The organism is Streptomyces sp. NPDC058665 (assembly GCF_042714995.1).
Classification (GTDB): domain Bacteria; phylum Actinomycetota; class Actinomycetes; order Streptomycetales; family Streptomycetaceae; genus Streptomyces.
The window spans coordinates 1-41,814 of sequence record NZ_JBHXRX010000062.1 but is presented as its reverse complement, the minus strand read 5'-3'; the positions used below and the strand labels follow the sequence as shown (position 1 = coordinate 41,814).

Below are 41,814 nucleotides of genomic sequence, written 5' to 3'. Positions count from 1 at the left end.
CCCCATACACCAACCCCCCGAGCTTCGGCCGGGGTGGAACGGTGGGGGGGGGGGCCCGTCAAAAGACCCCCCGCCCCGGGGGCGGGCGGGGGCCGCCCCCCCCCCCCCACGGGTCCGGGCCGGCCGGTCCCGGCAGATGCTCCGCTACGCGGCGCGCCGGCTCACGTACTCGGTCCCGGTCGTGCTGGTCGCCTCGTTCGTCTTCTTCTGGGCCGTCCGGTCCACGTTCGATCCCCTGGCCAAGCTCCGCCAAGGGCGCGACCCCGGGGTCATCACGCGGGAAACGGCCCGGCTGGGCCTGGACCGTCCGGTCGTCGAGCAGTACGTCCTGTGGATGAAGGCCTTCGCCACCGGGGACTGGGGCGTCAGCACCCGGACCGGCGACCGGGCGCAGGCGATGATCGGATCGGCGCTCGGGACCACCCTCCAGCTCATGGTGTGGGCCGTGCTGTTCGCCGTGGTCATCGCCCTGGCGATCGGTACATACTCGGCCTCGCGCCAGTACTCCCTCGGGGACCATCTGCTCACCGGCCTGTCCTATCTCGGTGTGGCCATGCCCGCGTTCTGGCTGGGCCTGATGCTCATCCAGGTGCTCGCGATCTGGCCGCGTGAACAGTTCGGCCTCGACCAGCCCCCGCTGTATTTCGTCGGGCTCCACTCGCCGGGGCAGAGCGGCGTCAACGCCGACTACTTCCGGCATCTGGCGCTGCCCGTGCTGACCCTGACCGTCGGTCTGATCGCGAGCTGGTCCCGTTTCAGCAGGGCCTCGATGCTCGAAGCCCTCACGAGTGACTATGTGAGGACGGCCCGTGCCAAGGGCGTGCCACCGCGCCGGATCTTCTTCCGGCACGCGCTGCGCAACTCCCTGGCGCCATTCGTCACCGTCGTCGCCGCGGACACGGCCCTCCTGATCGGGGGCCTGGTGGTCACCGAGCAGATCTACGCGATCTCCGGGATGGGCCGTCTGTTCCTCGACTCACTCCTGGCCGGTGACGTGTTCGTCCTGCTGCCGTGGATGCTGATCGTGGCGCTGGCGATGGTCCTGTTCAATCTGGCGGCCGACCTCGGGTACGCGCTGCTCGACCCAAGGGTGACCCTGCGATGACCGTACCCAGCCTGTATCCCGGACAGCCGGCGGAATCCCCCGGCCCGCCGGCCCCCGTGACCGCGGACAAGAGCGGACGCCGCCTCGTCATGGAGCGGTTCCTGCGTCACCGCATGGCCGTGGCCGGCCTGTTCATCCTGTCGGCGCTCATGATCTGCTGCTACGGGGCGGCATGGATCGCCCCGTACCCGCGCAACGCCCAGAATCTCCTGACCGGGGCGCTCGCCCCGTCCGGGCAGCACTGGCTGGGCACAGACGACCTCGGACGGGACTATCTGACCGAGTTGCTGTACGCGGGACAGGTGTCCCTGACCGTGGGGCTGGGCGTCGCCGTACTCTCGACGGCGGTCGGCACCCTCGTGGGCGCGGCCTCCGGACTCATCGGCGGCTGGATCGACGAGCTGATCATGCGGGTCACCGATCTGTTCCTGATCATTCCGGCGATCGCCCTCCTGGCCCTGGCCATGCAGACGCTGAGCCCGTCGCCCGTGACCATCGTCCTCGTCCTCGCCGGGCTCGGCTGGACCGTGATCGCCCGTGTGGTGCGCTCACAGGTGATCAGCCTCCGGGAGAAGGAGTTCGTCGAGGCCGCGCTGGTGCTGGGGGCGTCACGTACGCAGATCATCGGCCGCCATCTGCTGCCCAACCTGCTCGGGGTGATCATCGTCAACGCGTCCCTCTCGGTCGCCGCCGCGATCATCCTGGAGTCCACGCTCAGCTTCCTGGGCTTCGGCATCCAGCCGCCGCAGTCGAGCTGGGGCAACATGCTCAACCAGGCCGCCGGGCTCGTCGGCACGCCGAAGGACTATCTGCTGTACGCGCCCGGCGTGGCCATCCTCCTCACCGTTCTCGCAGTCAACTTCCTGGGCGACGGACTGCGGGACGCCTTCGACCACCAGAGCAGGCAGTGATGACCTCCCTCTCCTCCCGCGCCGGCGACGCCCCGGCCGACCCGGCCGCGGCCCTGCTGTCAGTCCGTGATCTCACCGTCGAGTACAAGACCGACGCCGGCCTGGTCGCCGCCGTGGAGCGGCTCTCCTTCGACGTGGGCGAACGGCAGACGCTCGCCATCGTCGGCGAATCGGGCTCGGGCAAGAGCGCGGCGGCGATGGCCCTCATGGGACTGCTTCCCGCCTCCGCCCGGGTGACCGGCTCCATCCGCTTCCGGGGGCGGGAGCTGCTCGGCCTGCCCGAGCGGGAGCTGCGCGCCGTGCGGGGACGCCATATCGGCATCATCTTCCAGGACGCCCTGGCCGCGCTGAATCCCATGATGACGGTCGGGGACCAGATCGCCGAGGCCGTGACCGTCCACGATCCGACGCTCGGGCGCAAGGAGCTGGCGGCCCGCGCCGCCGACCTCCTCGGGCTCGTCGGCATCCCCTCGCCGGAGAAGCGGCTGCACGAGTATCCGCACGAGTTCTCCGGCGGTATGCGCCAGCGCGTCATGATCGCCATGGGCATGGCGAACGAACCCGACATCCTCATCGCCGACGAACCGACCACGGCGCTGGACGTGACCGTTCAGGCCCAGATCCTGGAAGTGCTGCGGCGGGTGCAGGAGCGCACCGGCACGTCGGTGCTGCTCATCACGCACGACCTGGGCGTCGTCGCGGGTGTCGCCGACCGGGTGATGGTGATGTACAGCGGCCGCAACCTGGAGCTGGGCGGCGCGGAGTCGGTCTTCTACGAGCCGTCGCACCCCTACACCCGGGCGCTGCTGGACGCACTCCCCCGCATCGACCGGCGTGTTCCCCGGCTCACCCAGATCCCGGGCCAGCTCCCGCCTCCCGGGCAGCGACCGCGCGGATGTCCGTTCCAGCCCCGCTGTCCCCACGCGCGGCCCGCGCTCTGCGGCACCGAGTCCGCGTCCCCGCTCCGGGTGTCCACCCTGCACACGACGTCGTGTGTGCGGGCGCACGAGATCGAAGGCGAACTGCGATGAACACGTCAGTGGAGACCTCGTCAGCGGACACCCCGTCAGCGGTGGACGTCCAGGGACTGGTCGCCGAGTACCGCACCGGCCGCAGGGCGGGAGGGGGCGGCACCACCGTGCAGGCCGTGTCCGGCGTGGATCTCACCATCGGCCGGGGCAGGACCCTCGGTCTGGTCGGCGAGACCGGCTGCGGCAAGAGCACCCTCGGCCGGTGTCTCGTCCGCCTGGTACGCCCGGCCGGCGGCCGGGCCCTGGTGAACGGACTGGACGTCGCCGGCGCGAAGGGCGAGGCCGTCGCCCGGCTGCGCAAGCAGATCCAGCTCGTCTTCCAGGATCCGTACTCCTCCCTCGACCCCCGGATGACCGTCGAGCAGATCCTCTTCGAGCCGCTGCGCATCCACCGCCTCCACCGCTCCCGGCGGGCCGAGCGGGCACGGGAACTGCTGGAGCAGGTCGGCCTCGACCCGGACCACGCCCGTCGCTACCCCAGCCAGTTCTCCGGGGGGCAGCGGCAGCGCATCGGGATCGCCAGGGCCCTGGCGGTCGAGCCGGACATCCTCGTCCTCGACGAGCCGGTGAGCGCCCTGGACGTCAGTGTGCAGGCGGGGGTGATCAATCTGTTGCAGGACCTCCAGCAGGAGCTGGGGCTCACGTATCTCTTCATCGCCCACGATCTGTCGGTGGTCCGTCAGATCAGTGACGAGGTCGCCGTGATGTATCTCGGCCGGATCGCCGAGAGCGCCCCGGCCGCCGAACTGTACGAGGCACCGCAGCACCCCTACACGCAGGCGCTCCTGTCGGCGGTCCCCATCCCGGACCCGCGCGCCGAGCGGGCCCGCCGGCGCATCGTGCTCCAAGGGGACGCCCCCAGCCCGCACAGCCCGCCCTCCGGGTGCCGCTTCCGTACCCGCTGCTGGAAGGCGCGGGACATCTGCGCGCAGGAAGCCCCGCCGACGCTGGACCTGACGTCCGGTCACCGGGTCGCCTGTCACTTCCCCGAGCGGGCCGCCCCGCTGGATCCGGGAGCCTCGCAGCCCGCCGCCGACCACGACGTCCACAACTCCCGCGACGCCCGCGACGTCCACGACCTCTGACACACACGAGCTGTAAGGAGTCGGGCAATGGCCCACGACTGGCACCGGTTCTTCGAAGCGCGGCAGTGTGTCTCCTCCCGCCGGGGACGCGGCACCGGGCACGACCTCGAACTCATGACGCACGACGCGCCCGAGGGGCCCGTCCTGACCGTGTGGGACGCCGGCGACGGCGTCAGCCGTCCCGTCGAGGCCGCGTACGGCGATCCGCGCAACGCGGTGCTGTCGGCCGACGGCACCCGCGTCCTCAGTCTGCTGGACGACAACGGGTCGGAGATGGGCCATGTGTGGTCCCTGCCGGTCGACGGGGGCCCGGCGGTCGACCTGACGCCCGGGACACCCCCGTACACCCTGCGCGGGATCGATGTCGCGCGCACCGGGGACCACGCCGTCCTGTCCGCGGTCGCCGCGGACGGATTCTCGCTGTGGCTCGTCCACACCGGCGGGGACCGGCCGCCCCGGCGGCTCTTCACCTCACCGGCGGAGGCGTGGAACGCACTCGTATCGGCCGACGGCCGGTGGGCGAGCGTGGACACCACGGACCACAATCCCGGCCTCCGGCGCTTCGCCGTGACGGTCGTCAGCACCTCGGCCGACGCAGCGGGAGAACCGCTCAGGACACTGTCGGACGGGCCGGCGGAACCCGTACGCGGCATCCGGTTCTCGCCCGTGGCCGGGGACGGCCGGCTCCTTGTCGCCACCGAGCGGACCGGGTTCATCCGGCCCTGCGTGTGGAATCACGCCGACGGGTCACGCGCCGACCTGGACGCGCCCCACCTGCGGGGCGATGTCGTCCCGCTCGACTGGTCGGACGACGCCGCGTACGTCCTGCTGGTCCATGTCGACCAGGGCGTGCACCAGGTGCTGGAGTGGCACCCGGACAGTGGCGCGCTTGAGGCCGTCGCGCACCCGCCGGGCGCGTTCTTCGAGGCCGACGTCGCCGACGCCCATGCCAACTACTGGGCCTCCCACTACGGCGCGGACGGACAGATCCGGCTCCTCCATCAGCGTTTCGACAGCCCGCTCGCCCTCCTGAGTGCGGACCGGGCGTCGGGCGCCCTCACCCCTCGGTGGACACCACCTCTGCGCCCGGCGGGTGTCGCGCTGACCTCCCACACCGTGCGTTCCCTGGACGGGACACCCGTACAGCTATGGGCGGGACGTCCCCCGGGGGCCGACGGCCCGAGGCCGACCCTGCTCAGCGTGCACGGCGGACCGCAACTGGTCACGGTCGACCGGTACACACCCGAGGCCCAAGCCTGGCTGGCCAACGGCTTCGCGTTCGCCGCGGTGAACTACCGGGGCTCGCAGACCTTCGGCCGCGACTTCCGCGAAGGGTTCTGGCACGCGGTCGGCGAACGGGAACTGGAGGATGTCGCCGCGTCCGCCGAGTGGCTGGTGAACGAAGGCATCGCGGACCCGGACGCCCTCTTCATCTCGGGGGCCTCCTACGGCGGCTACCTGTCACTCCTCGCCCTCGGCCGCCTGCCGCACCTCTTCGCCGGAGCGCTGGCCTTCGTCCCGATGGCGGACTGGGTGGACGCCTACGCGGACATGAACCCCGCGCTGCGAAGCGCCATGCGCTCCTTCTTCCACACCGACCCGGACGACGAGCCCGACACCTTCCGGCGGGCATCCCCCATCAGTTACGTCGACCAGGTGCGCGCCCCGGTATGGATCAAGACGGGCACCCACGACACCCGGACACCGCCCCGCCAGGTCCACGGATACGCGCAGGCGCTGGAGAAGGCGGGCGGCGACGTCACCGTGGAGTGGTTCAGCGGCGGCCACGAAACGAGCAGCAGAAGCGCCGAACTGGCCGACCAGCAGCGGATGATGGATCTCGCGGGCAAGGCGCTGAGGGGCGAACGCTGGGCCGAGGGGCGGGTGACGGCTCCACCCGAGGGCTCGGTCGGATATCCCTGAGACCAAGACGCCGGTTCAGGTTCCGGCCGGACGGTCGGAATGTGTCGGCGCGGATCGGGGTTCTCGCCTTCGTGAGTCGACAGGTCCCCGCCGATCACGAGTCGGTACGCGCACGGCTGTCCGCCCGGCGAGCCGACACACAGGCACGGATCGCCGCGCTGGAGCGCGATTTCGAGGCGATCGTCGAGGCGAACGCCCTCGTGGCGGTGGACGACGAGCACGATCCCGACGGTTCGAGCACCGCCTTCGAGCGCGCCCATGTCGCCTCCCTGCTCGCGCAGGCGCGCGATCAGTTGGTCGCGCTGGACCAGGCGCTGGAACGCCTGGAGCAGGATGAGTACGGGCGCTGCGAGGGGTGCGGCGAGGCGATCCCGGCCGAGCGGCTGGAGGTGCGGCCGGCGGCGCGTACCTGTGTGCGCTGCGCGCAGGCCGCACCAGGCCGACAGAACCGGCCACCACGTCGACTGTGATCAAGGACACACGCGTATTCCCGTGATGACTCTGCGCTCAAGTGAGCCCGCGAACAGGTAGTCGCATGGCCGCTGACCAGCACGGTTGAAAAGCTCCGACAGCAGGACGCTTCGGCGATGATCTTCGATGGCCCGGTTGCCTTGGTGGGTGCGGGCACGGCGGAGTTGAACGAGACACGCCACAGGTACAGATCATTCCTTGAACCGGCGGCCGAAATTCCGCGCGCCGCCGTCGCCATAGGTGAAGAAGCCGTGAGGAAGCGCAGGTGAGGTGAAATTCCTCCACATAGGCTGAGCATTCCGACGCCACTCGTCACTTTCGGTCACTCCTGCTAACCGTCGGGTGTGGCCGCACCGTCGAAAACGGCTCCTCGCCAACGCCCAGGCTGCCTTAGGTTGTGGTCGTCGCGACGGGCCCTGGGGAGCGCCCCTCGCACCTGAAGAGCAACAGCCAGGATCCAGGGGGACTTCTCGTGACGCAGGTCAGCGACTCCGAACAATCCGCACACGCCGCGCACTTGCCGTAAACCACCGTGCATCGCACGGCCGTCGGCCTGCCACCGTTGTTCGCCCCGACCTGAACCCGGGCCAGCCGGCCCGAACGGGCCGGGCGCCGCTGATCCACGCACCTTCTCCCGCACGCTGTCCGACCGGCGACTCCTCGCCGGATCTCCGCCCGGGTCCGTACCCGGTCGTGCGCGACCCCCTGCCCGAAACAGGCCACCGGCCACCGACCGCTCACCCATGAGCTGATCCGGCCCCGCCCTCTCACGAATCAGGAACTCGATGGCTGACGAAATGGTCCGTCTCGCCCAGAGATTCATCAACACCACCTACGCGAACGGCGCCACCCTCGGCATATCCAAGCTGAACGAGAACGGCCAGACCGGCTGGACCGTCATGTACGCCCTCACGCGTGCCTTGCAGTACGAGATGGGCATCACCTCGCTGTCCGACAGCTTCGGCCCGGCCACGCTGGCCGCCCTCGGGGAGAAGTACGGCAAGCTCGAACCGATCCGGCTCCCGGCCCTCGACTACACCGACACGGAGACCTTCGAAATCCTCCGCCGCTACCAGGGCTTCGGTGACCAGGCGGTTTCCGACGCACAGCTCCGGATGCCGCTCTACGCGATCTTCGAGAAGTACAACCGGATCATCCGGGGGTCCTGAGCAGTCATGGTCACGGCTTCCAACCCCTGGCAAGGGCACGACTTCGCTGTGCTGTTCGCCGTCCTGATCTCGGGCGCGGCGACCGTGCTGGGGCTCACCACGTATCTGCTCTCACGATTCTCCCGGCGGGCCCGGCTGCGGCGCACCACGTCCGCCGTGTGGCGGGACATGTCCCTGACGGCGGTCGTCATGACGCTCGTCCTCTACCTATGGGGGTGTCTCCACGTCCTGGTCCTGGAGGACCAGGAGCAGGCTGAGGAGTGCGAGCGACAGCGCCCCGAGGGAACACCGGCCCTGGTCGGCCGCAGAGGCGACTTCATCCCGCTGCGCCTCGTGTGCGAGGCCTCGAACGGCCGCGACTACACCGTCGTCATCCCCGACTTCATCAACCCGTCCCTCGCTGTCCTGCTGCTGCTCGCGCTCGGCTGCGCCCTTGTCTCCGGCGTACTCCACCGCAAGCGGCGCTCGGCAGAAGAGAAGAAAGGCTGACCTGTTGAGCTCCATCGACATGACCCGCAGACACGCTCTCACCACGGCGGCCGGCGTCACCACCGCCGCGAGCCTCGCCTCCACCGGCCTCCTAGCGACCCCGGCCGCCGCCGCGGCGAACCCGCCCGTCAGCAACGACGAACTCAAGGAGGCGCTGCGCCGCGTCAAGGCCCGGCAGCGCCGTCTGCTCACCGGCCGGCCCTCCGCCAACGGGTGGGAGATGCAGAAGGCCGTCGACGACGACGGCGACATCGTGACCCGGGTCGTGCCGGGCACCGGCCTGAAAGTCGCCGTGCGCATGGGCGACACCGAAACGGTGCTGGTCCATGTGATCCGCCGCTTCCACTACGAGGTCGACACCCTCGGCCTGCCCGGCGAACCGAACCCGGTCAAGGGCTGGGTGGTGCCTTCGGCGGTCCGCGACAGCCGGCTCCCCGAGTCGAACCAGGCGTCCGGCACCGCCGTCGTCATCCGGCCGGACTTCTACCCGCCAGGCGTGGGGGGCGGGTTCACGGAGAGCCAGGAGCTGGCCATCCGCGACATCGTCGCCGACACCGAGGGCATCGTGCGATGGGGCGGCGAGGACCGGCGCCCCTACGAGGGCCTGTTCCACCTCACGGTACGTCCGGGCGACGCACGCCTGCGGCAGGTCGCGGCCAGGATCCGGGCCTGGGACCAGACTCCGGGCGCGGGTGCCGGGACCGTACCCGACGTGACAGACCCCTCACGACGCCGCCGCGCCGCCCGCTTCCGCTGAGGAAAGCGCCGGGGCGCACGCGAGAGCGCGACCACATCAGCGTCCAGTTCCTCTGTGAGTCATCGGTGCTGGGGACCCTGGGCGGGCTCGTCGGCTCGGCGCTCGGGGTGCTGCGTCGTTGACCGAGGGCCCGGCACGAGGACCGGTGGGTGGTGGTCACCAAGTGGTCGTCACGGAGTGGTCGTGGAGACGACGTACACGCGGGGCATGGCCGGGTCGCTCAGGTCCACCGTGATGTCCTGGGTGGGGCGTGGGTCCTTCTGTTTGTGGGTGGTGCCCGACCAGACGCGGGTGGGGATGAAGTTCCAGCCGACGGTGCGCGAGTCGCGGGGCGCGATGCTGACGTGGCCCTCCTTGAGCGCGGAGCGGTGCGTGCCCAGTTCGGTGAGGAAGGTGTCGAGCCGGCCGGAGGTCACGTTGAACTGCACATACAGCCGGCTGGACTTCCAGTTGCTCGTCTCGTAGTAGCGCACGTTCGTGGCGCGCGCGGGGATCGGCACCTCGAAGACCCGCTGCTTCATCCGGGACGGCACGGCGTCCGTGAGACCGGTGGCCGAGGACTCCAGCTCCTTGTCGAGACCGCTGCGCCGGCTCTGGCCCGCCGAGACCACGAGATAGCCGGCGGGGACGCCGATGAGCAGCACGATCACTATCGCCGTCAGCCACCGGCGGCGGACCATATGGCGGTGGTTCTCCGGCGGCTTCTGGGCCTCGTCCGGAGACTTCGACTGGTGGGGCACGGTCATGAGGGAGGTTCCTGGCTCGTGCGCGGGGCGCGGCTGGGGCTGGTACGGGGTTCCCTCGGGTCTCCCGGTGCGTGCGGCGTCTCGGAGGTGTGCTCGTCCGACGCCGGCTTGGGCTCCGTCTCCGCTTCTGCCTCCGCTCGCGCCGCCGCTGCGGATTCCTCCGCTTCGCGCGCCTCGCGCAGCTCGTGTTCCTCGCGCAGTTCCTGCGGCATCCGGCCGGTGCGGATGGCCTCCGCGTACAGCTCGTACTTCTCGTACCGTTCCAGTCTCCGCCGGTTCGCCCGGCGGAAGCGGCGCGCCACGAGCCGGGAGAGGTCGGCCGCGCCGACCATGCCGGCCTCGGGGCCCAGCTGCGCCTTGGCGATACGAGCCTCCGGCCGGTAGCCGCGCCCGGTGAGCTGACGGCGGAAGGCCTCCCTCGCGGGGCCGATCAGCAGATCGTCCGCCGCGCTGACGCCGCCGCCGATGACGAAGCAGGACGGGTCGAGGGCCGCCGCCAGATTGGCGATGCCGACGCCGAGCCACTGGCCGATCTCCTGGAGCAGTTCGACGCACATGGCGTCGCCCTCGCGGGCCAGCTCGGTGATCAGGGGTCCGGTGATGTCGGGGATGTGGCCCTTGACGCGTTCGATGAGGTTGTACGCCACCGGGGAGTCGGCGGCGGCCAGTTCCCTGGCCTCCCTGACGAGCGCGTTGCCCGAGCTGTACTGCTCCCAGCAGCCCCGGTTGCCGCACGGGCAGCGGTGCCCCGCGGGCACGACCTGCATATGGCCGAACTCGCCGGCCACCCCGTACTTGCCGCGCTTGACCCGGCCGTCCTCCAGTATGGCGCCGCCGATACCGGTCCCGAGCGTGATCATCACGAGGTGGTCCTCGCCGCGTCCGGCGCCGAAGCGCCACTCCGCCCAGGCGGCCGTGTTCGCGTCGTTGTCGACCATCACGGGGACGGCGAGCCGGGAGGAGATCGAGTCCCTGAGGGGTTCGTCGCGCCAGGCGAGGTGTGGGGCGAAGAGCACCTTCGCCCGGTCGGCGTCCACCCAGCCGGCGGCGCCGATGCCGACGGCGTGCACGTCGTGGCGGTCGGAGAGGTCCAGCACCAGCTCGACGATGGTGTCCTCGACGACCTTCGGGCTCTTGGACTTGTCCGGCGTCTCGGTGCGGATCTTCTCCAGGATGTTGCCGTCCGGGTCGACGACGCCGGCCATCACCTTCGTACCGCCGATGTCGATGCCGACGGTCGGCACGCGCGGCGCGGACGCGTGCGAGCGGCGTTCTCGGGTGCCGACGGTCCGCAGGACGGTGGCGCGCGCGGTGCCGCGGTGCGTGAAGTCGCGGTAGGTACTCATCGCGGCCGCCCCCTCATGTGCCGTGGGGCGAGCGCGGGCCGGGCGGCCGGAGCAGGGCGGGGACTTCCCGGGCTGGGGCCGCCCGCGGAGTGGGCGGCACTGCTACCGGAACGCGGCCTGGGTACTCGCACGTGTCGTGTCGTCCCTGCGGATCGGGGGCTCGTCGCGCCCGGTGACCGGGGCGGCGGCGGTGGGGGGTTGGCCACCGCCGCCGATTCTGCCATCCGGAAGGTGGGGAGGTCGGTCAGGGCCGGGGCCTGTCCACCGGACAGGCCCTAGGCGCCGCCGGCCGGGGGCTTCCCGTTTTCGTCGTCTTTCACCAGTTGACCCCCGTCGTCCACCGGACGGCCACCGAGGTGAGCCGGTGCGGGGGCCTTCGCCAGTTCGTGGCTCAGCTCTTCGAGCTCCGAGCCGCCCGCCATCTGGCGCGTCAGTTCGTCCAGGGTGATCGACCGCTTCGTGTGGCTGCCGGCCATGACACCGCGCTTGAGCAGCACGAACCGGTTGCCGACGAGATACGCGTGGTGCGGGTTGTGGGTGATCAGCACCACGCCGAGACCCGCGTCGCGCGCGGCGGCGACGTACTTCAGTACGACTCCGGACTGCTTGACGCCGAGCGCGGCGGTCGGCTCGTCGAGGACGAGGACCTTCGCGCCGAAGTGGACGGCGCGGGCGATGGCCACGCACTGCCGCTCACCGCCGGACAGGGTCCCGATGGGCTGGTCGACGTCGCGCAGGTCGATGCCCATCCGCAGCAGTTCCTCGCGGGTGGTGCGGCGCATCCGTTCGACGTCGAGGCGCTTGAAGGGGCCCGCGCCCTTCGTCGGCTCGGAGCCGAGGAAGAAGTTCCGCCAGACGGGCATGAGCGGTACGACGGCGAGGTCCTGGTAGACGGTGGCGATGCCCAGGTCCAGGGCCTCGCGCGGCGAGCCGAGCGTCGTCCTCCTGCCCTCGATGAGGAATTCGCCCGCGTCGTGCTGGTGCAGTCCCGCGATGATCTTGATGAGGGTGGACTTGCCCGCGCCGTTGTCGCCGAGGACGCAGGTGATCTCGCCTGCACTCACCTCCAGCGAGACGCCTTCGAGGGCCCGGATGTTGCCGTAGTACTTACTGACGTCGGCCAGCTCGACCAGGGGTGCCGTGGTCGCCGTTCCGCTGTCGGTCGTGCCAGTCGCGCCGGTCGTGCCGGTCTCACCGGCCGGGGTCGTGGGCGTGCCGGTCATCGGACTGCCTCCGCTCGCTTGCGGACCCATGCGTTGAGCAGGGTGGCCAGAAGGAGCATCGCTCCGAGGAAGAACTTGAACCAGTCCGGGTTCCACTCCGCGTACACGATGCCCTTGCTGGTCATGCCGAAGATGAAGGCACCGACCGCGGAGCCGATCGCGGAGCCGTAGCCGCCGGTGATCAGACAGCCGCCGATGACCGCGGCGATGATGTAGATCAGCTCGTTGCCGACGCCCTCGCCGGACTGTACGACGTCGAACGAGAAGAGCAGATGCTGGCCGGAGACCCAGGCGCAGAAGCCGACGCCCATGTAGAGGCCGATCTTCGTCAGCCGGACCGGGACACCGACGGCTCGGGCGGCCTCGGCGTTGCCGCCGACGGCGAAGATCCAGTTGCCGAAGCGGGTACGGAGCAGGATCCAGGTCGCGAGGGCCACCAGGCCCGCCCACCAGAGGATGGTGACCTTCAACTCGACGCCGCCGATGGTCAGTTCGGAGGCGAAGACCTTGCGCGCCGACTCGAAGCCCTCCATGTCGCCGACGCTCTTGGTCGAGACGGTGTCGCTGATCAGCTTGGTCAGACCGAGGTTGAGACCCGTGAGCATCAGGAACGTGCCGAGGGTGATGATGAAGCTCGGCAGTTTCGTCCGCGTCAGCATGAAGCCGTTGAACACCCCGATGGCGAGGGTGACCAGCAGGGACACGAGGACGCCGACCCAGATGTTGGCCGTCATCTGGTAGCTGAACATCGAGGAGATCAGCGCCGAACTGGTCACCAGCACACCGGCCGACAGGTCGAACTCGCCGCCGATCATCAGCAGTGCCACCGGCACCGCCATGATCCCGATCGTCGACGCCGCGTACAGGACGGTGCCGAAGCTGGACGTCTTCAGGAACGAGTCGGCGACGACCGAGAAGAAGAGGAACACCGCCACGGCGCCCACGACCGCGCCCAGTTCGGGCCTGCCGAGCAGCTTGCGCAGTGGCGAGTCACCGAGCAGCCGCTCGTCCTTGGCCCGGCCGCCGCTGCCGCCGTCGCCCGGCCGGTCCTTCACAGGTGGTGCGGTTGTGGTCATCGGGTCCCTCGCTCCGCGTATTTCTCCAGCTCGGCGGCGTCCTGCTGGTTGATGATCTGCGGTCCGGTGAGGACCGGGCGCCCGCCGCCGAGTACGTCGGCGTTGTACCGGTAGAGCCAGAGCAGATCGACGGCCTCGTACCCCTGGAGATACGGCTGCTGGTCGACGGCGAAGCCGAGACGGCCCGCCTTGAGCGAGCCCGCGACGGCCGCGTTGAGGTCGAACGTGTCGATCTCGGCCTTGCTGCCTGCCGTCTCCTTCGCCTTGACGGCGGTGTCGGCGAACGGCGCGCCCAGCGTCACGACGGCGTCGATGCTCTTGTCACTCTGGAGCTTGGCCTCGATGGCCGCCTGCACGTCGGGCATGTTGGTGCCCTCGACGTACAGGTTCCGCATCGTGCCGTCGAAGGTCTTCTTGGCCCCGGCGCAGCGCTGTTCATGGCCGACGTTACCCTGCTCGTGCAGGACGCAGAGGGCCTTCTTCTTGCCGCGCTTGTCCAGTTCGTCGCCGACTGCCTCGCCGGCGATGGACTCGTCCTGGCCGATATGGGCGAGCGCGCCGAACTGCTCCGACTGCTCGGAGCCCGAGTTGACGGTGATCACCGGGATGCCGGCCTTCGTGGCCTTGGCGACGACGGCCTTCATCGCGTCGGGCTTGGCGAGCGTGACGATCAGCCCGTCGACGCCCTTGTCTATGTACGACTGGACGAGTTGCGCCTGCTGCTGGCCCTCGTCGCTGTGCGCGTACAGGAAGTTGATGTTGTCCTTGGCCGCGGCCTGCTCGGCGCCCTTCTGGACGATGTCCCAGAAGGTGTCGCCGTCTCCCGAGTGGGTGACCATGGCGACGGTCCACTTCGGGGTGCTCACAGCGGCCCGCCCCCGTGCCTGTGCCTCGGCCGCGGCGGCCCGCTCCTCGGCGCGTTTGCCGCCGGTGCTGCTGCATCCCGCCAGGGACGCCGCCCCGAGAACCACCGCCAGCACCGCGCCGACCGCGCGTATCCCTGTCCCCACTCCTGCCACGACGCCGTGCCCTTCCCGCTGTGCTTCCCGGTACCGCCGGGCGTGGTACGTCCAGGCCCGGCGGCCCAAGTATCAGGCATGGGTGAACGGGGCATGGTCATCGGGTGCCGCGGGCGGTGTACTTCTCCAGCGCGGGGACGTCCTTCTCGGTGACGAGCGCGGGTCCGGTGAGTACGGGCTTTCCACCGCCGATGACGTTGCCGTTGTTCTTGTTGAGCCACAGCTCGTCGACCGCGAGATAGCCCTGGAGATAGGGCTGCTGGTCCACGGCGAAGCCGATCTCCTTGGCCTTGAGCTGCTTGACCACGTCCGCGTTGAGGTCGAAGGTGTTGATCTCGGCGCCCGATCCGGCACCCTCCTTGGCCTTCACGGAAGCGGCGGCGAACGGCGCCCCCAGCGTCACGACCGTGTCGATGCTCTTGTCGCTCTGGAGCTTGGCCTCGATGGACGACGTGGACGCGGGCATGTTGGTGCCCTCGACGCTCAGATTCTCGACAGTGCCCTCGAAGGTCTTCTTGACACCGGCGCAGCGGCCTTCGAGCGAGACGTTGCCCTGCTCGTGGATGACGCAGAGCGCCTTCTTCTTGCCGCGCTTGTTCAGCTCCTCGCCGACGGCCTCACCCGCGACGGCCTCGTCCTGGCCGATATGGCTGAGCGCCCCGAAGGGCTCGGAGAACTCGGCGCCGGAGTTGATCGTGACGACGGGGATCCCGGCGGCCGTCGCCTTGGCGAGGACCGCCTTGACCGCCTCGGGCTTGGCGAGGCTGACCACGAGCCCGTCGACGTCCTGGTCGATGTAGCTCTGGATCAGCTGGGCCTGCTCCTTGCCCTCCTTGTTGGCCGCGTAGAGGAACTGGACGTTGTCCTTGGCCGCGGCGACCTTGGCGCCGCTCTGGACGATGTCCCAGAAGGTGTCGCCCTCGCCGGAGTGCGTGACCATGGCGATCTTCATACGCGGGGTCTTGGCCGCCGTACCGCCGCCGCTGTCGTCGGCCTTGTCCTCGGAGTCCTTGCCGCCGGAGCCGCTGCATCCGGCGACGAGGGCGAGTGCGCATGCGGTGAGCAGCGCCGCCGCCGTGCGGGCCGCCGCTTTTCGGTTGGTACGCATGGTGGGTCCGCCTTCTCTTCCGGCCGCCCCGTTGCGGCTGGGGGGAGTTCTAGCGGCGGTCGCGCTGCCCCGTCAATACTTTGTCCGAACATTCTTACGACAAAGTCTGGAGGGAGGACCCGGGAACGGACTCAGGAGCGGACGAGGAGCTGGAACTCGAAGACGTAGCGCGAGGCCCGGTAGATGTGCGAGCCGAACTCCACCGAGCGGCCCGTGTCGTCGAACGTGGTGCGCTCCATCGCCAGCAACGGCGCGCCCGTCGTCTCGTCCAGCAGCCCGGCCTCCCCTGCGTCGGCGGCGCGCGCGCCGACCGACTGGCGCGCGCTGTGCAGCGTGATGCCGACGGCCCGCATCATCCGGTACAGGCCGGTGGATTCGAGCTGTGCGGTGTCGCAGTCGAGGAGTGCGACGGGGAGATGGTTACGCAGCCGGGCCATCGGTTCGTCGTGGGCGTACCGGAGCCGTTCGATGAGCCGTACGTCCGTCCCCTCGGCGATCCCGAGCGCGGCGGCGACCTCGGCGGTGGCCGGTTCGACCGTGTTGCGCAGCACGCGGGTGGCGGGGCGCTGGCCGGCCGCCTCCAGATCGTCGTAGAGGCTGCTCAGCTCCAGGGGTCGTCTGACCTGGCTGTGCAGGACCTGGGTGCCGACGCCCCGGCGGCGTACCAGCAGACCTTTGTCGACGAGCGACTGGATGGCCTGGCGGACGGTCGGCCGGGAGAGCCCGAGCCGGCCCGCCAGCTCGATCTCGTTGCCGAGGAGACTGCCCGGCGCCAGTCCGCCCTGCTCGATGGCGGCTTCTAGCTGCTGCGACAGCTGGAAGTAGAGCGGGACCGGGCTCGTGCGGTCGACACCGAGCCGGAGCGCGGCGGCCTGCGGCGCGGCGGCCTGGTGGGCCGCTCCGCCCGGCTGCTCCCGCTCCGGCTGCTTGGACACGTCCGCGAGCGTAGCCCCGTGCGATGTTGACGGAAAGTCCTGAAGTGCGGTTGTCAGGACAAGAGCGGAACAAAGGGCGGGGACGGGCGGTGACCTCCCCCGTCCGAACAGAGATCAACTTCAGGTCTGGATGTCAGGACAAACGCTTGACATGGCGACAGGCCGAAGGCCACCTTGGGGGCCATGCGCATCGGACTCATCGGCACCGGCCGTATCGGCACCTTCCACGCGGAGGTGCTGAGCCGCCATCGCGAGGTCGGCTCCCTGGTCGTCGCCGACACGGACGCGGCCCGAGCCGCACACGTCGCCGACCGTACGGGCTCCACGGCCGCCCCCTCGGTGGACGAGGTCTTCTCCTGGGGCGTGGACGCCGTCGTCATCGCCTCCGCCACCTCGGCCCACGCCGACCTGATCAGCCGCGCGGCGCGGGCCGGACTGCCCGCCTTCTGCGAGAAGCCGATCGCACTGGACCTCAAGGGCACGCTGGGCGCCCTGACCGACGTCGACGCCGCGGGCACCGTCCTGCAACTGGGCTTCATGCGCCGCTTCGACGCCGGTTACGGCGCGGCCCGCGATCTCGTACGGTCCGGGGCGCTGGGCCGGCTGCACACCGTCCGGGCCATCACCTCCGACCCCGCGCCGCCGGCCCCGGAGTATCTGCCGCTGTCCGGCGGGCTCTACCGGGACTGTCTGGTCCATGACTTCGACATCATGCGCTGGGTCACCGGGCGCGAGGTGGTGGAGGTGTACGCGACCGGTTCGGACGCCGGTCCCTCGATGTTCCGCGAGGCCGGGGACATCGACACGGCCGCCGCTGTCCTCACCCTGGACGACGGGACCCTCGCCACCGCCACGGCCACCCGCTGCAACGGCGCGGGGTACGACGTACGGATGGAACTGGCCGGTGAGCAGGACCAGTTCGCGGTCGGCCTCGACGACCGTACGCCGATCACCTCGACCGAGCCGAAGGGTCCGCCGCGCTGCGACAACCCGTGGCCGGGCTTCCTGGAGCGGTTCGCGCCGGCGTACGAGGCGGAGCTGGACGCCTTCGTCCGGGTCGTGGGCGGTGAGCTGGCGAACCCATGCGACGGGCACGAGGCGCTGCACGCGCTGCGGATCGCGGAGGCGTGCGAGCTGTCGCGGCTCGAACACCGGCCGGTGCGGCTGGAGGAGATCCCGGGCGGGCGTTAGGTCCTGTCCGGCGGATCTTCGGCTCAGGCGGGCTTCCGCACCGGCAGCACCGTGCCCTGCGCCACCGCGCACAGCGTCTCCGTGCCGTCCTCGGCCACCGTGAACAGGTCGCAGCGCACCGTGGCCTGTCTGCGTCCCGCGTGCACGACCGAGGCGCGGGCGACCAGCTTGGTCCCGGTGCCGGGGCGCATGTACTGGATGGAGAAGCCGGCCGTCAGCACGGCGGGGCCGAGCACCGTGCCCGCCGCGAACGTGATGCCGTTGTCGGCGGCGTATGCCAGGACTCCGCCGTGCAGATAGCCGTTCTGCTGCTGGAGGTCCTTGCGGATGTCCAGCTCCAGCTCCGCCTCGCCGTCTCCGAAGACCATGATCCTGGTGCCGAGCAGGCTGCTGAACGGCTGGCCCTCCAGCACCTTCCGCGCCAGGACAATGTCGAACTCCCGCATGGTCAGACTCCTCCGGAACGTACCCGCGCGGCACCCCGCGCCTTCAGGGCCTGATCCGCACGACAGGCCCTATCCCTACCACCGCACCGGCAGACTCCGCACCCCGCGGATCAGCATTCCGGGCAGCCAGTCCAGCGGCCCCGTGTCCGGGTCGAGGGTCAGGCCGGGGCAGCGTTCGAGGAGGGTACGGACCGCGATCCTGGCCTCCAGGCGCGCGAGCGGCGCGCCGAGGCAGTGGTGGATGCCGTGCCCGAAAGCCAGATGGCCGTGGTTCTGGCCCTTGGCGCCGGTCGCGGTGGCCGTCGCCGTACGCCGGATGTCGAAACGGTCCGGGTCCGGGTAGCGCGCGGGATCGCGGCCGGCGGCGCCGAGGCCGACCAGCACCGCCTGGTACGCGGGGATGACCGTGTCACCGACGGTCACCGGTTCGCTGGTGAAGCGGGCGGTGCCGTTCAGGACCGGCCCGTCGTAGCGCAGCATCTCCTCGATCGCGCCGTCGAGCAGCCCGAAGTCATCACGCAGAGCGGCCAGTTGACCGGGGTGGCTGAGCAGGGCCCGGATGCCGTTGGTGATGAGGTTGACCGTCGTCTCGTGACCGGCGATCAGCAACAGGAAGGCCATCGCGCGCAGTTCGGCGGCGGAGAGCCGGTCGCCGTCCTCGGCGCGGGTCCGCAGCAGGGCGGAGAGCAGATCGCCCGAGGGGCCGTCGCAGCGCTTGTCCTCGATCAACTCGTCGAAGTAGGCGCCCAGTTCATGCACGGCCGTGTACTCGCTGGCGGCGCCGGCGGGCGCCACGATCTCCGTGGACCAGGCGCGGAAGACGTCACGGTCCGCGGCCGGCACACCGAGCAGTTCGCAGATGACGGTAATCGGCAGCGGATACGACAGCGACTCGACCAGGTCGCCGTGGCCCGCGGGAAGCATGGTGTCGATCAGTTCGTCGGTGAGCCGCTGGATCCGCTCCCGTAAACCGGCGACCCGGTGGGCGGTGAACTCACGGGCGACGAGCTTGCGCAGGCGGGTGTGGTCCGGCGGGTCGACGACCAGCAGGGTCGGGCCGATGACGCGCTCGTCGAGCATGCTGCCGCCCACCGTGGCCGGGGACTTGGAGAGCCGCGGGTCGGCGAGCGCGGCGCGCGCCTCCCGGTGCCCGACGATCAGCCAGAGCCGGTCGCCGTAGGGCGTACGGATCTGGTGGACCGGTCCCGACTCGCGCAGTTTCGCGTAGTACGGGTACGGATCGGCGGTGAAGTCGGGCCCGTACGCGCCCAGATCGACGACAGTCATCGCGTCAGGTTACGTCGCCCCGGCGTGCGCCGCCGACCTGGCCGCGCGTGGCCGCCCGCGCGCTCCCCCGGCCGGCCATGACCGCTTGATGACCGCCCGACGACCGCTACGTGTCCTCCCCGCCCTTCGTCACCAGATCCGCGTCGTGCACCAACAGGGCGATCTGGACACGGTTGTTGAGGTCCAGCTTGGCCAGGACGCGGGACACGTGCGCCTTGACCGTCGGCAGGCTCATGAACAGCTCCGCCGCGATCTCCGCGTTCGAGCTGCCGCGCCCCACAGCGAGCGCCACCTCCCGCTCGCGCGCCCCGAGCCGGGCCAGCCGGCCGGTCGCCGTGTCCTTGCGTACGGGGGTGGGCGTCCCCGCGACATGGGTCATCAACTGCCGGGTGACGGCCGGGGAGAGCACGGGCTCACCCGCCGCCACCTGCCGTACCGCCGCGACGATCTCGGCCGGCGGCGTGTCCTTCAGGACGAACCCGGCGGCGCCCGCGCGCAGCGCCCTGAGCACCTGCTCATCGGCGTGGAACGTGGTCAGGACGAGGACTTCGGGCGCTCCGGCGCGCGCCCGCAGGAGTTCGGTGGCGGTGAGGCCGTCCATGGCCGGCATCCGGATGTCCATGAGGACGACGTCGGGGGCGAGTTCGCGGACGAGTGCGTCGACCTCGGCGCCGTCGGACGCCTCTCCCACGATCTCGATGCCGTCCGCACCCCCGAGCATGAACGTCAGTCCCGCGCGTACGAGTGGATCGTCGTCGACGATGAGCAGCCGGATGGTCGTGGTGGTCATGCGGACCACGGTAGCCAGGCGCGGACGGCGAAACCCCCGTCATTCGTCGGACCGTGCTCGAACCGGCCGCCGGCCAGGGTCGCGCGTTCGGTCAGTCCGATCAGCCCCTGGCCGGATCCCGGTACCTCCGGAACGGGGCCGTTCGGCGCCTCGTTGCGTACCTCTACGGTGATTCCGTCCCCCGGGCCGCCGCTGACCAGGACGGTCGTGCCGGTGCCTGGCGCGTGCTTGCGCGCGTTGGTCAGGCCCTCCTGGGCGATGCGGTAGGCGGTGCGGCCGGTGGCGGTGGGTACGGCCGCCGGGTCGTCGACGGCACTGTCGATGGTGACCTTCATCCCGGCCTCGCGGGACTCGGCGACCAGGGCGTCCAGCGTCACGAGGGTGGGCTGCGGGCGCTCGCCGTCCTCGCCGGGAGCGCGCAGCACGCCGATGATCATGCGCAGGTCCTGGAGCGCCTCGTGTGCGCTGTCGCGGATCACGCCCGCGGCTCTGGCCACTTCGGGAGCCGGCGCGTCGGGCCGGAACTCCAGGGCGCCCGCGTGGACGCTGAGCAGCGTCAGCCGGTGCGCCAGCACGTCGTGCATCTCGCGGGCGATGGCCTCGCGGGCCAGGCGCTGTGCCTGCTCGGCCCGGAGCGCGGCCTCGTTCTCGGCCCGTACGGCGCGCTCACGCAGAGCCAGGACGAGTCGCCGACGGGACCGTACGAGCATGCCCCAGGCGACCGCGAGCAGCGTGAGGAGCGCTCCGAGGATGACCGCGACGAAATGGGTGACCGTCGGGTCGGGCCGCAGATACGCCTGGGCGGTCATCGCCGCGAGGGACAGGGCCGCGACATAGGCCACGGGTCTGAACGGCCGGTGGACGGCAAGGCTGAAGAGCGCCACGAGGGCGGCGCCGCTCGCCGCCGGTGCCACGATCTGCGCGAGGTTGAGGCCGACGGCCAGGGCCACCGGCCAGCGCCGCCGCACCCAGAGTGTGCCGCAGGCCGCCAGACCGCTCAGCAGGTCGGCCATGATGACCAGCTCGCCGTTGCCGGCCTTCTCGGACGCGTCCAGTGCGACCAGACCGATGAAGACGGCGAAGAAGAAGATCATCAGGTCCACGGCCCAGTCGCGCACGGTACGCCGGGGCCGCCGTCCGCCCCGCTTGGCCGCCCGCTCGGGGTCGAGGGACCCCGCCATGGCCGAGGGCAGCAGCCAGGGGTATTCCGTACGCGTCATACGACCAATCTATGCAGGTGGTGCGTGGGGCGCCGGTCGCGGGCGGCGAGCGGCTACCAAAGTCGCGGGTTCATCGACTTTGGGCCTGTTCTGAGTCGGGGTCACGGTTTCGCTGTCTCCCCTTCAGCGGGTCCGCGGATCGGTTGGAACCGGTGTCATGACGCGTGGTGATCCGACCGATGCCGAGTGGGAGTTGATCGAGCCGCACCTGCCACTGGGCGCCTTCGGGCCCATCCCTGACCTGCGTAGCCACTTCAACGCGGTGATGTGGAGGTTCAGGACCGGCAGCCCGTGGCGGGACATACCCGGCCACTACGGCTCCTGGTCGACGGTCTACGACCGGTTCCGGATGTGGGCCGCCGACGGGATCTTCCACACGCTCATGGACGTGATGACCGCCGAGGCGGCGGCCCGCGGCGATGTCGATCTCAGCCTGGTCAGCGTGGACTCCGCGGTCGGTCGGGCACACCATCACGCGGCCGGGATGGTGGTCGATCCCGAGTTGCCTGCCGATCCGGAGAAGGTCCTGGCCGCGGAAAAGGGGCTGCGGCGAGTCGACAAGACGATGTGACACGCGGGACGGACGGAGGCGAGGAGAAGGCGGAGCGGGAACGCCGCCGTGCGGTGCGTCGTCGGCACAAGGCCCGGCTGAAGGCCGCGAAGCCGGGGCGCTCCCGGGGCGGGCTGACGTCCACGATCCATCTTGCGGTCGAGCGTCGCTGCGGACCGCCGCCGACCGCTGCCGACCGCTGCCGACCGCTGCCGACCGCTGCCGACCGCTGCCGACCATCCTCACCCCCGGGCAGGCCGCGGACAGCCCGCAGTTCATCCCGGTCCTGCGCAAGATCAGGGTGCGTGGCCCGGTCGGCCGGCCCCGCTCACGGCCCGACGCTGTCGCCGGGGACAAGGCCCACTCCTCCCGAGCCAACCGCGCCCACCTGCGCAGACGGAAGATCAAGGCGGTGATCCCGGAGAAGGCCGACCAGGCGGCCAACCGCCAGAAGAAGGGGTCGGCCGGAGGCGGCCCGGTCAACCACGACACCACGCTCTACAAAGTCCGCAACACCGTGGAGCGCGCCATCGACAAGCTCAAGGAGTGGCGGGGACTGGCTACCCGTCACGACAAGACACCCGAAAGCTACCAAGCCGGACTGCACCTACGCGGCGCAATCATCTGGCTCCGCAGCCTCCCAGCGCGGCGCCTGGGCGCGGCTGGGCGGCGACAACAACGCGGTACGCGACCGCCCTGGGCCGCCGGAGGCCGACCCGGCGTCCACGGTGCCGCTCATTCTCACCCGGCTACCGAAGCAAGTCCGTTCACGAGCCGGCTCGTAGACGCGCGCCCCACGCACGGCCCTGGACGTGGGCGCCCTGCCCCGCACGGCTGGGGCCACATCGGCCGGCCGGGGGCGGCCTCGTCCCGAGGGGTGGAACGCCCGTTGCCCCACAGGCCGACCGTGCGTACTGTTCCTGCCCAAACGGGAACGAGTAGAAGACATCACGTTCTCTGCCGTACCCCAGTCCCGAGCAAGGAGCAGTGCCATGGACTCAGGCACCAACCGTTCCAGTGCCGCCGCACCGGCCTCCGGAAACACCGTCACGGATCCCCTGACCCCGGGCGCCGGCCGCCGTGGCGTCCTCGGACTGCTCGGGCTCGGTGCCGCCGCGGTCCCCCTCGGCGCCCTGCTCACCGCCTGCTCCTCCGCCACCCCGGCCGACGACAACACCAAGGCCGCCGGCTCCGCGCCGGTGGACGCGGGCGGCGACATCGAGCAGCTCACCATCGCTCTCCCCGGCTCGCTGTCCACCCTGGACGTCACCCACGAGGCCGGCATCCTCAACTACATCGCCGTACTGCTGGCCCAGGAGTCACTGCTGTCGGTCAGCCCGGACGGTGCCCTCGGAGCCGGCCTGGCCACCTCCTGGACCCACCCGGACCCGCTCACCTACGTCTACGAACTGCGTCAGAACGTCACCTTCTGGGACGGCACACCGCTCACCGCCGCCGATGTCGTGGACTCTGTCGAATACCACCTCGACTCCGCCAACGCCTCCCAGCTCGCCTACGCCTACTCCACCGTGAAGTCCGTGCGTGCCACCGGCTCCCACCAGGTGACCATCCGGCTCAAGAAGCCGTACGCGATGTTCCAGTGGACGCCCACCCCCAGCACCCTGCTGATCGGCAGCAAGGCCTACGCCGCCCGGCACAAGGGCAAGCTGGGCACGGCGTCCGCGCTGCTGATGGGCACCGGGCCGTTCAAGGTGACCTCCTTCGCCCCCGACGACCATGTCGAGTTCGAGCGCAACGAGAAGTGGTGGGGCGGGCATGTCCGGGTGAAGAAGCTCCGGCTGACCTTCGTCGCCGACGACAACACGCGGCTGCTGGCGATGCGCTCCGGCGAACTGGACGGCGCGGTCAACCTCCCCGCGGACCGGGCCTCGCAGTGGGAGCGGATCAAGGACACCAAGGTGCACTACGCCTCGGACCACTCGGTGGTGGCGCTCGCCTTCAACAGTTCCAAGGCCCCCTGGAACGACCCGAAGGTACGGCAGGCCGTCGCCCACGCCACCGACCGCCAGGGCTATGTCCGCTCCATCCTGCGCGGCAAGGGCGAGGTCGCCTCGGCCCTGGTCACCCGGGGGCAGTGGACCGGGCTGCTGACCGACGCCGAGGTCAGGCAGGCCTACGCGGCCGTCCCGCAATACGGGTACGACATCGACCGGGCCCGCACCCTGCTCGCCTCCTCCACCGCCAAGGACGGCTTCACCGAGGAGCTGCACTACCCCGCGAGCGGATCTCAGTTGGGCCGCGCCGCCCTGGCTCTGAAGGAGGCTCTGATGCCGCTGGGGATCACCCTGGACGTCAAGGAGGTCCCCCTGGAGAAGTGGATCTCCGAGCTGAGCGAGCCCGACCGCGGACTGCACTTCCTCTGGTACTACCCCACCACCGGCGACCCGGCCGAACTGGTGGAGCCCTACCTGGACTCCGCCGCCATCGGATCCACCAACATCGCGCACTACCGCAACCAGGCCGTGCAAGAGGACATCACCGAGGAACGGGCCTCCGTCTCCCCCGCCGCCCGGGGCAAGGCCCTGGCCGACGCCCTCCAACGGGCGGGCGCCGACCTGCCCTACCACTCGCTGTGGTGGGGCCAGAGCGCCACCGCGCTGAGCTCCAGGGTCGGTGTGAAGGACTTCGGCACCTTCTTCTTCATCGGCCCCTGGGCCACCCGCCTGTACCCGGCCGGCTCGTGAGCACCGCCTCCGCGGCCGTGGTCGCTGCCCGACGCCGGCTGATGGACCTCACCCAGGTCATCGAGGCCCAGCCGTCGCCCGACGGCCGGACGACGGCGGTCTCCGCCGTCCCTCCCGGACCGGACGGGCCGCCCCGGGCGGACGTCCACCTCGCGTCCGGCGGCGGCTGTGCGCCGCTGGCGGGCGGCGGTTCCGCCGCCCGCCGGCTGCCGCGCTGGCTACCGGACTCCCGCCGGCTGCTGGTGGTTCAGGAGGACGGCGATGAGCGCGGCAGCGCCCTGGCCCTCGCCACCGCTACCGCTGTCGGCGGCAACCCGGCGCGGATCCTGGACCGCTTCCCCGGCGAGATCGAGGACGTCCTGGTCGCCGCCGACGGGACCGCCGCCCTGCTGCGGGTCGCGGAGCCCGGCGCGGACCGCGACGGCATGAACCTCGGCCTGCCCGTCGAGGGGTCGGCCGGCCCGGCCGACCCAGCCGTGCAGCGTCCCGGGACAGGGATACGCCGGCTGTGGCGGATCTCCCTGACCGCCGGGCGGCCGGCCGAGCCGGTCGGTCCCACCGGACTCACCGTATGGGCGGCGCACTGGAACGGCGGGCGCCACGCCCTCGCCGTGGTCTCCCAGGACGCCTGGCCGGCCGGGTTCTACCGGGCCCGGGTGGTCCTGCTGGACCTCGCCGCCGGCTCGGTGCGCGAGCTGTCCCCGTCCGACCCCGGCATCCAGCCGGACCATCCGGCGCTCTCCCCCGACGGCCGCTACGCCGCCTGGGCCGAGGGCCTGTCGATCGTCTCCGGCCTGCTCCGGCTCACCGACCTGGCCACCGGCGCCCCGGTGCCGGTGCCTCCGCTCGACGACATCACCTCGCTGCACTGGAGCGGCCCGCGCACCCTGTGGTACGCGGGCTGGGACGGCACCGGCTCACGAGTGGGCCGGCTGCGGCTGGGCGCCGACGAGGTGCACCACGAGGAGCTGTGGCACGGCGAGGCCACCCTCAGCGGTGCCGGGTACCGGCCGCAGATCCGCACCTGCGCGGCCGGCCGGGTCGCCGCCTCCGTACTGCACGCCCCCGGGACCCCGCCCGAGGCGGTCACCGCCGACGTCGGCGCGGCCGCCGAGGAGCCCCTGCGTGCCGCCGGCCCCGCCCCGGCCCCTCACCCCGTCCCGGAACCGGACGCCACCCCGCGGCCAGAGCCCTTCTGGGCTCCGGTGACCGCGTTCAACGCCGGACAGCAGGTGCTGGACGAGGGCATCACCACCGAACCGGTCAGCTGGCAGGCATCGGACGGCAGCCGGGTCACGGGCCTGCTGCTGCACCGCGCCGACCTCGCCGGCCCGGCGCCCGCCGCCGTCCTGCTGCACGGCGGCCCGGCGTGGATGTGGTCCGCCGGCTTCGCCCCCGGCGACGTGCTGGGCCTGCCGCTGGCGCTGGCTCGGGCCGGCTACCGAGTGCTGCTGCCCAACCCCCGGGGCAGCGCGGGCCGCGGGCAGGGGCACGCCCGCGCCGTGGTCGGCGACCTCGGCGGCGCCGACCTGGACGAGGTCTTCGGCGGGGCCCGCGCCCTGCTGGACCGAGGTCTGGCCGCACCCGGCCGGATCGCCGTCCTCGGGCACAGCTACGGCGGCTTCCTCGCCGCCCTCGCCGCAGCGCGCGGCGGTCTCTTCGCGGCGGCCGTGGTCGTCTCCGCGCCCACCGACTGGCCCTCCTTCGCCGTCACCAGCGCCATCGGCGGCGGCTACGACGACGCCTACCGCATCACCGTCGGCGGCCACACCGACGGGCCGGACACCCCCGCCGCCACCCCCTCCCCCGCCCGTGAACGCGACCCGGCCCCGACGCCGACGCTGATCCTGCACGGCTGCGCCGACCGGGTGACCCCCGTCGAGCAGGCCCGTGCCCTCTACCGGGCCCGGCTCCTCGCCGGGCACCGCGACGTGGAGCTGGTCCTCTACCCGCGCGAGGGCCACGAGTTCACCGAACCCGATCATCTGCTCGACGCCTGCGCCCGGACCGCCGACTGGCTGGACCGCCACCTCGTACCGGACCCCGACACCACGGGCGGCACCTCATGACGACGACGCCCCCCACCGCCGGGCAGTCCCCGCAGACCTCTGCCGCACCGTCGCCGGGCCCCGCCCGCCGGGCCGGCCATCCGCTCGCCGCCTACGCCGCCCGCCGGCTCGCGGCGGCCGTCGCGCTGCTGCTGGTCGTCTCCCTCGCCGTCTTCGCCCTGCTCGCCCTGGCCCCCGGCGACCTGGCCCGTACCCTGCTCGGCACCCGCTCGGCCACCCCACAGGCGTTGGCCACGGTCCGCTCCGCCCACCACCTCGACGATCCGTTCCTCGTCCAGTACTGGCACTGGCTCGCCGCCGCCCTCCACGGTGACCTCGGCGTGTCCGTCCGTACCGGGGCGCCGGTCACCCAGGCCGTCGGAGATCGCGTCGGCCTGACCCTGCAACTGGCCCTCGGCGGTTTCGTCCTGGCGCTCCTCGCCGGGGTTCCCTTCGGGACGCTGGCCGCACTGCGGCGCGGCCGCGCCACCGACCGGATCGTCCAGGGCCTCGGGGTGGTCGGCCTGAGCGCGCCCGCCTTCGCCTCCGGGCTGCTGCTGGTCCACCTCTTCTCGCTGCGCGCCGACTGGCTGCCCGCCTTCGGCGCCGGGGACGGGGACACCATCGACCGGCTGCGCCATCTCGTGCTGCCCTGCCTCACCCTGGCGGTGTCGGTGACCGGGCTACTGCTCAAGCTGACCCGCGCGGCGGTGCTCCGCGAGCTCGACGCCGACCACACCGCCTTCGCACTCGCCCGGGGCGTGCCGCCGCGCGAGGTACTGCTGCGGCATGTGCTGCGCGGCGCGCTGCTGCCCATCGCGACCGGCGCGGGCCTGGTACTGGCGTACCTGGTCGCCGGAACGGTCCTGGTCGAGGCGACCTTCGCGCTGCCGGGACTGGGGCGACTGCTGGTGGGCTCAGTGACCTACAAGGACGTGCCAGTAGTGCAGGCCGTCGCCCTGCTGGCCGCCGCCGCGGTCATCACCGTCAACCTCGTGGTGGACCTGCTCACCCCGCTCATCGACCCGCGCATCCGGACCGGAGGCACCCGATGACCATCCCAGCCGAACCCGCCGCGGACAGCGGCCCGGCCGTTCCCGTCCGGCCCGCCCCGGACGGCGCCGCCAGACGCCGCCGGCTGCCCCGGCCAGGACTGCTGGGCGGCGTCTGTCTGGCCGTCCTCGCCGTGCTGGTCGCCGCCGCCGCCCTGGGCGGGCTGGTCTTCCCGCACTGGGCGCGGCAGGACCTGCTGCTCGGCGTCAGCGGGCCCAGCGCCGGCCACCCTCTGGGCACCGACGACCTCGGCCGCGACATCCTGCAGACCGCGGTGGTCGGCACCCGCAGCGCCCTGCTCGGACCGACTCTGATCGCCGTCGGCTCCATGGCGCTCGGCAACCTGCTCGGCCTGTGGGCGGGCTACCGGGGCGGCTGGGCGGACGCCCTGGTGGGACGCTGGGCCGACCTGGTGCTGTCGCTGCCCGCCCTGCTGGTCACGGTGGTCGTCGTCGGCGTGCTCGGCGGCGGCTACCCGGCCGCCGTCCTCGTACTGGCCGTGCTCTCCAGTCCCACCGACACCCGGCTGGTCCGCTCCGCCGTACTCGCCCAGCGGCACCTGCCGTACGTGGAGGCCGCCGAGGCCCTCGGCCTCAGCCGCCGCCGCATCCTGCTCGGGCACATCTGGCCCAACGTCCTGCCGCAGGCCCTCGCCAACGCCCTGGTCAACTTCAGCTTCGCGCTGGTGGCCCTCAGCTCGCTCTCCTTCCTCGGCATCGGCGTGCCCCCGGGCGCGGCCGACTGGGGCCGGATGCTCTCGGAGAACCAGACACTGATGTACGACAACCCGGCGGCCACCCTGCTGCCCGCCCTGCTGGTCGTCACCGCCGCGACCGCCGTCAACCTCCTCGGCGACCGTGCCCAGGACGCCCTCGACCTGCGGGCGAGGACCCGGTGACCGCCACCGCGCCGCAGCCGGCGCCCTCCGGGCCGCTGCTGGCGGTCCGGGCCCTGCGGCTGGAGACCACCTCCGTGCCGCCCCGCCCGCTCGTACACGGCCTGGACCTGGACATACACCCCGGTGAAAGCGTCGGCATCGTCGGCGAGTCCGGCAGCGGCAAGTCGCTCACCGCCCGCGCCGCCGCCGCGCTGCTGCCCGGCACCGTACGCGCCTTCGGCAGCGTCGTCGCGGGCGGCCGGGAGATCATCGACGTCCGGTCCGCCCGCCCCGGCGGCCTCTTCGGCAGGGCACCCGAAGGCCACCGCGGACGCACCGTGTCCCTGCTGATGCAGGACCCGTTCACCATGCTCCACCCGCTCCGCAGCTGCGGCCGGCAGATCGCCGACGGCATCCGGGTCGGCGCGCCCGGCACCAGCCGCCGCGGCGCGGCCCTCGCCGTCACCGAACGGCTCGCCGAGGTCGGCCTGGCGCCCGGGACCGCCGACCGCTACCCGCACGAGCTCTCCGGCGGCATGCGCCAGCGCGCCGCCCTCGCCGCGGCGCTCGCCCCCGGTCCGCGCCTGCTCATCGCCGACGAGCCCACCACCGCCGTCGATGCCCACCACCAGGACGAGGTGCTGGCCCTCATCCGCCGACTCCAGCAGGCCCGCGGCATGGGACTGCTGCTCATCACCCACGATCTACGGGTCGCCTTCTCGGCCTGCGACCGGCTGTATGTGATGTACGCAGGCACCATGCTGGAGTCCGGCCCCGCCAAGGACATCGAAACCGGCCCCGCCCACCCCTACACGGCCGCGCTGCTGGCCGCCGAGCCATCGGTACGCGAACGCTACGAGACGCTGCCCACCACCCGCCCCGCCGCCGGCCCGGCGGGGCCCGCCACGGGTTGCCCCTTCGCCGCCCGCTGCGCCTGGGCCGAGGCGGAATGCCGTACCGCGGAGCCCGTCCCGCACCCCGTCGGCGACAGCACCGGACCCGGTGGGCGGCTGACCGCCTGCCGGCGGATGCCCGCTGTCGCCGCGGACGTCGCCGCCGCGACCCGCCGGACCGCGACTGTCACCGTCCCCGACCGGACGGCCCGTCCCCTGCTCCAGGTGCGCGGCGCCCGCAAGTCGTACGGCGCGCACGAGGTTCTGCACGGCGTCGACCTGGAAGTTCCCGAGGGCGGCGCCGTGGGCCTGGTCGGCGAGTCCGGCTCCGGCAAGTCGACTCTGGCCCGGCTGGTGACCGGCCTGGAACAGCTCGACGGCGGCCGGATCATCATCGCTCCGGACGCTGCCGGGGAGGACACCGGAAGCCGTGACACCGAGCCACTGCTGCTCGCCCCGGGCCGCCCGGCCCGAGGAAGCCGCCTCGCCCTCGCCTCCGCCGTGCAGATCGTCTTCCAGGACCCCTACTCCTCCCTCAACCCCGTCCACACCGTCGGCTCCGCGCTCCGCGAGGCCGCGGCCTCGCCCGCCGCCCAGCGGCGCGGAGACAGCACCACGACGCCGGTGGCGACGGCCGAAGAGCTGCTGGAGTCCGTCGGTCTGCCCGCCGCCTACGCCGCACGCCGGCCCGCCGCGCTCTCCGGCGGCGAGCGGCAGCGCGTCGCCATCGCCAGGGCCCTGGCCGTACGCCCGAGGCTGCTGGTGTGCGACGAGTCCGTCTCCGCCCTGGATGTCTCCGTCCAGGCGCAGATCCTCACGCTGCTGGCCCGGCTGCGCCAGGAACTGGGCCTGTCCCTGCTGCTGGTCACCCACGACCTGGCCGTCGCCAGGCAGGCCACCGACCGGCTGTATGTGATGCACCGCGGACGCATCGTGGAGCGCGGCCGCACCGACCGGGTGCTGGACCACCCCGAGGCCCCTTACACCCGCCAACTGCTCGCCGCGCTCCCGGGATCGTCGGCCCTGCCCGGCGACTCCGGCACATTGCGGAGGACGGAGGGATGAGTGGACCGGATACCCTTCCTGCCGCGGCGTCACCCGTCGCGGCAGGGCACGACGCGGAAACACAGGGGAGCGGCAGCGTGGACAGTACGACGAACGGCCCGGAACGGGCGGTGCCGGACACCGTGGCCGCGGGGCCGCGCGGCACGCTGGCCGCCAACGTCAAGCGGCTGCGGCTGACCAGGGGCTGGAGCGTGCGCGAGCTGTCCGCCCGCACCGGCACCAGCAAGGCCCTGATCTCCCAGATCGAACGCGCCGTCGCCAACCCGTCCGTCGAAGTGCTCGCCCGGATCGCGCACGCCTTGGACTCACCCGTCGACGAGATACTGCGGGCCCGTCTGACCGTGCCGGAGATCGCCCGGAGCGCCGACTTCGGCCCCGGCCCGGCCGACGAGACCATGGTGCAGCTGCTCTTCTCCTCCCACGAGCGGGCCAGGTTCGAGATGTACCGCTCCGCCCTGCCGCCGCACGCCCGCAGCCACCGCAGTACCCACGGAGCCGGCTCCACCGAGTACGTGGTGGTACTGCGCGGCACGGTGAACCTGGTCGTCGGCGAGCACACCCACCGTCTGGAGGAAGGCGACTGCGCCCGCTTCGCCTCCGACGAGGAGCACCACTACTCCACCGACATCCGGGCCGCCCTCACCCAGACCCTGATCGCCTACCCGGACTGACCCGCCGAGCCGGTACGCGAACAGGCATTGGGCTGTCACCGACGCGGGTGGGCAAGTCCCGTCTCTGACCGCGCAGATCGCGAGGGCGAGCGATCCGGGCGGCGAGCAGTTCCTCGCGCAGTTCTTCGCCGAACTCCTCGCCCGGCACAGGAAACCGACCCTGTGGACAGACGCCTCAGCCGCAGCGCGCTCTGGGAGATGAAGCCGAGGCCGCGCCACTCGAAGTGCGGCCGGAGCCGGAACACCTCGGACATCAGGGCCGGCGCGGCCGGATTGCCCTCTTCGCGTACGACGCGGCCGTACTGGTTCTCCACCTCGCAGCGGCCCTCGCGGATCTGCCGCAGCAGCATGGCGACGGAGGTGAGGATGTCCAGAGGTTCGAAGCCGGCGACCACGATCGGCTTTCCGTACACCTCGGGCACGAAGCGGTAGGGCCGGTTGCCGACGACGGTGGACACGTGCCCGGGGCCGAGGAATCCGTCCAGCCCCAGGTCCGGCGACTCCAGGATGGCCTTGAGCGGCGGGACGATGGTGACGTGGCTGCAGAAGACACTGAAGTTGGCCAGGCCTACGCGACGAGCAAGTCCGCGCTGATCGGGCTGACGAAGGCGGTGGCACGGGAGTTGGGCGAGCGGGGCATCACCGCGAACATCGCCCACCCGGGCCCGACGGACACCGACATGAACCCGGCCGACGGCGCGTACGCGGCGGGTCAGAGCGCGATGACGGCGCTCGGCCGGTACGGGTCCGCCGACGAGGTGGCGTCGATGGTGGCGTTCCTGGCGAGTGACGAGGCGGCGTATGTCACGGGCGCCGAGTTCGCGGTGGACGGCGGGCACGCCGCGTAGGCGGAGGCCGTCAGCCGTTCAACTCGCGGTGGCGGGCGGCCAGTCGGGTGGCGCCCTCCTCGGTGAGCGAGCCGAAGAGGCGCAGTCGGGAGATGCCGCCGTCCGGGAAGATGTCGATCCGGACCTGACGGGCCGTCACGGGACGGTCGAGGACGAAGCGGTGGTTGGTGTCGGGCTGGAGGCGGGTGCGGGGCAGGACCTCGGTCCACTCCCCGTCCCGCGCCCCGGCTCCGGGCTCACCGTCGCGTACCGAAAGGGCCGCCCAGCCCGCCGAGTTGCCCTTCAGATACGCCGTGTCGATCTCGACGGCGCGGATCTCGGACCGCTCGGCCAGCTCGTAGCGGATCCAGTCGTTGCCCCGGTCGCGGCGCCGGCGCGTCTCCCAGCCGTCGTCCATCTGGCGTGAGCGGCCCGGCTGGATGGTGTTGGTGGCGGGTGAGTAGAAGCGGTCGGATGCGTCCTCGACCCGGCCGCCGTTCTCCAGGGCGGCGAGGTCGAACGTACCGAGGGCGGCCAGCCACACCGGGTCGGGCGCGACATCGCCGTACACCCGCAGTCGCGCGATGCCGCCGTCGGGATGCTGGTTCACCCGCAGATGGGTGAAGCGCCGCTCGGCACGGACGGCGAAGCCGTTGGCAGCGTGTCCGCCAACGGCCGTACGCGGCACGAGAGTTGTCCAGTTCACACCGTCGGCCAGCAGCTCGGCCGGGGACGGCGAGCCGGGCAGCGACGTCGCTTCGACGGAGACGGCCCGCGGGTAGTTGCCCCGGAAGTGCGCCGTGTCGACAACGATTCCGCGTACGACACCAGGGGCACCGAGCCGTACGAGAGCCCAGTCGTGGTCCTCGTCGGCGGGGTGCGGCCGGTCGGCGGAGGCGCCGCGTCTGCGACGGGTCTCCCAGCCGTCCATGATCTTGCCCTTGTGCCCGAAACGCTCCGGATCGAACTCGGCGGGGCCGGGCTTGAGCAGATTCTCGCGCTCGGCGAAGAACTCGTCGTTGGCCGCGACGACCCCGGCGCCGAGCCTGCGGTCGGCCAGGTCGACAAGGTGGGTGAAGGGGTGGTCGGCGGAGCGGTAGTCCGCGTACGGGTCGCCGCCGCCGTACGGCGCTGCGTCACCGGTGAAGGCGGCTTCGGGCGGCGTCTGGGCAGTGGACGGGGTGGTCGGGGTCGAGGTCGGGGGCAGCGGGCTTGTGGGCACGGTCAGTTGGTCCTTTCGAGCAGTCGGCCCGAGGGCTCGGCGATGGCTCCGTCGGCGACGATCCGCCGGCCGCGCAGCCAGGTCGACCTGACGACGCCGTACAGCGTCCTGCCCGCGTACGCGGTGACACGGTTGCGGTGCTGGAGCGCGGCGGGGTCCACGGTGAACGAGTCGTCGGGCGCGAGCACCGCGAAGTCGGCGTCACGCCCCGCCTCGATGGCGCCTTTCCTGTCCAGCCCGGCCAGCGCGGCGGGGGCCGCCGACATCCAGCGGGCCACGTCGTCGAGCGAGTGACCGCGCCGGCGGGCCTCGGTCCACACCGCGGGCAGGCCGAGCTGGAGGGAGGAGATACCGCCCCACGCGGTCGCGAAGTCTGAGGTCTTGAGGTCGGTGGTGGAGGGCGAGTGGTCGGACACGACGCAGTCGATCGTCCCGTCGGCCAGCCCCCGCCAGAGGGCGTCCTGGTTCGCGGCCTCGCGGATGGGCGGGCAGCATTTGAACTCGGTGGCGCCGTCCGGGACTTCCTCGGCGGTGAGGGTGAGGAAGTGGGGGCAGGTCTCGACGGTCAGCCGTACGCCGTCCCGCCTGGCAGCGGCGATCAGCGGCAGCGCGTCGGCGGACGACAGGTGCAGGACATGGACCCGGGCGTCGAGCCCGCGCGCCGCCGCGATCAGCCCCTCTATCGCGGCGATTTCGGCGTCGCGGGGGCGGGAGGCGAGGAAGTCGGCGTACTTCGCGCCGGCGCGCTGCGGCGCTGCGGACAGTTCGCGCGGGTCCTCGGCGTGCACGATGAGCAGCCCGCCGAAGCCGGCGATCTCGGCGAGCGAACGGCCGAGCTGTGCGGCGTCCAGTTCGGGGAACTCCTCGACGCCGGACGGCGACAGGAACGCCTTGAAGCCGAACACCCCCGCCTCGTGAAGCGACTTGAGGTCCTTGACGTTGTCGGGCAGCGCGCCGCCCCAGAAGCCGACGTCGATGTGCGCCTTGCGGCCCGCGACCTCGCGCTTGATCCGGAGGTGGGCCGTCGTGGTGGTCGGCGGCAGGGAGTTGAGCGGCATGTCGATCAGGGTGGTGATGCCGCCGGACGCCGCCGCGCGCGTGGCGGTCCAGAAGCCCTCCCACTCGGCGCGGCCGGGGTCGTTCACATGCACATGGGTGTCGACGAGGCCGGGCAGTACGACGTCGTCGCCGACGTCCTCCAGCCGGGCGCCCGGCGGGGGCTCGCCGGACAGGTCGTGGGGGAGCACGGCGGTGATCGTGCCGGCGGCGACGGCGACCGACGCGGGGCGGGTGCCCTCGGGGGTGACGACGCGCGTCGAGCGCAGCACCAGGTCCACGTTCCGGTCCGGGCCGGTCATCGGCGCCACCCTCACTTCTCCGTCGGGTCCAGGGGGAATCCAGGAAATTCAACGAACTGTTGAAGGAGTCTTCATGCCCGACCGCCGGTCCGTCAAGGCCACTCCGCCCGCGGCGGTGCCCGCTGCACTACACTGAGGTGTTTCCACAGAGTGAAAATCGAATTTCGCAAGACAGAAGACCGCTCCACCGCCTACCGTACGGACCGATCACTCCAGGTGACGGACGACACCCGGACAGGCACCCTCTGACCGGCGAAGACGTGGATCGGCCCGCTGATCAGGACACCGGTCGCCCGCCTGGGCGCCCGGTAAACTGCTGACTCGCCCCACCCGTCCCGACGCCCCGAGAGGACCGTTGTTGTGCCGACGTCCAGCGCCGCCAGCGCCACCGACGCTGCCAAGCCCGCCTCCGCGAGCGGCGGCGTCCAGTCCCTGGAGCGCGCCTTCGATCTGCTGGAGCGGATGGCGGACGCGGGGGGCGAGGTCGGCCTGAGCGAGCTGTCGGCCAGCAGCGGTCTGCCCCTGCCGACCATTCACCGGCTGATGCGTACGCTCGTGGCCTGCGGTTACGTACGCCAGCAGGCGAACCGCCGGTACGCGCTCGGCCCGCGCCTCATCCGGCTGGGCGAGTCGGCGTCGCGGCTGCTCGGCACCTGGGCGCGGCCGTATCTGGCGCGGCTGGTCGAGGAGACCGGCGAGACGGCGAACATGGCGCTGCTCGACGGCGACGAGATCGTATATGTCGCGCAGGTGCCGTCCAAGCACTCGATGCGGATGTTCACCGAGGTCGGCCGGCGCGTGCTCCCCCACTCCACGGGCGTGGGCAAGGCGCTGCTCGCGCACACGTCGGCCGATGAGGTACGGGCGCTGCTCGCGCGTACGGGTATGCCCGCGGCCACGGAGAAGACGATCACGACGCCCGACGGCTTCCTCGACGCGCTGGAGGCCGTTCGCGCGGCCGGTTACGCGGTGGACGACAACGAGCAGGAGATGGGGGTCCGCTGCCTGGCGGTTCCGGTGCCCAACTCCCCCACCCCGGCGGCGATTTCGATCTCGGGTCCGGCCGGACGCGTCACGGAGACGGCCACCGAGCGGATCGTGCCAATACTCCAGGAAGTGGCGCGGGACCTGTCCGAGGTCCTGGCGAGCACGGCGGCGGCCCACCAGCAGTCCTGAGCCCTCTGCCGCCCGCCCGGAAGCCGGGGATCCACCGGACAGGACCTGGCTGCCGTACGCCCCAATCCCCTGGGGCGTACGGCGCTCAGGCGCCTCTGATCCGGTACCCGATACCTGAAAGACCGGGTGGGCGGCGGCGCGTCATACGGTGGTGCTGGTCATGCAGGTCATGCGGGTCGTGCTGATGGCACCGGTGGTTCTCAGTGCCCTAACTCTCCGAAGAGGTCTACCGCCTTCCTGACATCCATCAGGGTGGGCGCCAGAGCGCTCACCGAGCCGATCGAACCGACGATCAGCAGCAGCGAGCGGCGCATCCGCCGGATCTCCGGATCGCCTCCCGCCACCATCGCGGCCATCGCGGCAAGTTCTTCCTCCGCGATTCCCCTGTCTCTGAACTCACTCGGATACGCGGCGAGTTCCCGTCTCAGTCGCGCCACGGCGAACCGCAGCCCGGTCAGCCGGGGATCCTCACCCTGCTCTGTCACTCGCGTATGCCCCACGCTCCGCAACAAAGTTCTCCCCCTCGCACGCCATCGTGCTTGTGCCTTCGGCATGATGCCCGCCCCTCCGGCGCCTCCCTGTTGACACGCCTGGCGCCGTGAGACGCCGCACAGTAAACGCCACCCGGGAGGCCTTCCGCCACCGAATGAACAGGATTCAACTTGTTGAAGTGACGTATCGCCAGGTGAGCGCCCGACAACGTTCTGACGCGCCGTCCGACACGGACGGAAGGGACGGGGGCTGCGGAGCGCGAAAGGCCAGGTGAGGTAAGGAGAACCTATGGAAAAGAACGATCACGGAGAGTCGCCGGTCGCGGGGCTCCTGCTCGCGGCCGGCGGGGGCCGGCGGCTGGGCGGCCGGCCGAAGGCGCTGCTGCCGTTCCGGGGGCGTCCGCTGGTGGAGCACGCCGTGCGGTCGCTGCGGGAGGGCGGCTGCGAGCAGGTGTACGTGGTGCTCGGCGCCGCCGCCGGCGAGGTACGGGTCCGCGCCCAACTGCCGGACTGCGTACTGGTCGACAACCGTCGGTGGGCCGGCGGCATGGGCTCGTCCCTGCGGGCCGGACTCGCCTCGCTGACGGAAGCCGCCACGCACCGCGCGGCCCTGCTGATGCTGGTCGACCAGCCGGGCATCGGTCCGGCGGCCGTGGCACGGGTCCGGGCCGCGTACCGCTCCCCGGGCACGCTCGCCTCGGCCTCCTACGGAGGCGAGCGCGGGCATCCGGTGCTGCTCGGCGCGGACCACTGGGCCGGGATCGCGGCGGGTGCGACGGGCGATCAGGGGGCACGCGGGTATCTGAGAGACCGTGCGCGGGACGTCGTTCTCGTCGAGTGCGGGGATGTCGCGGACGCGTACGACATCGACACGGAGGAGGATCTGACGCACCTTGAGCAAGGACGGTGACACTGAGCGCCACGGTCTCTCGCCCCGGAGAATCTCGACATCAACAAACCATTGAACTTCCACCATGAGGAAACTAGTATCCACAGGCCAGAAGCGCCCGACCCCCCGGAAGGCGCCCGTGACCCGGCCCGGAGCCCCGGCACCCAGTGCCCCCACGGTGATCCGGCGGTCGCCGGAAGCCCCGTCGAAGGAGTGACAGCTCATGTCCGCAGCAGCGCCGTCCCCACTGGCCGTCGTCGATGCCGACACCCTGCCCCGGCAGGACGAGGTCCTCACCGACGCGGCTCTCGCCTTCGTGGCCGAGTTGCACCGCAGGTTCACCCCCCGCCGTGACGAGCTCCTGATCCGCAGGGGTGAGCGGCGCGCGGAGATCGCCCGTACGTCGACGCTGGACTTCCCGCCGGAGACGGCGGCCGTACGGGAGGACGACTCCTGGCGGGTCGCGCCGGCCCCGGCCGCGCTGGAGGACCGCCGGGTGGAGATCACCGGGCCCACCGACCGCAAGATGACGGTCAACGCGCTGAACTCCGGCGCGAAGATCTGGCTCGCGGACTTCGAGGACGCCTCCGCTCCCACGTGGGAGAACGTCATCACCGGCCAGCTCAATCTGATGGACGCCTACGCGCGGAAGGTCGACTTCACCGACCCGGTGGCCGGTAAGTCGTACGCGCTGAAGGCCGCCGGCGAACTCGCGACGGTCGTCACCCGCCCGCGCGGCTGGCACCTGGACGAGCGCCACCTGCGCCTCGGGGACCGCGCGGTCCCCGGCGCGCTGGTCGACTTCGGGCTCTACTTCTTCCACAACGCCCAGCGTCTGATCGAGCTGGGCAAGGGCCCGTACTTCTATCTCCCGAAGACCGAGTCGTACCTCGAAGCACGGCTGTGGAACGACGTGTTCGTCTTCGCGCAGGAGTACGTGGGAATCCCGCAGGGCACCGTCCGCGCGACCGTACTGATCGAGACCATCACCGCGGCGTACGAGATGGACGAGATCCTGTACGAACTCCGGGACCACGCCTCCGGGTTGAACGCCGGCCGCTGGGACTACCTCTTCTCGATCGTCAAGAACTTCCGTGACGGGGGAGCCAAGTTCGTGCTGCCGGACCGCAACGCGGTCACGATGACGGCTCCGTTCATGCGCGCGTACACCGAACTCCTCGTCCGCACCTGCCACAGGCGCGGCGCCCATGCCATCGGCGGCATGGCGGCCTTCATCCCCTCCCGGCGGGACCCCGAGGTCAACAAGGTCGCCTTCGCCAAGGTCAAGGACGACAAGGACCGCGAGGCGGCGGACGGCTTCGACGGCTCCTGGGTCGCCCATCCCGACCTGGTCCCGATCGCGATGGCCTCCTTCGACGCGGTCCTCGGCGAACGCCCCCACCAGAAGGACCGCCTGCGCGAGGACGTGTCGGTGACCGCGGCCGAGCTGATCGCGATCGACTCCCTCGATGCCAGGCCCACCTACCAGGGTCTGGTGGGCGCGGTCCAGGTCGGCATCCGCTACATCGAGGCGTGGCTCCGTGGCCTCGGCGCGGTCGCCATCTTCAACCTGATGGAGGACGCGGCGACGGCGGAGATCTCCCGCTCCCAGATCTGGCAGTGGATCAACGCGGGAGTCGTCTTCGAGAACGGGGAGACGGCCACCGCCGGGCTGGCCCGCGAGATCGCCTCGGCGGAACTGGCGGCGATCCGCGCGGAGATCGGCGAGGAGGCGTTCACCACGGGCAAGTGGCAGCAGGCCCACGACCTGCTGCTGACAGTGGCGCTGGACGAGACGTACGAGGACTTCCTGACCCTGCCGGCGTACGAACAACTGCGGGGCTGAGCCGCGTCTTCACGACACCTTCACGGGGTATCGTCCCCCCGCCATCACTCACTGGGGGGGGGACGCATGAAGCGGTGGGCGAACGAAGGCCCGAACGGCCCGCGCCCGATGACACCTGCCCTGCGGGTGGAGATCAGATCGGATCTCAACCATGCGCGGGGGCGGATGATCTACGGGGTCGTACTGGCCGCCCTGGGTGTCGGGGTGAACATCTGGACGTTCACGAACGGCATCGGCCATATCGCGGTCCTCGTCGGCGGCCTCGCCCTCGGCCCCCTGGTGTTCCTGGGCGGCTACGTCTCGGACCTGCGGATACGGCGGTATCTGCGCAAGCACGATGTCTCGATCGACGCGTGAAGGGCCGACGCCCCCGATCTCACTTGGTGCCCGCCTTCCACGCCGCGGCGGGGAACGCGCACGTCGCCCCCGCGTGCTCGGCGGGCAGCAGGCGGACCTGGGAGGCGGGGACTTTGAAGGCCGCTTCGGTGCCCTCGTTCCACAGGGCCGCCTCTCCCCCGGTGACACCGAACGACAGAAGAGGGCGGGCCGGGTCGAGTTCGCCGTCCTGGACGTTCAACTCGGCCTTGGGGACGGTCGGTTCGACGCAGGTCCAGGCCGGTTCGACGCCGAAGTACGACGGTGGGCGCGTCCGCTGCGCCGCCGCCGACTTCACCTCGTCGACCGCCGCGCCGGCCGACTCCAGTGCCAGCAGGCTCACCTGAGCGGCCACCAGGAGTTGCGCGGCCACGTACAGCGGGGCGTTCAACTGCTCGCCGGGACGCAGAAAGGTGGCGTGGACGTGCTTGGCCATCCCCCAGAGGGCCGGCACGACCAACGCCACGCTCAGGAAGCTCAGCAGCTTCAGCGCGGAGGCGGTCTGCCAGATGCCGGGGACGTCCAAGTCCCCCCGCTTCAGGCCCAGTTCCGTCGCGTAGATCGCGTGCAGCACCGATCCTGACGCCACGGTGAACGACGCGACGAGCGTGAGCGTCACCGGCGCCGCCCAGGCCAGCCACTCGCCCCAGGTCCACTGGCGCACCAGCAGCCAGATGCCGGTGATGGTGACCAGCACCGCCGCGAACGCCAGCATCTGCAACGGGGTCCAGCCTTCGCCGCCCGGCCCGATGGGGGCGAGTGCGAGCACGAGAAGGAAGCCCGACGCCAGAAAGGTGGCGAAGACACCGAGCGCGCGTCCGCCGGACTGGAACATCAGGCTGCCGACGCGCAGGGCCACCACGAAGCACACGGCGGCGAACACCACCCACAGCCAGGTGCGGAAGCCCGACTGCTGCCTCGCGACCACCGCGCAGAACGCCATCGCCGCCAGCCAGGCGAAGAGCCTGTACGTCCAGCGCTGCCGGTCCTCCTCGCGGCGCGGCACGATGTGGGCGCGCTCCTTCCCGTGCAGCGCGCGTACGTCGGAGCCGGTGCCCGCGGGGGCGCCGCCGCCCGGCAGGGTCATCCGGGACAGCCGTCTGGCCTCCGAAGCCGTACCGGTGACGAGCATGCCGGTGTCGTAGCGCCCTCGCCGCTCCCTGTACCGGGCGCGCGCCAGGGTCAGCCGCCGGCGGAGCCGCCCGGGGACGGTGAGCGGGCGGGGCGCCGGGGCGGGTGCGGGGCGATGGGTGACCGTGTGGACCAGCCACTCGGTCAGCTCCTCACGGTCCCGCTCGACCAGTTCGCAACGGCGTACGTGCATCTCCAGCCGCGCGGCCTTCGCCAGCCGCTCCACGCGCCAGGCCGCCGCGCGCTCGGTCCTTCGGTTGCGCGCGCCGAACAGCCGGACCTCCACGACATAGAGCCGCGAGCCCGGCACCGGGCGCAGTACGCCGGCGGATATCCCCTCGCCCCGTACGGAACTGTCGACCAGGGGCCACCCTCGTTGCTCGAACTCCCGCTCCGCCTGGTCCCAGTCGCGCTGCCGCCCTCTGACCTCGACCAGGGCCAGCACCCGTTGGTCGTACCGCACACCCCGCACCCGAATCCCCCGATGAGTTCTGGTCGGCGGTGGGGTCTACCCCACATGGACACCCCTACCGATACACGATTTCCCGACCACGGACCCGTCTGTCGCAGCATCGCCGGGCTGCTCGACGGAATTGACGAGAAGCATCTCGCGTCGCCCACGCCCTGCCCGGAGTACAGCGTGCGTGAACTGCTCGCGCATCTGGTCGGGCTGACCCTCGCCTTCCGGGACGCCGGCAAGAAGGAGCTGGGGGTGACGACCGACTCGTCGCCGAGCGAGGCGCTGCCCCAACTGCCGGACGGCTGGCGGGCCGCGCTGCTCACACAGATGGACGGGCTCGTCGAGGTCTGGCGGTCGCCCGACGCCTGGCAGGGCTTCACCCGGGCCGGCGGGGTGGATCTGCCGGGCGAGGTCGCGGGGGTCGTCGCGCTGAACGAGCTGGTGGTGCACGGCTGGGATCTGGCGCGCAGCACCGGCCAGGCGTACGAGGTCGACCGGGCGAGCCTGGAGGCGACGCTCTCCTTCCTCGAACCGGCGGCGGCGAGCGCGGAGTCGGGCGACGGACCCGAGGGCCTGTTCGGCCCTCCGGTCCGCCTCCCGGACGGCGCGCCACTGCTCGACCGGGTGATCGGCCTGAGCGGCCGCCGACCGGACTGGCAGCCGGGGCGGTAGTTCGGGGACCGGCCCGGGGTGGGCGCGTCGCCGGGGAGCGCGCCCACCCCGGGTGTCCTGGGCCGTGTCGTCGAAGTAGCGCCGTCCGCCTGCAAGGCGGGGCCCGCGGCGTCTGGTGCGGTGCATCGCAAGGCGGAGGATCGTGCTCGTACTGGACGTACTCGCACGACTCCGACA

Annotated in this window: 35 protein-coding genes and 4 pseudogenes; 23 read left to right on the top strand and 16 right to left on the bottom strand. The window is 71.5% G+C overall.

Annotated elements, in window-relative coordinates:
- Positions 1-136 precede the first annotated feature (136 nt).
- The 9 genes and pseudogenes from ACFWV8_RS30815 (at position 137) to ACFWV8_RS30775 (ending at position 8,941) form a co-directional block, all read left to right on the top strand.
- On the top strand, positions 137-1,105 hold the full coding sequence (locus ACFWV8_RS30815) for an ABC transporter permease (RefSeq protein ID WP_384211370.1): 969 nt from the start codon (positions 137-139) through the stop codon (positions 1,103-1,105).
- Positions 1,102-2,016, top strand: a complete 915-nt coding sequence (locus tag ACFWV8_RS30810) for an ABC transporter permease (RefSeq protein WP_384211367.1) — start codon at positions 1,102-1,104, stop codon at positions 2,014-2,016. Before ACFWV8_RS30815 ends, ACFWV8_RS30810 begins: the two co-directional genes overlap by 4 nt.
- A complete protein-coding gene (locus tag ACFWV8_RS30805; protein ID WP_384211365.1) occupies positions 2,016-3,047 on the top strand; it encodes an ABC transporter ATP-binding protein in 1,032 nt (343 codons plus the stop codon). The genes ACFWV8_RS30810 and ACFWV8_RS30805 overlap by 1 nt, the downstream gene beginning before the upstream one ends.
- On the top strand, positions 3,044-4,132 hold the full coding sequence (locus ACFWV8_RS30800) for an ABC transporter ATP-binding protein (RefSeq protein ID WP_384211362.1): 1,089 nt from the start codon (positions 3,044-3,046) through the stop codon (positions 4,130-4,132). Before ACFWV8_RS30805 ends, ACFWV8_RS30800 begins: the two co-directional genes overlap by 4 nt.
- A 27-nt stretch (positions 4,133-4,159) precedes the next feature.
- Positions 4,160-6,055 (top strand): S9 family peptidase, encoded by a 1,896-nt coding sequence (locus ACFWV8_RS30795; RefSeq protein WP_384211359.1) that lies wholly within the window; start codon positions 4,160-4,162, stop codon positions 6,053-6,055.
- Between the two features lie 71 nt (positions 6,056-6,126).
- Positions 6,127-6,525 (top strand): TraR/DksA family transcriptional regulator, encoded by a 399-nt coding sequence (locus tag ACFWV8_RS30790; protein ID WP_384211356.1) that lies wholly within the window; start codon positions 6,127-6,129, stop codon positions 6,523-6,525.
- Between the two features lie 786 nt (positions 6,526-7,311).
- A pseudogene (locus ACFWV8_RS30785) lies at positions 7,312-7,563 on the top strand (hypothetical protein); the annotation flags it as partial.
- Positions 7,564-7,701: 138 nt separating this feature from the next.
- Positions 7,702-8,184 carry a hypothetical protein gene (locus tag ACFWV8_RS30780; protein WP_384211353.1) on the top strand — a complete coding sequence of 161 codons (483 nt, stop codon included), beginning with the start codon at positions 7,702-7,704 and terminating at the stop codon, positions 8,182-8,184.
- Between the two features lie 19 nt (positions 8,185-8,203).
- Entirely contained in the window at positions 8,204-8,941 is a 738-nt protein-coding gene (locus ACFWV8_RS30775) for a hypothetical protein (protein ID WP_384211406.1), read from the top strand.
- 170 nt (positions 8,942-9,111) lie between these two features.
- Here ACFWV8_RS30775 and ACFWV8_RS30770 read toward each other — a convergent pair whose 3' ends face one another.
- From ACFWV8_RS30770 to ACFWV8_RS30740, 7 genes and pseudogenes are all read right to left on the bottom strand, one after another.
- The gene (locus tag ACFWV8_RS30770; protein WP_329379482.1) at positions 9,112-9,687 is read right to left on the bottom strand and encodes a hypothetical protein; all 576 of its coding nucleotides are present in this window, start codon (positions 9,685-9,687) and stop codon (positions 9,112-9,114) included.
- A gap of 212 nt (positions 9,688-9,899) precedes the next feature.
- Positions 9,900-11,033 (bottom strand): annotated as a pseudogene (locus tag ACFWV8_RS30765) (ROK family glucokinase); the annotation flags it as partial.
- 275 nt (positions 11,034-11,308) lie between these two features.
- Complete coding sequence (locus ACFWV8_RS30760; protein ID WP_384211346.1) at positions 11,309-12,256, bottom strand: ATP-binding cassette domain-containing protein; 948 nt, start codon at positions 12,254-12,256, stop codon at positions 11,309-11,311.
- On the bottom strand, positions 12,253-13,332 hold the full coding sequence (locus ACFWV8_RS30755; protein ID WP_384211341.1) for an ABC transporter permease: 1,080 nt from the start codon (positions 13,330-13,332) through the stop codon (positions 12,253-12,255). The genes ACFWV8_RS30760 and ACFWV8_RS30755 overlap by 4 nt, the downstream gene beginning before the upstream one ends.
- Positions 13,329-14,351, bottom strand: a complete 1,023-nt coding sequence (locus tag ACFWV8_RS30750; protein ID WP_384211335.1) for a sugar ABC transporter substrate-binding protein — start codon at positions 14,349-14,351, stop codon at positions 13,329-13,331. The genes ACFWV8_RS30755 and ACFWV8_RS30750 overlap by 4 nt, the downstream gene beginning before the upstream one ends.
- Before the next feature lie 97 nt (positions 14,352-14,448).
- A complete protein-coding gene (locus ACFWV8_RS30745) occupies positions 14,449-15,459 on the bottom strand; it encodes a sugar ABC transporter substrate-binding protein (protein ID WP_329379493.1) in 1,011 nt (336 codons plus the stop codon).
- Positions 15,460-15,590: 131 nt separating this feature from the next.
- Positions 15,591-16,274 carry a GntR family transcriptional regulator gene (locus ACFWV8_RS30740; protein ID WP_384211403.1) on the bottom strand — a complete coding sequence of 228 codons (684 nt, stop codon included), beginning with the start codon at positions 16,272-16,274 and terminating at the stop codon, positions 15,591-15,593.
- 303 nt (positions 16,275-16,577) lie between these two features.
- On the opposite strand from ACFWV8_RS30740, the gene ACFWV8_RS30735 reads away from it, so the two are divergent.
- Positions 16,578-17,585, top strand: coding sequence for a Gfo/Idh/MocA family oxidoreductase (locus ACFWV8_RS30735; RefSeq protein ID WP_384211325.1), 1,008 nt, complete (start codon positions 16,578-16,580; stop codon positions 17,583-17,585).
- 23 nt (positions 17,586-17,608) lie between these two features.
- On the opposite strand, the gene ACFWV8_RS30730 is transcribed toward ACFWV8_RS30735, so the two are convergent.
- From ACFWV8_RS30730 to ACFWV8_RS30715, 4 genes are all read right to left on the bottom strand, one after another.
- Positions 17,609-18,031 carry a PaaI family thioesterase gene (locus tag ACFWV8_RS30730; RefSeq protein ID WP_384211321.1) on the bottom strand — a complete coding sequence of 141 codons (423 nt, stop codon included), beginning with the start codon at positions 18,029-18,031 and terminating at the stop codon, positions 17,609-17,611.
- A 75-nt stretch (positions 18,032-18,106) separates the two neighbouring features.
- Entirely contained in the window at positions 18,107-19,318 is a 1,212-nt protein-coding gene (locus ACFWV8_RS30725; RefSeq protein WP_384211315.1) for a cytochrome P450, read from the bottom strand.
- 106 nt (positions 19,319-19,424) lie between these two features.
- A complete protein-coding gene (locus ACFWV8_RS30720) occupies positions 19,425-20,108 on the bottom strand; it encodes a response regulator (protein WP_384211309.1) in 684 nt (227 codons plus the stop codon).
- The gene (locus tag ACFWV8_RS30715) at positions 20,105-21,328 is read right to left on the bottom strand and encodes a histidine kinase (RefSeq protein WP_384211306.1); all 1,224 of its coding nucleotides are present in this window, start codon (positions 21,326-21,328) and stop codon (positions 20,105-20,107) included. The genes ACFWV8_RS30720 and ACFWV8_RS30715 overlap by 4 nt, the downstream gene beginning before the upstream one ends.
- Positions 21,329-21,485: 157 nt before the next feature.
- Here ACFWV8_RS30715 and ACFWV8_RS30710 point away from each other — a divergent pair.
- From ACFWV8_RS30710 to ACFWV8_RS30680, 7 genes and pseudogenes are all read left to right on the top strand, one after another.
- Positions 21,486-22,518: pseudogene (locus ACFWV8_RS30710) on the top strand (transposase); the annotation flags it as partial.
- A 352-nt stretch (positions 22,519-22,870) separates the two neighbouring features.
- On the top strand, positions 22,871-24,583 hold the full coding sequence (locus tag ACFWV8_RS30705) for an ABC transporter substrate-binding protein (RefSeq protein ID WP_384211303.1): 1,713 nt from the start codon (positions 22,871-22,873) through the stop codon (positions 24,581-24,583).
- The gene (locus ACFWV8_RS30700; RefSeq protein WP_384211400.1) at positions 24,580-26,652 is read left to right on the top strand and encodes an alpha/beta fold hydrolase; all 2,073 of its coding nucleotides are present in this window, start codon (positions 24,580-24,582) and stop codon (positions 26,650-26,652) included. The genes ACFWV8_RS30705 and ACFWV8_RS30700 overlap by 4 nt, the downstream gene beginning before the upstream one ends.
- Positions 26,649-27,686, top strand: coding sequence for an ABC transporter permease (locus ACFWV8_RS30695; protein ID WP_384211300.1), 1,038 nt, complete (start codon positions 26,649-26,651; stop codon positions 27,684-27,686). The genes ACFWV8_RS30700 and ACFWV8_RS30695 overlap by 4 nt, the downstream gene beginning before the upstream one ends.
- Positions 27,683-28,582 carry an ABC transporter permease gene (locus ACFWV8_RS30690; protein WP_384211297.1) on the top strand — a complete coding sequence of 300 codons (900 nt, stop codon included), beginning with the start codon at positions 27,683-27,685 and terminating at the stop codon, positions 28,580-28,582. Before ACFWV8_RS30695 ends, ACFWV8_RS30690 begins: the two co-directional genes overlap by 4 nt.
- Positions 28,579-30,519 (top strand): ABC transporter ATP-binding protein, encoded by a 1,941-nt coding sequence (locus ACFWV8_RS30685; RefSeq protein ID WP_384211294.1) that lies wholly within the window; start codon positions 28,579-28,581, stop codon positions 30,517-30,519. Before ACFWV8_RS30690 ends, ACFWV8_RS30685 begins: the two co-directional genes overlap by 4 nt.
- A gap of 77 nt (positions 30,520-30,596) precedes the next feature.
- On the top strand, positions 30,597-31,190 hold the full coding sequence (locus ACFWV8_RS30680) for a helix-turn-helix domain-containing protein (protein WP_384211292.1): 594 nt from the start codon (positions 30,597-30,599) through the stop codon (positions 31,188-31,190).
- Between the two features lie 35 nt (positions 31,191-31,225).
- Here ACFWV8_RS30680 and ACFWV8_RS30675 read toward each other — a convergent pair whose 3' ends face one another.
- Positions 31,226-31,849: a hypothetical protein gene (locus ACFWV8_RS30675; RefSeq protein ID WP_384211289.1), complete on the bottom strand. Its 624-nt coding sequence runs from the start codon at positions 31,847-31,849 to the stop codon at positions 31,226-31,228.
- On the opposite strand from ACFWV8_RS30675, the pseudogene ACFWV8_RS30670 reads away from it, so the two are divergent.
- Positions 31,751-32,038: pseudogene (locus ACFWV8_RS30670) on the top strand (SDR family oxidoreductase); the annotation flags it as partial. The gene ACFWV8_RS30675 and the pseudogene ACFWV8_RS30670 sit on opposite strands and share 99 nt — an antisense overlap.
- 10 nt (positions 32,039-32,048) lie before the next feature.
- Here the strand turns inward: ACFWV8_RS30670 and alc are convergent.
- Together alc and allB are read right to left on the bottom strand one after the other, a co-directional pair.
- The gene (alc, locus tag ACFWV8_RS30665) at positions 32,049-33,224 is read right to left on the bottom strand and encodes an allantoicase (protein ID WP_384211397.1); all 1,176 of its coding nucleotides are present in this window, start codon (positions 33,222-33,224) and stop codon (positions 32,049-32,051) included.
- Between the two features lie 17 nt (positions 33,225-33,241).
- The gene (gene allB, locus ACFWV8_RS30660) at positions 33,242-34,597 is read right to left on the bottom strand and encodes an allantoinase AllB (protein WP_384211287.1); all 1,356 of its coding nucleotides are present in this window, start codon (positions 34,595-34,597) and stop codon (positions 33,242-33,244) included.
- 360 nt (positions 34,598-34,957) lie between these two features.
- Between allB and ACFWV8_RS30655 the strand changes: the two genes are divergently transcribed.
- Positions 34,958-35,773 carry an IclR family transcriptional regulator gene (locus tag ACFWV8_RS30655; protein ID WP_384211284.1) on the top strand — a complete coding sequence of 272 codons (816 nt, stop codon included), beginning with the start codon at positions 34,958-34,960 and terminating at the stop codon, positions 35,771-35,773.
- 200 nt (positions 35,774-35,973) lie between these two features.
- On the opposite strand, the gene ACFWV8_RS30650 is transcribed toward ACFWV8_RS30655, so the two are convergent.
- The gene (locus tag ACFWV8_RS30650; RefSeq protein WP_329379511.1) at positions 35,974-36,285 is read right to left on the bottom strand and encodes a DUF5955 family protein; all 312 of its coding nucleotides are present in this window, start codon (positions 36,283-36,285) and stop codon (positions 35,974-35,976) included.
- Between the two features lie 268 nt (positions 36,286-36,553).
- Between ACFWV8_RS30650 and ACFWV8_RS30645 the strand changes: the two genes are divergently transcribed.
- The 3 genes from ACFWV8_RS30645 to ACFWV8_RS30635 all read left to right on the top strand — a co-directional run bounded on the left by ACFWV8_RS30645 (position 36,554) and on the right by ACFWV8_RS30635 (position 39,356).
- Positions 36,554-37,174, top strand: coding sequence for an NTP transferase domain-containing protein (locus tag ACFWV8_RS30645; protein WP_384211281.1), 621 nt, complete (start codon positions 36,554-36,556; stop codon positions 37,172-37,174).
- Between the two features lie 202 nt (positions 37,175-37,376).
- Positions 37,377-38,999 carry a malate synthase A gene (gene aceB / locus ACFWV8_RS30640; RefSeq protein WP_384211278.1) on the top strand — a complete coding sequence of 541 codons (1,623 nt, stop codon included), beginning with the start codon at positions 37,377-37,379 and terminating at the stop codon, positions 38,997-38,999.
- A 66-nt stretch (positions 39,000-39,065) separates the two neighbouring features.
- Complete coding sequence (locus ACFWV8_RS30635; protein ID WP_384211276.1) at positions 39,066-39,356, top strand: hypothetical protein; 291 nt, start codon at positions 39,066-39,068, stop codon at positions 39,354-39,356.
- 19 nt (positions 39,357-39,375) lie between these two features.
- On the opposite strand, the gene ACFWV8_RS30630 is transcribed toward ACFWV8_RS30635, so the two are convergent.
- Positions 39,376-40,968, bottom strand: coding sequence for an NnrS multi-domain protein (locus ACFWV8_RS30630; protein WP_384211273.1), 1,593 nt, complete (start codon positions 40,966-40,968; stop codon positions 39,376-39,378).
- Positions 40,969-41,022: 54 nt separating this feature from the next.
- Here ACFWV8_RS30630 and ACFWV8_RS30625 point away from each other — a divergent pair, with 54 nt between their 5' ends.
- Entirely contained in the window at positions 41,023-41,637 is a 615-nt protein-coding gene (locus ACFWV8_RS30625) for a TIGR03086 family metal-binding protein (RefSeq protein ID WP_384211270.1), read from the top strand.
- The last annotated feature ends 177 nt before the right edge of the window (positions 41,638-41,814 follow it).

Coding starts and splice junctions, on each gene's coding strand:
- ACFWV8_RS30810 (WP_384211367.1), top strand. CDS start 1,102: ATGACCGTACCCAGCCTGTATCCCGGACAGCCGGCGGAATCCCCCGGC.
- ACFWV8_RS30760 (WP_384211346.1), bottom strand. CDS start 12,256: ATGACCGGCACGCCCACGACCCCGGCCGGTGAGACCGGCACGACCGGC.
- ACFWV8_RS30735 (WP_384211325.1), top strand. CDS start 16,578: ATGCGCATCGGACTCATCGGCACCGGCCGTATCGGCACCTTCCACGCG.
- ACFWV8_RS30775 (WP_384211406.1), top strand. CDS start 8,204: ATGACCCGCAGACACGCTCTCACCACGGCGGCCGGCGTCACCACCGCC.
- ACFWV8_RS30730 (WP_384211321.1), bottom strand. CDS start 18,031: ATGCGGGAGTTCGACATTGTCCTGGCGCGGAAGGTGCTGGAGGGCCAG.
- ACFWV8_RS30690 (WP_384211297.1), top strand. CDS start 27,683: ATGACCATCCCAGCCGAACCCGCCGCGGACAGCGGCCCGGCCGTTCCC.
- ACFWV8_RS30645 (WP_384211281.1), top strand. CDS start 36,554: ATGGAAAAGAACGATCACGGAGAGTCGCCGGTCGCGGGGCTCCTGCTC.
- ACFWV8_RS30720 (WP_384211309.1), bottom strand. CDS start 20,108: ATGACCACCACGACCATCCGGCTGCTCATCGTCGACGACGATCCACTC.
- ACFWV8_RS30745 (WP_329379493.1), bottom strand. CDS start 15,459: ATGCGTACCAACCGAAAAGCGGCGGCCCGCACGGCGGCGGCGCTGCTC.
- ACFWV8_RS30725 (WP_384211315.1), bottom strand. CDS start 19,318: ATGACTGTCGTCGATCTGGGCGCGTACGGGCCCGACTTCACCGCCGAT.
- allB (WP_384211287.1), bottom strand. CDS start 34,597: ATGACCGGCCCGGACCGGAACGTGGACCTGGTGCTGCGCTCGACGCGC.
- ACFWV8_RS30770 (WP_329379482.1), bottom strand. CDS start 9,687: ATGACCGTGCCCCACCAGTCGAAGTCTCCGGACGAGGCCCAGAAGCCG.
- ACFWV8_RS30755 (WP_384211341.1), bottom strand. CDS start 13,332: ATGACCACAACCGCACCACCTGTGAAGGACCGGCCGGGCGACGGCGGC.
- ACFWV8_RS30705 (WP_384211303.1), top strand. CDS start 22,871: ATGGACTCAGGCACCAACCGTTCCAGTGCCGCCGCACCGGCCTCCGGA.
- ACFWV8_RS30635 (WP_384211276.1), top strand. CDS start 39,066: ATGAAGCGGTGGGCGAACGAAGGCCCGAACGGCCCGCGCCCGATGACA.
- ACFWV8_RS30815 (WP_384211370.1), top strand. CDS start 137: ATGCTCCGCTACGCGGCGCGCCGGCTCACGTACTCGGTCCCGGTCGTG.
- ACFWV8_RS30625 (WP_384211270.1), top strand. CDS start 41,023: ATGGACACCCCTACCGATACACGATTTCCCGACCACGGACCCGTCTGT.
- ACFWV8_RS30805 (WP_384211365.1), top strand. CDS start 2,016: ATGACCTCCCTCTCCTCCCGCGCCGGCGACGCCCCGGCCGACCCGGCC.
- ACFWV8_RS30715 (WP_384211306.1), bottom strand. CDS start 21,328: ATGACGCGTACGGAATACCCCTGGCTGCTGCCCTCGGCCATGGCGGGG.
- ACFWV8_RS30695 (WP_384211300.1), top strand. CDS start 26,649: ATGACGACGACGCCCCCCACCGCCGGGCAGTCCCCGCAGACCTCTGCC.
- aceB (WP_384211278.1), top strand. CDS start 37,377: ATGTCCGCAGCAGCGCCGTCCCCACTGGCCGTCGTCGATGCCGACACC.
- ACFWV8_RS30780 (WP_384211353.1), top strand. CDS start 7,702: ATGGTCACGGCTTCCAACCCCTGGCAAGGGCACGACTTCGCTGTGCTG.
- ACFWV8_RS30800 (WP_384211362.1), top strand. CDS start 3,044: ATGAACACGTCAGTGGAGACCTCGTCAGCGGACACCCCGTCAGCGGTG.
- ACFWV8_RS30795 (WP_384211359.1), top strand. CDS start 4,160: ATGGCCCACGACTGGCACCGGTTCTTCGAAGCGCGGCAGTGTGTCTCC.